The organism is Aciduricibacillus chroicocephali (genome assembly GCF_030762805.1).
Taxonomy (GTDB): domain Bacteria; phylum Bacillota; class Bacilli; order Bacillales; family Amphibacillaceae; genus Aciduricibacillus; species Aciduricibacillus chroicocephali.
The window spans coordinates 510,001-567,671 of the sequence record NZ_CP129113.1; the positions used below are offsets into that span (position 1 = coordinate 510,001).

General features: G+C 41.0%; 50 protein-coding genes and 1 pseudogene (2 of these 51 only partly in view). 32 read left to right on the forward strand and 19 right to left on the reverse strand.

The genetic code is table 11. The features are described 5' to 3' along the window. From thiL to QR721_RS02760, 6 genes are all read left to right on the forward strand, one after another. A protein-coding gene (gene thiL / locus QR721_RS02735) for a thiamine-phosphate kinase (RefSeq protein ID WP_348028932.1) crosses the window boundary here: on the forward strand, positions 1-557 show its 3' portion. 409 nt of this gene lie to the left of the window's left edge; only the last 557 of its 966 coding nucleotides appear in the window; its start codon lies off the left edge, out of view; its stop codon occupies positions 555-557. Positions 558-572: 15 nt separating this feature from the next. Further along, complete coding sequence (gene tsaE / locus QR721_RS02740) at positions 573-1,022, forward strand: tRNA (adenosine(37)-N6)-threonylcarbamoyltransferase complex ATPase subunit type 1 TsaE (RefSeq protein WP_348028934.1); 450 nt, start codon at positions 573-575, stop codon at positions 1,020-1,022. 37 nt (positions 1,023-1,059) lie between these two features. Beyond that, a complete protein-coding gene (gene tsaB / locus QR721_RS02745) occupies positions 1,060-1,767 on the forward strand; it encodes a tRNA (adenosine(37)-N6)-threonylcarbamoyltransferase complex dimerization subunit type 1 TsaB (protein WP_348028936.1) in 708 nt (235 codons plus the stop codon). After that, complete coding sequence (rimI, locus tag QR721_RS02750; protein ID WP_348028938.1) at positions 1,760-2,227, forward strand: ribosomal protein S18-alanine N-acetyltransferase; 468 nt, start codon at positions 1,760-1,762, stop codon at positions 2,225-2,227. Before tsaB ends, rimI begins: the two co-directional genes overlap by 8 nt. Continuing rightward, a complete protein-coding gene (tsaD, locus tag QR721_RS02755; RefSeq protein ID WP_348028940.1) occupies positions 2,224-3,234 on the forward strand; it encodes a tRNA (adenosine(37)-N6)-threonylcarbamoyltransferase complex transferase subunit TsaD in 1,011 nt (336 codons plus the stop codon). The genes rimI and tsaD overlap by 4 nt, the downstream gene beginning before the upstream one ends. Before the next feature lie 116 nt (positions 3,235-3,350). Further along, positions 3,351-4,523, forward strand: a complete 1,173-nt coding sequence (locus QR721_RS02760; protein ID WP_348028942.1) for an FtsW/RodA/SpoVE family cell cycle protein — start codon at positions 3,351-3,353, stop codon at positions 4,521-4,523. 44 nt (positions 4,524-4,567) lie between these two features. On the opposite strand, the gene QR721_RS02765 is transcribed toward QR721_RS02760, so the two are convergent. Continuing rightward, a complete protein-coding gene (locus QR721_RS02765) occupies positions 4,568-6,505 on the reverse strand; it encodes an ABC-F family ATP-binding cassette domain-containing protein (protein ID WP_348028944.1) in 1,938 nt (645 codons plus the stop codon). 135 nt (positions 6,506-6,640) lie between these two features. Here QR721_RS02765 and moaC point away from each other — a divergent pair, with 135 nt between their 5' ends. Together moaC and QR721_RS02775 are read left to right on the forward strand one after the other, a co-directional pair. Beyond that, positions 6,641-7,135, forward strand: a complete 495-nt coding sequence (gene moaC, locus QR721_RS02770; RefSeq protein WP_348028946.1) for a cyclic pyranopterin monophosphate synthase MoaC — start codon at positions 6,641-6,643, stop codon at positions 7,133-7,135. A 3-nt stretch (positions 7,136-7,138) separates the two neighbouring features. Beyond that, a complete protein-coding gene (locus QR721_RS02775) occupies positions 7,139-7,819 on the forward strand; it encodes a redox-sensing transcriptional repressor Rex (protein WP_348028948.1) in 681 nt (226 codons plus the stop codon). A gap of 18 nt (positions 7,820-7,837) precedes the next feature. Here the strand turns inward: QR721_RS02775 and QR721_RS02780 are convergent, their stop codons facing one another. Together QR721_RS02780 and QR721_RS02785 are read right to left on the reverse strand one after the other, a co-directional pair. Beyond that, positions 7,838-8,047, reverse strand: coding sequence for a DUF4305 domain-containing protein (locus tag QR721_RS02780; RefSeq protein ID WP_348028950.1), 210 nt, complete (start codon positions 8,045-8,047; stop codon positions 7,838-7,840). Further along, positions 8,044-8,766 carry a CPBP family intramembrane glutamic endopeptidase gene (locus tag QR721_RS02785; protein WP_348028952.1) on the reverse strand — a complete coding sequence of 241 codons (723 nt, stop codon included), beginning with the start codon at positions 8,764-8,766 and terminating at the stop codon, positions 8,044-8,046. Before QR721_RS02785 ends, QR721_RS02780 begins: the two co-directional genes overlap by 4 nt. A 260-nt stretch (positions 8,767-9,026) precedes the next feature. Here QR721_RS02785 and groES point away from each other — a divergent pair, with 260 nt between their 5' ends. Beyond that, the gene (gene groES / locus QR721_RS02790; RefSeq protein WP_348028954.1) at positions 9,027-9,308 is read left to right on the forward strand and encodes a co-chaperone GroES; all 282 of its coding nucleotides are present in this window, start codon (positions 9,027-9,029) and stop codon (positions 9,306-9,308) included. A 61-nt stretch (positions 9,309-9,369) separates the two neighbouring features. Then, positions 9,370-11,001, forward strand: a complete 1,632-nt coding sequence (groL, locus tag QR721_RS02795) for a chaperonin GroEL (RefSeq protein WP_348028956.1) — start codon at positions 9,370-9,372, stop codon at positions 10,999-11,001. Positions 11,002-11,097: 96 nt separating this feature from the next. On the opposite strand, the pseudogene QR721_RS13875 reads toward groL, so the two are convergent. Then, a pseudogene (locus QR721_RS13875) lies at positions 11,098-11,244 on the reverse strand (tyrosine-type recombinase/integrase); the annotation flags it as partial. Between the two features lie 419 nt (positions 11,245-11,663). Here QR721_RS13875 and QR721_RS02800 point away from each other — a divergent pair. Both QR721_RS02800 and QR721_RS02805 read left to right on the forward strand, forming a co-directional pair. Further along, positions 11,664-15,920 carry a hypothetical protein gene (locus QR721_RS02800; RefSeq protein WP_348028958.1) on the forward strand — a complete coding sequence of 1,419 codons (4,257 nt, stop codon included), beginning with the start codon at positions 11,664-11,666 and terminating at the stop codon, positions 15,918-15,920. Between the two features lie 712 nt (positions 15,921-16,632). Beyond that, on the forward strand, positions 16,633-18,387 hold the full coding sequence (locus tag QR721_RS02805) for an ATP-dependent nuclease (protein ID WP_348028959.1): 1,755 nt from the start codon (positions 16,633-16,635) through the stop codon (positions 18,385-18,387). A gap of 307 nt (positions 18,388-18,694) precedes the next feature. Here QR721_RS02805 and QR721_RS02810 read toward each other — a convergent pair whose 3' ends face one another. Then, positions 18,695-19,159: a RidA family protein gene (locus QR721_RS02810; protein WP_348028960.1), complete on the reverse strand. Its 465-nt coding sequence runs from the start codon at positions 19,157-19,159 to the stop codon at positions 18,695-18,697. A gap of 316 nt (positions 19,160-19,475) precedes the next feature. Here QR721_RS02810 and QR721_RS02815 point away from each other — a divergent pair, with 316 nt between their 5' ends. Continuing rightward, positions 19,476-20,450 carry a lysozyme inhibitor LprI family protein gene (locus QR721_RS02815; RefSeq protein ID WP_348028961.1) on the forward strand — a complete coding sequence of 325 codons (975 nt, stop codon included), beginning with the start codon at positions 19,476-19,478 and terminating at the stop codon, positions 20,448-20,450. A gap of 580 nt (positions 20,451-21,030) precedes the next feature. Next, positions 21,031-22,491 (forward strand): nicotinate phosphoribosyltransferase, encoded by a 1,461-nt coding sequence (locus QR721_RS02820; protein WP_348028962.1) that lies wholly within the window; start codon positions 21,031-21,033, stop codon positions 22,489-22,491. A gap of 64 nt (positions 22,492-22,555) precedes the next feature. Here the strand turns inward: QR721_RS02820 and QR721_RS02825 are convergent, their stop codons facing one another. Genes QR721_RS02825 through QR721_RS02840 form a run of 4 tightly spaced genes read right to left on the reverse strand, consistent with a single transcriptional unit; the run spans position 22,556 to position 27,108 of the window. After that, positions 22,556-24,118, reverse strand: coding sequence for an ROK family protein (locus tag QR721_RS02825; RefSeq protein ID WP_431189512.1), 1,563 nt, complete (start codon positions 24,116-24,118; stop codon positions 22,556-22,558). 2 nt (positions 24,119-24,120) lie between these two features. Further along, complete coding sequence (locus QR721_RS02830; RefSeq protein WP_348028964.1) at positions 24,121-25,212, reverse strand: S-methyl thiohydantoin desulfurase family protein; 1,092 nt, start codon at positions 25,210-25,212, stop codon at positions 24,121-24,123. After that, positions 25,209-26,519, reverse strand: a complete 1,311-nt coding sequence (locus tag QR721_RS02835; protein ID WP_348028965.1) for a purine-cytosine permease family protein — start codon at positions 26,517-26,519, stop codon at positions 25,209-25,211. The genes QR721_RS02830 and QR721_RS02835 overlap by 4 nt, the downstream gene beginning before the upstream one ends. Then, positions 26,512-27,108 carry a TetR/AcrR family transcriptional regulator gene (locus QR721_RS02840; RefSeq protein ID WP_348028966.1) on the reverse strand — a complete coding sequence of 199 codons (597 nt, stop codon included), beginning with the start codon at positions 27,106-27,108 and terminating at the stop codon, positions 26,512-26,514. Before QR721_RS02840 ends, QR721_RS02835 begins: the two co-directional genes overlap by 8 nt. A gap of 405 nt (positions 27,109-27,513) precedes the next feature. Here QR721_RS02840 and QR721_RS02845 point away from each other — a divergent pair, with 405 nt between their 5' ends. Further along, complete coding sequence (locus QR721_RS02845; protein WP_348028967.1) at positions 27,514-27,897, forward strand: RidA family protein; 384 nt, start codon at positions 27,514-27,516, stop codon at positions 27,895-27,897. A 362-nt stretch (positions 27,898-28,259) separates the two neighbouring features. After that, positions 28,260-29,702 carry a YfcC family protein gene (locus QR721_RS02850; RefSeq protein WP_348028968.1) on the forward strand — a complete coding sequence of 481 codons (1,443 nt, stop codon included), beginning with the start codon at positions 28,260-28,262 and terminating at the stop codon, positions 29,700-29,702. Positions 29,703-29,758: 56 nt separating this feature from the next. On the opposite strand, the gene QR721_RS02855 is transcribed toward QR721_RS02850, so the two are convergent. Together QR721_RS02855 and QR721_RS02860 are read right to left on the reverse strand one after the other, a co-directional pair. Further along, entirely contained in the window at positions 29,759-30,487 is a 729-nt protein-coding gene (locus QR721_RS02855; RefSeq protein WP_348028969.1) for a LytR/AlgR family response regulator transcription factor, read from the reverse strand. Positions 30,488-30,505: 18 nt separating this feature from the next. Continuing rightward, complete coding sequence (locus QR721_RS02860; protein WP_348028970.1) at positions 30,506-32,251, reverse strand: LytS/YhcK type 5TM receptor domain-containing protein; 1,746 nt, start codon at positions 32,249-32,251, stop codon at positions 30,506-30,508. Positions 32,252-32,728: 477 nt separating this feature from the next. On the opposite strand from QR721_RS02860, the gene QR721_RS02865 reads away from it, so the two are divergent. From QR721_RS02865 to QR721_RS02895, 7 genes are all read left to right on the forward strand, one after another. Further along, positions 32,729-33,919, forward strand: coding sequence for an MFS transporter (locus QR721_RS02865; protein ID WP_348028971.1), 1,191 nt, complete (start codon positions 32,729-32,731; stop codon positions 33,917-33,919). Positions 33,920-33,993: 74 nt separating this feature from the next. After that, positions 33,994-34,866 carry an SH3 domain-containing protein gene (locus QR721_RS02870; RefSeq protein WP_348028972.1) on the forward strand — a complete coding sequence of 291 codons (873 nt, stop codon included), beginning with the start codon at positions 33,994-33,996 and terminating at the stop codon, positions 34,864-34,866. Positions 34,867-35,057: 191 nt separating this feature from the next. Next, complete coding sequence (locus QR721_RS02875) at positions 35,058-35,375, forward strand: PadR family transcriptional regulator (RefSeq protein ID WP_348028973.1); 318 nt, start codon at positions 35,058-35,060, stop codon at positions 35,373-35,375. Continuing rightward, positions 35,362-35,931 (forward strand): DUF2812 domain-containing protein, encoded by a 570-nt coding sequence (locus tag QR721_RS02880; protein ID WP_348028974.1) that lies wholly within the window; start codon positions 35,362-35,364, stop codon positions 35,929-35,931. The genes QR721_RS02875 and QR721_RS02880 overlap by 14 nt, the downstream gene beginning before the upstream one ends. Positions 35,932-36,101: 170 nt before the next feature. Beyond that, a complete protein-coding gene (locus QR721_RS02885) occupies positions 36,102-36,776 on the forward strand; it encodes a FadR/GntR family transcriptional regulator (RefSeq protein ID WP_348028975.1) in 675 nt (224 codons plus the stop codon). Positions 36,777-36,910: 134 nt separating this feature from the next. Then, positions 36,911-38,584: a dihydroxy-acid dehydratase gene (gene ilvD, locus QR721_RS02890; RefSeq protein ID WP_348028976.1), complete on the forward strand. Its 1,674-nt coding sequence runs from the start codon at positions 36,911-36,913 to the stop codon at positions 38,582-38,584. 178 nt (positions 38,585-38,762) lie between these two features. Next, a complete protein-coding gene (locus tag QR721_RS02895) occupies positions 38,763-40,259 on the forward strand; it encodes an Ig-like domain-containing protein (protein ID WP_348028977.1) in 1,497 nt (498 codons plus the stop codon). Between the two features lie 60 nt (positions 40,260-40,319). Here QR721_RS02895 and QR721_RS02900 read toward each other — a convergent pair whose 3' ends face one another. Beyond that, entirely contained in the window at positions 40,320-41,669 is a 1,350-nt protein-coding gene (locus QR721_RS02900; protein ID WP_348028978.1) for an MATE family efflux transporter, read from the reverse strand. 173 nt (positions 41,670-41,842) lie between these two features. Here QR721_RS02900 and copZ point away from each other — a divergent pair, with 173 nt between their 5' ends. The 5 genes from copZ (at position 41,843) to QR721_RS02925 (ending at position 47,274) form a co-directional block, all read left to right on the forward strand. Further along, positions 41,843-42,049: a copper chaperone CopZ gene (copZ, locus tag QR721_RS02905; protein ID WP_348028979.1), complete on the forward strand. Its 207-nt coding sequence runs from the start codon at positions 41,843-41,845 to the stop codon at positions 42,047-42,049. Between the two features lie 84 nt (positions 42,050-42,133). After that, entirely contained in the window at positions 42,134-44,551 is a 2,418-nt protein-coding gene (locus QR721_RS02910) for a heavy metal translocating P-type ATPase (protein WP_348028980.1), read from the forward strand. 189 nt (positions 44,552-44,740) lie between these two features. Continuing rightward, entirely contained in the window at positions 44,741-45,730 is a 990-nt protein-coding gene (locus QR721_RS02915) for a DUF3231 family protein (protein ID WP_348028981.1), read from the forward strand. A gap of 132 nt (positions 45,731-45,862) precedes the next feature. Continuing rightward, positions 45,863-46,309: a LysM peptidoglycan-binding domain-containing protein gene (locus tag QR721_RS02920; RefSeq protein ID WP_348028982.1), complete on the forward strand. Its 447-nt coding sequence runs from the start codon at positions 45,863-45,865 to the stop codon at positions 46,307-46,309. A 35-nt stretch (positions 46,310-46,344) separates the two neighbouring features. Continuing rightward, the gene (locus QR721_RS02925; RefSeq protein ID WP_348028983.1) at positions 46,345-47,274 is read left to right on the forward strand and encodes a glycosyl hydrolase family 18 protein; all 930 of its coding nucleotides are present in this window, start codon (positions 46,345-46,347) and stop codon (positions 47,272-47,274) included. A gap of 158 nt (positions 47,275-47,432) precedes the next feature. Here QR721_RS02925 and QR721_RS02930 read toward each other — a convergent pair whose 3' ends face one another. Then, the gene (locus QR721_RS02930; protein WP_348028984.1) at positions 47,433-48,620 is read right to left on the reverse strand and encodes a multidrug effflux MFS transporter; all 1,188 of its coding nucleotides are present in this window, start codon (positions 48,618-48,620) and stop codon (positions 47,433-47,435) included. A gap of 189 nt (positions 48,621-48,809) precedes the next feature. Between QR721_RS02930 and QR721_RS02935 the strand changes: the two genes are divergently transcribed. Then, a complete protein-coding gene (locus QR721_RS02935; protein WP_348028985.1) occupies positions 48,810-49,196 on the forward strand; it encodes a hypothetical protein in 387 nt (128 codons plus the stop codon). Between the two features lie 65 nt (positions 49,197-49,261). Further along, positions 49,262-50,131 carry a fructosamine kinase family protein gene (locus QR721_RS02940; protein WP_348028986.1) on the forward strand — a complete coding sequence of 290 codons (870 nt, stop codon included), beginning with the start codon at positions 49,262-49,264 and terminating at the stop codon, positions 50,129-50,131. 52 nt (positions 50,132-50,183) lie between these two features. Here the strand turns inward: QR721_RS02940 and QR721_RS02945 are convergent, their stop codons facing one another. The 3 genes from QR721_RS02945 to QR721_RS02955 form a co-directional block, all read right to left on the reverse strand. Next, positions 50,184-50,978 (reverse strand): cytochrome c oxidase assembly protein, encoded by a 795-nt coding sequence (locus tag QR721_RS02945; RefSeq protein WP_348028987.1) that lies wholly within the window; start codon positions 50,976-50,978, stop codon positions 50,184-50,186. After that, entirely contained in the window at positions 50,971-51,471 is a 501-nt protein-coding gene (locus QR721_RS02950) for a DUF2243 domain-containing protein (protein WP_348028988.1), read from the reverse strand. Before QR721_RS02950 ends, QR721_RS02945 begins: the two co-directional genes overlap by 8 nt. Positions 51,472-51,661: 190 nt before the next feature. Then, positions 51,662-52,492 (reverse strand): glycerophosphodiester phosphodiesterase, encoded by an 831-nt coding sequence (locus QR721_RS02955; protein ID WP_348028989.1) that lies wholly within the window; start codon positions 52,490-52,492, stop codon positions 51,662-51,664. Positions 52,493-52,740: 248 nt separating this feature from the next. Between QR721_RS02955 and QR721_RS02960 the strand changes: the two genes are divergently transcribed. Together QR721_RS02960 and QR721_RS02965 are read left to right on the forward strand one after the other, a co-directional pair. Further along, the gene (locus QR721_RS02960; RefSeq protein WP_348028990.1) at positions 52,741-54,801 is read left to right on the forward strand and encodes a catalase; all 2,061 of its coding nucleotides are present in this window, start codon (positions 52,741-52,743) and stop codon (positions 54,799-54,801) included. Positions 54,802-55,487: 686 nt separating this feature from the next. Next, entirely contained in the window at positions 55,488-55,958 is a 471-nt protein-coding gene (locus QR721_RS02965; protein WP_348028991.1) for a peptide-methionine (S)-S-oxide reductase, read from the forward strand. A gap of 108 nt (positions 55,959-56,066) precedes the next feature. On the opposite strand, the gene QR721_RS02970 is transcribed toward QR721_RS02965, so the two are convergent. The 3 genes in view from QR721_RS02970 to QR721_RS02980 are tightly spaced (at most 2 nt apart) and all read right to left on the reverse strand, a layout consistent with a single transcriptional unit that may run on beyond the window. After that, the gene (locus QR721_RS02970) at positions 56,067-56,768 is read right to left on the reverse strand and encodes a hypothetical protein (RefSeq protein ID WP_348028992.1); all 702 of its coding nucleotides are present in this window, start codon (positions 56,766-56,768) and stop codon (positions 56,067-56,069) included. A 2-nt stretch (positions 56,769-56,770) separates the two neighbouring features. After that, the gene (locus QR721_RS02975) at positions 56,771-57,628 is read right to left on the reverse strand and encodes an ABC transporter ATP-binding protein (protein ID WP_348028993.1); all 858 of its coding nucleotides are present in this window, start codon (positions 57,626-57,628) and stop codon (positions 56,771-56,773) included. After that, positions 57,618-57,671, reverse strand: partial view of a GntR family transcriptional regulator gene (locus QR721_RS02980; RefSeq protein ID WP_348028994.1) — the 3' portion only. The gene runs 321 nt beyond the window's last position; only the last 54 of its 375 coding nucleotides appear in the window; its start codon lies off the right edge, out of view; its stop codon occupies positions 57,618-57,620. Before QR721_RS02980 ends, QR721_RS02975 begins: the two co-directional genes overlap by 11 nt.

A 57,671-nucleotide genomic window follows, 5' to 3' on the forward strand; every position in this document is an offset into this window, starting at 1 on the left:
TAGATCAGGACCGCGCGAGTTACCGAAGTACTGCTGAAGAAGGGGATGTTGTATTCGTCACAGGTACATTAGGTGATTCAGCGAAAGGCTTGCAGTTGTTGCTCCAGCCTGAGCAGGAATTGGAACACCGTACCTATTTTGAGAGTCGGCATCAGAGACCTTCCCCAAGAGCAAAATTTGCTTATGAGGTTGCAAAACATACAAGAGTCACATTGAATGATATTAGTGACGGAATTGCAAGTGAGGCTAACGAGATTGCTGAATCCTCCTCTATCGATCTTCATATTCAATATGAACAATTGCCAGTGCATGAAGCTCTATCGGAAGATGACGAGAAAGATAAATGGATCTTATCCGGTGGAGAAGATTTCGAGCTGATTGGAACAGTTGCTAGAAAAGATTGGCCAATCGTTCACAAAGTTGCGAGCCAAACAAATGTTCAAGTGACCGAAATTGGCAAAGTTGTACCTAAGTCAGGGGAGATTGGTCAGGCTTGGCTTAGAAAAGAAGGGTTAATGAGTCGTTTGAATAAAAGCGGCTATAATCATTTTAAGTAGGTGAAGTTAACGACAATGCATCAGATCAGGACTGAATCCATGGAAGATACAATGCGACTCGGCGAAAAACTGGCTCTTCTTTTAAAAAAGGGAGATGTCATTACTCTGGAAGGGGAACTAGGAGCAGGAAAGACAACCTTTACAAAAGGGGTTGCGAGAGGTCTGGGGATTGTACAGACTTTGTCGAGCCCGACTTTTACCATTATTAAAGAATATAAAGGAGATCTTCCCCTTTATCATATGGATGCGTATCGACTGGAGCATTCTGAGGAAGATCTCGGTTTTGATGAATATTTCAGTGGAGATGGCGTATCTGTCGTTGAGTGGGCTCAATTCATTGAGGAATTCTTACCAAAAGAACGGTTGGATGTTAAAATAGAGTATCTGAATGAACATCAACGTCTCTTCACTTTGTCACCGCAGGGTATGCACTTTGAAGTTGTGGCAGCTGAATTACAACTATGATTGGTGCAGGGAAGAGCGGTTTTAAGGAGCAGCATGCATGAATATACTTGCAATGGACACTTCGAATCAGACTCTAGGCGTAGCATTGCTTCGTGACGGAGAGCTGATCGGTTCCTATATAACAAATGTTAAAAAGAATCACTCGGTTCGTCTAATGCCAGCCGTTGATGACTTGATGAAGGAAGTCGGTATGGAGCCGGAAGACCTTGATCAGATCGTTGTCGCCAATGGCCCTGGTTCTTATACAGGCGTCCGGATTGGTGTGACGACAGCAAAAACGCTTGCTTGGGCACTCAATATTCCTGTCAAAGCTGTTTCCAGTCTTGAACTGCTCGCTTGGCAGGGAAGAAATAGCAAACATGCAATTTGTCCTTTTTTTGATGCACGCCGTGGACTTGTATTTACTGGATTGTACGAGTTTAAGGATGGGAAGGCACAACTAGTGCGCCCGGAACAAAATATCTTAATGGAAGACTGGCTTCACGAGCTTAAGAATGAAGGAAGACCTGTGATTTTCTTAAGTCCGGAACTATCCATTCATCGAGAATGTATTGAGGCCATTATGGGAGACCTTGCAATCATTCCTAATGGTGCAAACCAATATCCGAACCCGGCTGATCTTGCTTTTTGTGGATTGGGTAAAGAAGGAATACAAGCAGGGGAGCTTGTGCCGAATTACTTGCGCCTTGCTGAAGCAGAAGCTAAGTGGCTTGAGTCTAATAAGGACAGGGAAGGCAATGAGTAAAACACATACAGAAACCGGCGTTAAAATTCGCCGGATGCAACTTGATGATTTGGAACAGGTCATGGAAATTGACCGTGCTTCATTCCCTTGTCCATGGCCAGAAGAGATCTTCAAACAAGAAATAAATGATAATGATTTCGCCTACTATTATGTAATGGAAATGGGCGATCGTATTATCGGCTATGCAGGTACTTGGATGGTACTTGGTGATGCACAGGTAACGAATATAGCTCTCTTACCGGAAATGCGCGGTAAGAAGCTTGGTGAGCGTTTATTCAAGCATATCGTGGCTGAAGCAATTATGAATGGCATGGAACGTTTATCTCTAGAGGTTCGTGTTTCCAATATTATCGCCCAAAAAATGTACCGTAAGTTCGGTCTCATTCCAGGCGGTGTTCGTAAAAATTACTATACCGACAATAATGAAGATGCTATTGTCATGTGGGTGGACTTTACATGAAAAAAGATACATGCATACTAGCTATTGAAACGAGCTGTGATGAAACAGCGGCAGCAATTGTGAAAAATGGAACAGAGCTGCTTGCAAATGTTGTTGCCTCACAAATCGAGAGCCATAAGAGATTTGGAGGCGTTGTTCCTGAGATTGCATCCCGCCACCATGTTGAAGCAATTACTGATGTGATCAGTGAGGCTTTTTCACAGTCTGGTCTTGAATGGGATGATATTGATGCTATTGCTGTAACAGAAGGTCCGGGCCTTGTGGGAGCATTGCTTATTGGTGTCAGCGCAGCAAAGGCTCTATCTTTTGCTAAGAAAAAGCCTTTAATCGGTGTCCACCATATCGCCGGCCATATTTATGCGAACCGGCTAATTGAAGAATTTGAATTTCCGCTGTTAGCTCTTATCGTTTCTGGAGGGCATACAGAGCTTGTCTTAATGAAAGGACACGGGGAATTTGAAGTCATTGGGCAGACACGGGACGACGCATGTGGTGAAGCATATGATAAAGTGGCACGCATGTTATCTCTCCCATATCCTGGAGGTCCGCATATTGACCGACTTGCTGCGGATGGAGAGGAAACGATTGAGTTCCCGCGTGCTTATTTAGAGGAAGGAAGCTTTGACTTCAGTTTCAGCGGTTTGAAATCTGCTGTAATCAATACGATTCATAATGCGAAACAGCGTGGCAAGGAACTGAAGGATGAAGATATCGCTGCAAGCTTCCAGGCTAGCGTTGTTGAAGTACTTGTTGAGAAGACATTCAAGGCGGCGAAGCAATATAATGTAAAAGAAGTTATTGTTGCTGGTGGAGTTGCAGCAAACAAAGGGCTCCGCAATAAGCTTGCTGAGCGATTTGAAAATAGCGGAATCCCGCTTCATTTCCCGCCAATCCATCTGTGCACGGACAATGCAGCGATGATTGGAGCTGCTGCCCATATTGCTTATGAGCAGGGGAGACGTCATGGGATGGATTTGAACGCGAACCCGGGCCTAGAATTATATTAAACAAGAGTAGTCAACAATTGCCTGTATCGAGTATAATTGTCAGGTAACCGAGAAATTTGCGGATATTTGTCAATTGATCGTCCGAATTCAGATGATTGGAAATTTGGTGTAAACAGATGCAAAAAAAACAATCTCATTTTTTTCAGAGTGACCTGATTATATTGTTGGTTCTTCTGATTAGTGTTAGCCTGCTTGCCATTTATAACGCCCAGCAGCTGGAACAGTATGAAGGTAAGAATTTCGTCATGTTGCAGAGTTTCTGGTATATTGTTGGGGTTTTGATTTTGATCGGCTTACAGATGATCGATACGGATCAGTACTATCGTGCGAGTCTAATTATTTACGGTGCGACTGTATTCCTGCTCGTCGTCCTTTGGTTAAGTCCGGAAAGCATTGCGAGAGAAGTAAACGGTGCAAAGAGCTGGTTCCATCTTCCGGGCTTTACTCTGCAGCCGAGTGAATTCACAAAGATCGGGCTTATTCTCTATCTTTCAGCAATTATCACGAAGCATAAAGAAAGAGTGAAAAGGCCTACACTGGAGACAGATTTGAAGCTCCTTGGCAAAATGATCATTGTTGTCGGGATACCGGTCATGTTCACAATGGTTCAGCCGGATATGGGTACATCACTTGTGTATTTATTTATCACAGGGATGCTCGTTATTTTGTCAGGGATTAACTGGAAAATTATAGCTACGATGGTTACGACGTTGCTTGTAGCTGCTGTTACGGTCGTCTTCATCGTAGTACAATTTCCGAATTTCGCACAAGACGTACTGCATATCAAGCCGTATCAGATGGGGCGGGTATTGACCTGGTTCGACCACTCTCAGCAAACGAGCAATGATACGTTCCATATCGACCGTTCCATGCAAGCGCTTGGTTCAGGCCAACTGACGGGAAAAGGAATGGACAGCTTGCAAGTCCAGCTGCCCGAAGCACAGACTGACTTTATATTCTCAGTAGTGGGTGAAAGCTTCGGATTCATTGGAACAGCGGCTGTTGTGCTGCTATATTTCCTGCTAATGTATAAACTCGTTACTCTCGGATTGCAAGTGTATACCCGCAATCCGTTTGGGTCTTATCTATGTTTTGGCTATATGAGTCTATTACTCATGCATACGTTCCAAAATATCGGCATGACAATCGGTATTATGCCGATTACCGGGATTCCGCTTTACTTCCTTAGTTATGGAGGGAGCTCGGTACTTGCTGCAATGTTAGGATACGGATTGATCTACAGAGTAGCTGTAGAGAATTCGATTCAGAATGATTATTTGTTCAAATAAAAAACTGCAACGGCAATTTGCCTGTTGCAGTTTTTTTATATCTATCATTCTTCTTCTGATAATATTGTCCATTCTTCCATATATTCATCAATCTGTGCTCGAATGGCTGCTGTTCGTTCAGTCAGTTTCATAACAGCTTCATGGTCTTCAAATACTTCAGGAAGTGTCATTTGCTCTTCAAGTTCAGCATGTTCGCTTTCCAGCATTTCTATTTTTTCTTCTAGTTCAGCAATGCGGCGTGCAATCTTGCGTTTTTCGCTTTGCAGCTGCTTCTGTTCTTTATAGGAAAGAGCTTGTTCGTTCTTCTTTTCTTCCTTTTTCGGAGCTGCTTTTTCGAGCTCGTCGAGTCTCTGGATCTCAGCCGTTTCTTCCTTTTTCTCTACATAATAATCGTAGTCGCCAAGATAGACTGTCGTACCTTCTTTTGTAAGCTCTACGACTTGGTCGGCGATGCGATTGATGAAATAGCGGTCGTGTGAAACGAATACGATTGTACCCGGATAGTCAATCAGTGCCGCTTCCAATACTTCTTTGCTGTCAATATCCAAGTGGTTTGTCGGTTCATCCAGGATAAGCAGGTTTGCACGTTGAAGCATGAGCTTTGCCAGGGCAAGACGTGCTTTTTCCCCACCACTCAGGGAGCTGACCGGCTTTAGGACATCATCCCCGGAAAATAGGAAATTGCCGAGGACAGTACGCACATCGCGTTCCATCATTGTTGGATAGTCGTCCCATAATTCCTTGAGCACTGTCTTTGTGGAAGAGAGCTCAGTCTGTTCCTGATCATAGTAACCGATTTCGACATTCGAGCCGATTCGAATTTCACCACTTGCTGGTGTGTAACGTCCAAGAATTGCTTTCAGCAAAGTTGTCTTTCCGGCACCATTCGGTCCGACAAGTGCAATTCGCTCTCCACGATTTACATGGAAATTTGCATGCTCAAACAGATTAGTAGATTCACCTTCATAGCGGAAAGCAACATCTTCAATCTTCAGCACATCATTCCCGGTTTTCTTGTCAATTTGGAAAGAGAAGGAGGCTGATGATTCATCACCGAGCGGTCGATCCATCATTTCCATCTTTTCAAGTTGTTTGCGGCGGCTCTGAGCTCGTTTTGTTGTAGAAGCCCGTACAATATTGCGTTGGATGAACTCCTCTGTACGTTTAATCTCTGCCTGCTGGTTCTCATAAGCTTTCAGTTCACTTTCATAATCAGCAGCCTTCTGTTCAAGATATTTGCTGTAGGAGCCGACAAAGCGGCGTGAACGATGGCGGGAAATCTCATACACGATCGAAACGGTCTTATCGAGGAAGTAGCGGTCGTGGGATACGATGGCTACTGCTCCCGGATAACCGCCGAGATAACCTTCCAGCCAATTCAGAGTCTCAATGTCCAAGTGGTTCGTCGGTTCATCGAGAATGAGCAGTTCAGGCTTTTTCAATAGGAGTCTGCCAAGGGCAAGACGTGTTTTCTGTCCACCACTCAGTTCTGTAATAGGTGTGCTGTAATCATACTCACTGAAATCGAGACCAGTGAGTACAGCGCGAATTTCGGATTCAAAGCTATAGCCACCATCCTGGTCAAAGGCATGTTGCTTGCGGTCATATTCGGCAAGTAAACGGGCATATTCATCTTCTGTATAGTCCCCGGAGTCTGCCATCTTCTGCTCCAGGCTGCGCAACTCCTTTTCACGGGCGATGAGATCGCTGAATACTTCGCGCATTTCATCCCAGATGGAGTTCGTCGTATCAAGTGCAGTATGCTGAGCGAGGTAGCCAATTTCTACTTCTTTCGGTTTAATCAAATCTCCGGAATCGTAGCTCATTTCACCGGCCATAATTTTGAGAAGGGTAGACTTGCCTGCGCCGTTACGGCCAACAATGGCAACCCGATCACGGTCTTTAATTTCCAATTTTATATTTGAAAGAATCTCCTCAGCCCCGAAGGACTTGGAGAGCTGATTTATCTGCATGACAATCATGGATATTCACCTCATCTGTTTCCAGTTTAGCGCAACCGGATTAGGGCAGGCAACCAGATTGTGAAAATTATCACGACTTCTTTCACCTTTTCTGATAGAATAGGAGAATGATATCATCACAGGAGTTGAGTGGATATGTCTGATTTCACGCATTTTAATGAACAAGGCAGAGCGCGGATGGTCGACATAAGCAGCAAGCAGGATACGGAACGAACTGCAATCGCTCGGTCGAGTGTGCGTGTCAATGAGGAAATCTACGAAAAAGTGAGCAAGCAGGAAATTGCCAAAGGAGATGTCCTGGCAGTAGCTCAAGTTGCCGGTATTATGGCAGCGAAGAAGACGTCGGACTGGATTCCTATGTGTCATCCGCTTCAGCTTAAAGGCGTCAACATCAGTTTTGAATGGGAAATTGATTCGGCGTTATATGAACTACATATCGAAGCTTCCGTCAAGACAAAAGGGAGTACGGGAGTGGAAATGGAAGCGCTCACAGCTGCAAGTGCAACAGCGCTCACTGTATATGACATGTGCAAGGCGATCGATAAGGGAATGATTATCGGTCCGACATACCTGGTTGAGAAAACTGGAGGCAAGTCCGGGGATTTCAAACGCAGCCCCGAGGAGGAATAAGCAGTGGAACAGCAAAATCAAAATAAAATTCCGCAGGCGACAGCGAAACGTCTGCCTTTATATTATAGATTTTTGAACAACTTGAACCATCAAGGAAAGAAGCGCGTTTCTTCAAAAGAATTGAGTGAGGCAGTGAAAGTGGATTCTGCCACAATCCGCCGTGACTTTTCATACTTTGGAGCACTTGGCAAGAAAGGCTATGGCTACAATGTCGAGTATCTCCTTGGATTTTTCCGCAAAACACTTGATCAGGATGAATTGACTGAAGTCGCACTGATCGGGGTAGGTAATCTTGGGACTGCCTTCCTGAATTATAATTTCATGAAAAATAACAATACGAAAATCGTCGTTGCTTTTGATAAAAGCTCTCATAAATCAGGCAGTGAAGTGGGCGGCATCCCGGTCTACAATATCGGCGAGCTGGAGAACAGACTTAATGGTGTGCGGGTAGCAATTCTCACTGTTCCGGCTTCAGAAGCACAGCATATTACAGATCGGCTTGTTGCGCATGGAATTGAGGGAATTCTCAATTTCACACCAGCACGTATTGCCGTGCCGAGTCATGTACGTGTTCATCATATTGATCTCGCAGTCGAGTTGCAGTCACTTGTTTACTTCCTAAAGCATTATCCAATGAAAGATCAGGAAACGAAAGAAGAAGCAGTCTCAACAGAAAAGAAGTAGCTCTCCAGCTTAGGAGTGCTACTTCTTTTTCATATGTTTCTTCATATTAAGATAGAAACGGATCAGGCGAATACACGCTCCGAACATAAACGTAGTGAATACCGTCAAAATGACAGTCGTTGCATTCCAAATCGTAGGTGCTGTCATTGCGCTTTTGTAAGCAGCGAAGAGGAACAGACAGCCCATCAGGAAGTAGACGATTGCCGGTATCATTGGTGAAATTCTCAAAAAAGTACGCCTCCAAGCAATATCGTCTGCAGAACTTCGGCCTGTTGCTGCATTCGATCAATATCTTCCGGGTCTATATTATATTGTAGAATAACACTGATGGAATTTAAAGCCATATGGACAGCAATTGGGACAATAATCCTCTTTGTTTTCATATATAGATAAGCAAAAACAAATCCCATCGACGCATAGATGAGCAAATGTACCAGTTCTCCGTGAATGAGACCGAACATGATGGAAGAAATGATTGCCGGGATTAAGAAGCCCATTCTCTTATACATGGAGCCAAAAATGATCTTGCGGAAAATGATCTCTTCCAGAATTGGCGCTATAAGTGCCGGGATGATGACAAAGAGCGGTGCGGAGCGGGCGAGCATCATGATCTGTTCCGTATTGGCGGATTCATTACTCACTTTAAAGAAGTTCTGTTCAATAAGGCCCGCGAGAATCTGAGCTCCATAGGAGAGAAATACGCCGAGTATAATCCAGCCAATCGTAGTATTGAAGTTCGTAGCATTGCGATCCATATTCTTTTTCATTTCTGGCTTCATAAGTAGGAGCACGAGAATGAGACCGACTGTGAAACTGCCGATACTCCAGTAGCCATTCGCTTGTATGATGGATAGGTCTGTCTTACCCATTAGCAGAGGAACACCTAGGAAGACGGAGAACTGCATGATGATGTAGACGGCGATAACGCCAAAATAGTTTTTCGCCAAGAGTCGGATTCTCCCTTTATTTGATTTCAACAGTATATGCATTCTGCCTGCTGTATATTATCCAGAATGAGGGCATATACTATAAGACTTGTCCTTTATTTTAGCATACGCTTCCTTTTAAGAAAAAATCCCAAAATTTATGAGGGTCATTGCTTGCATTTTATTTTTGGATTTATTATTATTGATACTGGAATTAGCACTCGTGTAAAGAGAGTGCTAATAATAAAAATAACCACACAGAAATCAAGGAGGTCATTCTAATGATCAAACCACTAGGAGATCGCGTAGTCATCGAACTCGTTGAACAAGAAGAGAAAACAGCAAGCGGTATCGTTCTTCCCGACTCTGCGAAAGAGAAGCCACAAGAAGGCAAAATCATCGCTGTCGGTTCTGGCAGCATCGTAGACGGCAAGAAAGTTGAACTCGAAGTTAAAGAGGGAGACCGCGTTGTATTCTCTAAATTTGCCGGCTCGGAATTGAAATACGATGGCAAAGAGTATTTGATCCTGCGTGAAAATGACATTCTTGCCGTTATTGGCTAATTGATTTCTAATCATACATCTTTTTAACAAAAATTGCGATTAATAGGGAGGATCATCTAATATGGCTAAAGACATCAAATTCTCAGAAGACGCTCGCCGTGCAATGCTGAAAGGCGTTGACACACTTGCAGATGCTGTCAAAGTTACACTCGGACCAAAAGGCCGCAACGTTGTTCTTGAAAGAAGCTTCGGCTCACCACTTATCACAAACGACGGTGTGACAATCGCTAAAGAAATCGAACTTGAAGACAAATTCGAAAACATGGGTGCTCAGCTTGTTGCGGAAGTAGCTTCCAAAACAAACGACGTAGCTGGTGACGGTACAACTACAGCGACTGTTCTTGCTCAAGCATTGATTACAGAAGGCTTGAAGAACGTAACTTCAGGTGCTAATCCTGTAGGTCTTCGCCGCGGTATCGAACAAGCTGTCGAAACTGCAGTTAAAGAACTTCAAGGCATCTCTAAAACAGTCGAAAGCAAAGAATCCATCGCACAAGTTGCAGCAATCTCTTCTGGTAACGAAGAAGTTGGTAACTTGATCGCTGAAGCTATGGAACGCGTTGGCAACGACGGCGTTATCACTATCGAAGAATCAAAAGGCTTCTCTACTGAACTTGAAGTAGTAGAAGGTATGCAATTCGACCGCGGTTATGCTTCACCATACATGGTAACTGACAACGACAAGATGGAAGCTGTTCTTGAGAACCCGTACATCTTGATCACTGACAAGAAAATCGGCAACATCCAGGAAGTTCTTCCTGTACTTGAACAAGTTGTCCAGCAAGGCAAGCCACTACTTATGATCGCTGAAGACGTAGAAGGCGAAGCACTCGCTACACTAGTTGTAAACAAACTTCGTGGTACATTCAACGCTGTTGCTGTTAAAGCACCAGGCTTCGGTGACCGTCGTAAAGCAATGCTTGAAGACATCGCAATCCTTACAGGCGGTGAAGTAATTACTGAAGATCTTGGTCTTGATCTGAAGAGCGCTACAATCGACTCTCTTGGTCGCGCAGCGAAAGTTGTTGTTACAAAAGAAAACACAACAATCGTTGAAGGCGCAGGCAGCCCGGACAACATCGCAGCACGCGTTGGCCAAATCCGCGCACAAGCAGAAGAAACTACTTCTGAATTCGATAAAGAAAAACTTCAGGAGCGCCTTGCGAAACTCTCTGGCGGCGTAGCTGTAATCAAAGTCGGAGCGGCTACTGAAACAGAATTGAAAGAACGCAAACTTCGCATTGAAGATGCTCTTAACTCTACTCGTGCAGCAGTAGAAGAAGGTATCGTAGCTGGTGGTGGTACTGCCCTTGTGAACGTATACCGCAAGCTAGAAAACGATTTGAAAGGTCTTGAAGGCGACGAAGCAACAGGCGCAAGCATCGTTCTTCGTGCAATCGAAGCACCTGTACGTCAGATTGCTACAAACGCAGGTCTTGAAGGCTCTGTCATCGTTGAACGCTTGAAAGGCGAAGAAGCAGGCACTGGCTTCGACGCAGCAACAGGCAAATGGGTTAACATGATCGACGCTGGTATCGTAGACCCTACAAAAGTTACTCGTTCCGCATTGCAAAACGCAGCATCTGTTGCGGCATTGTTCTTGACTACAGAAGCAGTTGTAGCAAACAAGCCGGAAGAAAATGCTAGCGTACCAGACATGGGTGGCATGGGCGGAATGCCTGGAATGATGTAATCTGCCTGCTTGAATCCCAGTAATAATAGGATTTTAAGCCTCTTATTTTCTATGAGAAAACCTGAAGGGTAACCTTTTCTGGATTAAGGGATTAAATTAGAGGTTTTCCATGAGTTCTTTGAACTTTTGGGAAGCCTCTTTTTTCATCTCTTTTGTCACATGCAAATAAACATTTTTTGTAGTATCTTCATTTTTGTGCCCTAAACGCTCCATAATTTGTGGAAGAATTACACCTGCTTCAGCAGGTATGTTTTTGAAACGCTCAATGTTTGTTCTTCAAAAACAATATCACGCAATTTTAAAGCACATATTTCACCTGCCCGCAAACCAGGATAAGCCAGAAAAAGATTAAGTAATCTTGATTCAAACCAAACTTTTAACAATGTTACTGAGGCTCTCAACTAATTTGGGGGTCTTTTTTTATTTTTAATTAATAGTTTGAGGCCAAATGTAGTCATACTATTAATTAAAAATAAATTGTAACTTGTTGTACTTTTATATAACTGTTTAATTGACCAATTTACTGAGTAGTAATAGATTGATACAATATCTTACGAATAGATTTAAATGCTTTTTACTTTTGTCCATAGATAGCTAATTAATTATATAATGCTAAATACTACTGATACATAGCGATTTGCTGGAACATAGGAGTGGGGATAATGAATTGGACAAACTTTAAAACACATAACCAGGCACCAACTCAAGCATTTGAAACCTTCTGTATACAACTTTTTGAAAGATGGGTAAGGAGAACCTATAAAGATAAGTTAAAAAACTTCTATGTTGTTAATGGAGCGGGGGGAGATGGAGGAGTCGAGGCCTACGCTGAATTACAGAGTGACGAAATTGTTGCAGTCCAAGCTAAATGGTTTCCTAACAAAATAGAGGATCAACAAATAAGACAGATAAAATCCTCCATTGAAACTGCAATGAGCGTTCGCTCTAACATTATATCATACACAGTATGCATACCAAGAGACCTTGGTAATGAAACTGGTAGGGGAGGAAACAGTGAACAAAGCCGATGGGATAGTATGGAGAGTGATATTCTCGATACTTACATCAATTTAGAATTAATGCTTTGGAATGAAAGTAGTCTCACTACCGAGTTACAACAATCTGGTAATGAAGGTATAAGGAAATTTTGGTTTGAAAGCGAAGAGTTTGATTTTGATTTTTTGAAAAGGCGTTTTGATTTAATGATGGCTGGCTGGTTAAAAGAACGTTATATTCCAAGTTTGCATGCTCAGGGAAGGATAGAACAAACCCTTGAAGGGTTATTAATTTCAGCTAATTTTAGAGAGGGGGCTCTTTTTTACATAAAGGATATAAAAAGCAAAATGGAAATTGCTAAACAGGAGTTAGAAATAGCTTTAGATGATATAGAAATTATTCCTGTTAAAAAGCAAAACGTTGCAAGATCCATATTAGAGTCGATAGAAAAATATATTTTATTATTATATAAGTTAGAAGATGCTTTAATAAAAGGCTTGTATATAGATGAATATATTGAACCAGAGTCAATAAATTTTTCTGAGTTTAAACAGATATTAGAAGAATCCCCTAGTTCAAGTAGAGAAATTGCACGCTTGCAGTTAACTAAAGCAATGAATGAATTAGATGTAGGACCTTTGGTTTTTGACCAGATATGGCAAATAGGTAAAGCGTTAGAAAGGCACAATACCATAATTACAGGTCAACCTGGAACCGGAAAGACGCATGGTATTACGGACATTATAAGTAAAAGGCTGTCTAATGGTTACCCTAGTATCCTTATAAGAGCTAAAGACGTTAGGGCAAGTGAAGGGTGGGGTTCAATACTTAGACAGGCATTAGGACTTTCAAGTGCTTGGTCTGAAGAGGAGCTTTTCTCCGCTTTGGAGTCTACGGCAATTAGAGCACATGTAAATAGAATATATAATAAAGATAATAAGCATGATTTGGAAATTGAAGAGACCACTTTCCTAATGGCTGTTGACGGTATAGAAGAATCAGTTGAATTAGACGCCTGGAGGAATCGTTTAGGGGAACTAGACCAGATCTTAATAACTCACCAGAAAATTAGGTTCTGTATAATGGCTAGACCATACGTTTTTGAGAATAAGCCCTTGCCACTAAGTAAAGTAAACCTTGTTAAGATTAGGGATGAGGGTGACGTTCCAGTTAGTTATATTTTTGATGAGTATATATCAACTTATAATATCGATGTAACAGAAGTACCTTGGGTTCGTTTTACTCTAAAGACCCCATTGGCTTTAAGACTTTTTTGTGAAATTTACGCCGGGAAAACTTTAAGAGAAAATGATTCGATTAAGACAACTGTTGCTCATTTATTATTAGCTAAAATAATGAAAATTGATAATGAAGTTAAGGGAGCAATAAACGGTAGGTGGTATCAATCAGATAAAGTTATATTAAAGGGATTAACAAAATTAGTAAAAATATTATTAACGAGTAGCAGTATTTCTCGTACAAAGGTTATTAAGGTATTATATGATGCGCAAAGTCCAGAAGGTTTAATAACCTTAAGTGAAGCCGCTCAGATTTTAGATTATCTAGTTAAGTATGGATTGATTTATGAATCTATAAATTACGATGAAAGTGACCCTTTAAGTGATCATGAAACAGATTATAATGCAGCTATCCAACCTTTAATGGATTTCCTAATAGCAAGGGAAGCTATTATTGAATGTGAAGCGGAAGGGTTTAAATATTTACCTGAATATCTTAAAGAGTTACCTGCAGCACTCAATATGGCTGCTTTACAGCTTTTTATGGATTACAACTTATTTATTGGCAAAGAGCTAAACTTTGAAGGTGGACTAGAGGATGAACTATTAGACCAGATACGTTGGTTTGTTCTTGCAAATTCTCCAATAAATCTAACTGAGGAATATAAGGATTGGGTTAAAGAATGTTTAACAACATCAACGGCCAGAAGTAGAAGTGCTATAAAATCACTTATTATTCCGGTAGCAAGTGTACCGAATCACCCGGTTGGACCACTACTGTTACATGAAACTCTAATGGAGTATCCATCTCCTGCTGAACGAGATATTATTTGGTCAGTACCCGATGACATACCTAGCGCTGGAGGAGAGAGGCATCCTATTAGTGAGATATTTAGACTTCTACCACAGCAAAAAAGTAATGGGTTACCTTTAATTGTTGCTTGGAGTTTAACATCTGTGGAAGAAATAGTTATAGAAAATAGTAAAATTCAATTAACAGAGTGGGGCTCTAAAAATGTTAGTGAATTATTAAAGCTATTAGATAGAGTTTTCGAATCAAATGATCCTCAAATGCTACAGGAACTAGTGAATGTTATCTATGGTGTTTCTTGTCTTATAAGGGATATTTCCCAGCTCGAAAAGTTAGCAAACTGGGTTCATGAAAATATATTCTCTAGGATTCAATGTTATAAAAATGCAATAATTCGTCAATGTGCAAGAGGAGTTATCGAAAGAGCCGTGCTATTCGGAGCGGTAGAAGAAAATATACTAACTTTTTCACGCCCACCTTATTCACATAACAATGAACTCTTGCCTATAGATGAATCTGCAGCATTAAAGGTAACTCAAGAGCAAGGTAGGGGTTGGGGGATAACTCCTATTACATCTGATTTAGCTTGGTATGTAATTAAAAAAGGATATGAACCGTTCTTCGAGAATAACCCGATAACAAGCTCTAAATCTTCTGAAGCTATAGAGCATTTATCAAAATATGATATAGAAAATTTAACACCGAATGCGTGGGCAATTGGGGCTGCTATTGAGATAATAAAGGGTTATGGTTGGAGTGAGACTAGATTTCTAAATTCAGAAGACGGAATTGACACTGCAATCATAAGAAAATATCAAAGGGCAACTCACGGAAGTAAAAGTACAATTACAACAATTGCAGAAAAATATGTTTGGATTGCTGTTTTTGAACTATTAGGCTATTTATCAGATAGACTACCAATATTAGATCAATTTTCAGAGATTATATCTTTCAAGGTAGTTGACGATTACTTCATTCTAATTAATACAAATAATTCAGCATATAATTTAACTGTTCAGAAGGAAGGACCTTATAAACAATGGTTCTTACCAAATAGTTTAACACCAACAGTCCATTTCATTGATTCTGACCCGATTACTCAAATCAATGAGTGGGTAGAAAATGCTGAGACACCAAACATAATTGAGTGGATTTTACCTACATACGAAAATCTTCCAATATTAAAAAGTGATGAGTTAGCTGGTGAATGGATCTCTCTAAATGGTTTTACGGCGCTTACCGAAAGAGAGTCTGGTGGTGAATCCTTGTTTTGGATAAATACGTTTTTAATAAAAAATGAGGATAAAAGTGAACTGGACAAGGTTAAAAAGGGACTAGAAACTATGGATAGTTTAGATGGATTTTATGGAAGTATAGCTAGCAAAACATATATGTCACCTGCTGATGTCATATGGATACCTTGGTTACAAGAGGTATACAACTTGAACAGAGTGGATATTCAAGATGGTGAAAATATGAGTCGATATTTAGGAGTAAAGGCAGGGATAGTAAGCGTTACGGATTCTACGCTTGATGGTGAGGTAAGTACAAATTTGCCCTCTAAGGATATTCGCCAAGCGTTATCAATTACAGATTTATTAGGTTATAAATATATTGATGAAAAGAATAAAGTAAAAGGGTTTTATACTGCTACTGGAATATCATATCAAGATGAGCAAAAAATGCTTTTCGTTAGGAAAGAAGTATTAGACGAAATTATCCCACTTGGATATAGTATCATTTGGGGTGTAAGGCTTCTACGCAAACCTAGTGCAAGAACGCTAGAGAAGCATAGAGATATCGCATTAAAACAAATTGATAAATACTGGATTGTAAACCATGAAGAGGACTGGAAGATTCATGAAATAATTTGATGTTCAGCGAGAATTTCTTAGTAGGATAAATAGAAAAGGTGACAAATAAAATCCTCTTTTATCTTTAGTGATTTCTAGTTAACCCTATAATAAGCGTTATACACGTATTCTAAAAAGCAAAAGGGTAATATAAATTTATATTAAGTAGTTAATTTACGTTAAAAATGTTACCCCTATGATTTGAAAAAAGCTTTTGCTGATGCGAAATAATTAACTTACATTAATTCACATTAAACATGTTGAATTCCACTGGACTAATGGGCGGCATGATGTAATAACCTATTTAAACCCTGTTATATCAAGAGTTTGATAAGGTACATCAGCTCCATGCTAACATTTTGCTAGTATAGATTATTTGAGACTTCTCATTAGTTGATCAAACTTCTGAGAAGTCCTTTTTTATTTCTTTAGTTACATGAGGATAGATATTTAGAATTGAATCCTCGTTTAAGTGATCCAGTCGGTTCATGATTTGTTCCAATCCAATACCTGCATCTGCAAGTAGTGAAGATATCTTTAGATGTAAAACTTGAATACTTATATCGTTTTCTTGTTAAAAATCATAGAGGAACTGTAGTTAAATTAATTATAGATGCCAATATAGAACAAGGAGAAAGAAATAAAGGATATTGGGGAAAAGTGGAGGAAAATATAACTATTTGTCGAATCTATATAAAGGTGATATTACCTATTATATAGAGGGGGAATAATTGTGAAGCTTACTAAATTGTTAATTTACAATTTTAGGTCGATTGGTGGGGATGAATTAAATCCAGGGGTTGTAATTGATTTCGACAATGTAAACGTTATAAATCTCATTGGTCAAAATAATGCAGGGAAATCATCCATCCTATATGCTTACGATTACTTTGTAACTAGTGGAAAAACAGTAACAAATAGCGATTTTCATAAAAATGGAGATGCTCCTATTATTATTGAAGCCTGGTTAAAAGCTGAGACTTCTGAAGAAGCTGAGCTACCAGCACTAAAGAATTGGGTAAGTAAGGATAAAACTGAGAAAGAGCTTTATAATGTTGCAAAGTATAGAAAAGTATGGACTAAAGGAAATAAAAATGGAGAAAAATATACTTATAGCTTTGAAAATCAACAATGGGTTAAGGGAGGTGCAGGAGGGTTTGATCAACATTTGCAAAAAGCTTGTCCTACACCTATTTGGCTTAGAGGACTAGATTCAGTGGAAATAATTTTGGAGAACGTTCAAAAATTAATAAAGGAACAGGTACTGAATCGAGCTACGGAATTTAAGCGTTATAAAATAATTGAAGAACAATTAAAAGAGCTTAGAAAAGAAATAATTGATGATGAGTATTCTCAAAAAATTCAAAGTCGACTTACTGAATTAATGCAAGAAACATTTCCTGAATTAGAAGTTTCATTATTCGGCAATGAAAAGGATAACCTTGGAAAAAAATTACCAAATTTTATAGATACCGAAATAAACTTTTCCTCAAATGAGCAATCTTATGCTGTTCATATGGATAACCATGGGCACGGGGTTCGTAGGCAATTTCTGTTCAATTCTATCAGAGGTTTAAATGATGTATTTAATGAAATCAGTAAGGCTAAGGCAAAAAGAGACCAAGATTTGATAGCTGGCTTAAGTTTTGATCAAACTTCCAATAAATCTAAAATGTTGCTCATCGAAGAACCTGAATTATTTTTACATCCTCAGTCAGTAAGAATGTTTTCAAGCGTATTATATGATTTAGTTGAAAACCCCAATTTTCAAATTATCTCAGCAACACATTCCCCTGTAATGATAGACTTGAGTAGAGATCACACCACGCTGATTAGAACTGAAATTAAAAATGGAGAAACATCTGTTTACCAAGTGAAAGATAATATTTTTGATAAAGATGAGAAAGAGCAAATTAAGATGTTAAATAATTTTAATCCTTATGTGTGTGAAGCTTTCTTTGCGGACCATGTCGTTTTGGTTGAGGGAGATACGGAGGCGATTGTGTATCGAGAAGTGTTGAAAAATATGGTAGAGGAAGACATTGTTGGTATACAAAATGTACCCTTAATTGTAAATTGTGGATCAAAAATGAATATACCTGCTTTTCAAAAGGTTTTGAGACACTTTAATATTCCGTATTTCGTAATTCATGATTTGGACTATACTTATAAAAGCAACGGACATAAGAATGCTGCATGGACATTAAATGAAAGGATTTATGAGGAGATAATGGAGCATAACAAGGAAGGAAAAATAAAAGCTAAAAGATACATAATGGATCGAAATTTTGAATCCCAACATAATTATGAACATACATCAAGCTTAGGAAAACCATTATCGGCACACCGATTAGCTGCAAGCTGGGATGTGAAAAATGAATCAATACCGGGTATCGAAGCTATTCGTATGTGTCTAGGTTTAACTGAACAAAAAATATTTGACCAAGAATGGGTTGAATTAAAGAGGACTGAAAAGGTTGTGAACTAGGGTAGAGTATGAATTCTAAAAATTCATAGTTGAAGACCATTTTCAGATTTGCTTTTTATTATTAAAGGGTAATATGAGGTAGGAGAAAATCATGTTGGCATTTTGCTAAATCAATGCAACAAAAGACTTCAAGATGTTTTACATTAGAAATTCTGAATCATGTAAGAATATGGTGCAATTCAGGATAGACGGATTACTGATTTTAATCCAACTGAAAACCTGTCTATCCCATCTTAGGTGGATGGGATAGACGGGTTATATTATGGGAGAAAGGATGCTGATAATCTTTTTTTTTATCAACTTATATCTATTGTTTAACCGCAATAACAAAATCAATTTCCACCGGCGTGTTACTAGGAAGCTCTGCTACACCAATTGCAGCGCGAGCGTGACGACCTTTGTCACCAAAGATCTTCACAAGCAGTTCTGATGCTGTATTCAGTGTCTTGGAATACTCTGAGTAACCGGGAGCAGCCTGAACATAACCCGTCATCTTCAAAACTTGCTCTACATTATCAAGACTTCCAACAGCTTCCTTGATGCAACTAAGACCTTTCAAAACACAGTATTCCGCTAGTTCCTGAGCCTGTTCAATCGTTACATCTTTACCGACTTTCCCCGGGTAAGGTACTTTTCCATCAATTCTTGGTACTTGTCCGCTAACATAAGCAAGTCCCTGGTGAATGGCTACAGAAACGAAAGGAGTCGCTCCGCTCCCAGCCTCTGGCAATGTCAGACCCAATTCTTCTAAACGACGTTCGATTTCACTCATAATTTTAAAATCCCTCCACAATGTTTGTTAATACTAAATTATACTATTGGCAGATAATTTCAAGAATTAACTGGCGCATATGCCCAAGCCTTGTAAATCTATAACAACACAGAATCATTGTTTCATGGCCTTTATATTTTCGCTTAGCGATACTTTATTGTAATTCCAATTACCTGTATATTAACTTTATATTCAATTAAAATAGTTCAAATGGTATAATGTTCGAGTGTTTTATTCAAGAAAACTGGACCTCTTTTATATAAAACTCAGTTAAGGAACTTGGTCAGTCAAAAATTAATGGAATGGTGGAAGGCAAATGAGAAAAATACTTGCAACAGCATTGGCTCCGCTACTTTTAGTAGGGTGCAGTACGGGGACATACGAAAAGATGATGGAGCAAGGAGAGACAGCCTTGCAAAACGGAAAGTATGAAAAAGCGCTTGCTTCTTTTGAACTGGCAAGAGACGAAAAGCCAAAAGATGAGAAGGCTAAAACATATACAGATAATCTAACTGAATTCATTGATATTCAAAAGCTTCAAGATGAAGGAGAATTCGCGAAGGCTCAAGAAAAGGCAGATTTACTGCTGAAAGAAGATTTGCCTGCGGATCTTAAGAAAGATTTACAGGACCTTGAAAAGCAGTCTAAAGATGCAAAAGTAGCGGTTGAAGGTGTTGAAAGCCGTCTCGATTCGATAAAACGTCTTGTAGATAAAGAGGAAACTGACAAGGCAGAAAAGGGACTGGATAAGCTCAAGCAATCGGCTGAGTGGAAAGATTATGGCAGTCACTTTGATAAGCAGCTTGCGAGTATTGAAGAAAGTCTAGAAGCCGCTAAAGATGGTAAACAGCGTGCAGCGAAAGAAGAGCAGGATCGTGTTGCGGAGACAACGAAACAACAGCAACAGGTAGCTGCCGCACAAAAGAGCGAGAGTTCGGCTAAAACAAGCACATACTATTATCAGAGATTGGCAGCATTAGATGATGAAACTTCAAATATGGAGTACCATGATAATAATGGCGGATCGCTAGAAGTCCCGAAAGAAGTTTACCGGAGATGGGATGCCGCTTTAAATGAAATTTATGGTGAGCTAGAGAAGCAACTGCCTGCAGGCGAAATGGAAACACTTCGGCAGAGACAGAGGAATTGGATTAATGAACGAGATGCTCAAGCTGAACAAGCGGCGGCAAATGTCGAAGACGAATATTTTGCTCCTTCTCAGCGCTTGTATACTTTAAAAGAGGCAACTAAAGAACGCTGTTATGAATTGGTAAACTTATATATGAGATAATTAGAAAGGCTGTAACTGGGAGAGGGTACATATCTTAATTTCAGCTATTTAATTTTCCTGTTTAAATCTTTATTACTAGCTCATAGTAAGTAGATCAAGTACAATTCGGTTTCTTATCGTGCTATTTATCCACATTCATGTTATAATAGCTATAATGCTTATCGGATGAATATGAAATAACTTACAGATGAAATATATATATTTGGCGTTCTTGCTTTTTAGTTAAGAACTTACTCACACTGGATCGACTTCGGAGTCGTAAGGATGCATGAGAGGTAGGGCATGCGTCGTTTAGGTTTATAGAGGAATACTACCGCGGCAATTCATTTAAGTTAAATTGATAAATTCGTGAAGTAAATCAGGGCGCCTTTTTAGGTGCCTTTTATTATACCTTGAGTTTGTTATTCCAAGTTGTTTCATTCATTTATGCCGACAAATTACCCGGTGACTGAAAATGAGAGACTTTAATATATCGGAATAAGAATGAGAAATAACGTGAACGGGTAATCTGAAATGAAGGACCCGCTTAACCAATAGGCTACATAATACATATAAGGTAAGCACGCTGGGAGGAAGCACGTTGAATAAATACACTGACGATAGTTACGCACTACATACTGACTTATACCAAATCAATATGGCGGAGTCCTATTGGGCTGACAATATTCACGATAAAAAGTCTGTATTCGAATTGTATTTCCGTAAACTGCCTTTTGGTAACGGCTACGCGGTATTTGCAGGCCTTGAGCGAGTCATCAATTTCCTCACGAACTTTCAATTTAGCGAGAGTGATTTGGAATATTTAAGTGATCTCGGGTATCAGAAGGATTACGTTGATTATTTGAAAACAATCCGTTTTACAGGAACTGTCCGCGCTATGAAAGAAGGGGAAGTTGTATTCGGCAATGAGCCGCTCCTTCGTATCGAAGCGCCGCTTGCGGAAGCACAGCTTATAGAGACGGCTCTTCTGAATATCGTGAACTACCAGACACTCATTGCGACGAAGGCTTCTCGGATCATACAGGTTACAGGCGATGCACCTGTTATGGAATTCGGAACAAGACGTGCGCATGAATTTGACGCTGCGTTATGGGGGACAAGAGCGGCTTATATAGGTGGTTTCATTGGGACAAGCAATGTTCGTGCTGGCAAGCGATTCGGTCTGCCGGTTGCAGGTACCCATGCTCACGCTTTCGTTCAAGCGTACCGTGATGACTATACTGCTTTCCGCAAGTATGCTGAGCGCCATAAGGATTGTGTTTTTCTCGTTGATACATATGACACGTTAAGATCAGGTGTGCCTGCAGCTATCAAGGTAGCCAAAGAGTTGGGCGATAAGATCAACTTTATCGGAGTCCGCCTCGATAGTGGAGATCTAGCTTATCTTTCCAAAGAGGCAAGAAGATTATTGGATGAAGCAGGTTACACTGATGCGAAGATTTATGCTTCAAGTGACCTTGATGAATATACGATTATGAGCTTGAAGGCGCAAGGTGCGAAAATAGATGTTTGGGGTGTCGGTACAAAGGCAATTACCGCTTTTGAACAGCCAGCTCTTGGCGCCGTGTACAAAATGGTTTCCATTGAAGATGAAAATGGTGAAATGGCCGATACGATTAAAATCTCATCAAGTCCGGAAAAGGTGACAACACCTGGATTGAAGAATATTTATCGTATTATTAATAATGAAACGAAAAAGTCGGAAGGTGACTATATAACCCTGGCTCATGAGCAGCCTTGGAAGAAGGACGAGCTCTATATGTTCCATCCGGTTCATACGTATCTTGCTAAGACGGTCAGCAATTTTACAGCGAAAGACTTGCATGTGAATATTTTCAATCAAGGAGAACTCGTATATGATTGTCCGTCAGTCCAAGAGATTCAGTCTTATTTGAAGCAGCAGCTGGAACTTCTATGGGATGAGTACAAGCGTTCATTAAACCCGGCAGATTATCCGGTTGATTTAAGTAGAGTATGCTGGGAAAATAAGATGAAAAACATTGATAAAACAAAGAAGCATATACAGAAGTATGAACGCTAATAAATTGCATTTGAACATTCTTAAGCAAAACAAAAGAGAGCAGGGATTCCCTGCTCTCTTTTGTTTATACCTCAATTGCCAAATCCCCAGCTGCTTTTATTTTTACTCTTGTCGCATTACCTGGAAGATAGGCGAGGGGTACACTTTCTAGTTCGACAATCTCAACCGTTTCACGGTCAGCACCGGCTTTGATTGTTTCTGAAATGGCGAGATCTTTTGCTTGTTTTAATATTTCTTCTCTGTTTTCCTTGCTGATGGAATAGATTTTTTCAATTTCACCACTGATTTGTGAAATCGCTGACCCGATTGCATTCGCGACTCCACCGTTTGCTGGATGGTGGACCTCGGATGCGCCTTTAATTTCATTCGGGAACAGTACACTTCCGCCACCAACGAAAACGACTGGCGTATCAGCAGCACTTGTCTTTACTTTATCGATTGTTTCTTCAATCATCTCCACCATACGCTCATAAATCCTGGTCAAGAGTTCCTTGTCCAGATGAGCCACAAGTTCAGGATTTCCCAGATTAACAATATCGAGACCGACGGCTACATCTGTAGTGGTTAGTGTGGACCCACCGAAAACAAGTCCTTCTTCAAGAAGGCGGTATCCAACACTGTCAGGCCCAATTTTAAATGTATTGTCCTCTGCGAGATGGATAACCGTGCCGCCACCTAATCCGATTGAGTTGATATCAGGCATACGGAAGTTGGTGCGGACGCCTCCTAATTCAACAGCAATGGAAGACTGGCGAGGGAAGCCGTTTACCAATACGCCAACATCGGATGTTGTTCCACCGACATCAACGATGATGGCGTCTTTGTTGTTAGCCAAGAAGGAAGCACCGCGCAAACTATTTGTCGGGCCGCATGCGACTGTCAGAATAGGGTATTTCAGAGTATATTCTTTGGACATCAATGTGCCGTCGTTCTGACAGAAAAAGACTTTAGCATCAATTCCATTATACTGCAGAGCCTTTTCAAAACCTTCTGCTGTTATTTTGGCTACATTGATGATGGAAGCATTCAGGATTGTCGCATTTTCTCTTTCCGATAAACCAATGCTGCCAACTTCACTGGATAGGGAGATTGAAATTTCTCCCCCCAACACTTCACGCAGAATTTCAGCCGCTCTTGTTTCATGTGATTGGTTGACGGGAGAGAAGATAGATGTAACTGCTACTGAATCAATTTTACCTTTGATTTCATTTGCGATGGAGCGGATTTTATCTTCATTTAATGCGTTAATTTCATCTCCGTTGAATTCATGGCCGCCTTCTACAATATAGGAGTGGCCACCAAGAATCCCTCGCAGGTCATCGGGTACACCGACGAGCGGTTTGATAGATGTTCCGGCTGGGGCGCCGATCCGGATAATTGCGATGCTGTTCAATTTCTTTCTTTCAACGATAGCGTTCGTACACTGAGTTGTGCCAAGCATAGCAAACTCGATATTTTTTACATCCACTTTTGCTTCTTCAATCAAACGATTGATTGTATTATAAATTCCTGACTCTACGTCTTCTGTTGTCGGTGTCTTTAAGGAATGAATAACTTGCATATTCCGGTCAAGAAGGACTCCATCTGTATTTGTTCCGCCTACATCAATACCCAAGCGATACTTCATCATCATTTTCCTCGCTTTCCGTTCAATTGTTCCACAGGTATGAAATCAGTGTCATAGCCGAAATATCTTGGGCCGGCAACTTCAATACCTCTTTTTGTCCGCCACTGTTCATCCGCGGGAATCCCGATTACGGTTGTACGTGAGCCATATCTCAGGCCTTCTGTCGTGAAAGGAAGTGCCGTTTCGGTATCAAGTGCACAAATCAGATCGGGTGTTGTGCAGAGGATTTCATTGTCTGTTTTTGCGATGAGGTTTTCATTCTGGAATTCCAGATAGCATGTCTCGCCTTTATTGGAACCCAAGCCTTCAATCTTTGCCATGCCACGCACAAATCCACCATCAGTCTTTCGTTCAATGTCTGTGACTTTTCCGGTAAATAGCTTAAATCCACCAAGGAGGCCCAAAATTGCATCAATTGCGTTTCGTTTATTATTCTTTGCTTCTCGGATTGTGCGGCCGATATTTTCTTCAAGCGTTAGAGAATAATAGATGCATGATTGTTTGACTTGTTTACCGTTCATTGGATAGATTGCATTCATGGCAGAGCCGCCCATGACCATTGTAGCAGCGCGGGCTATTTTCTCTGCCCACTTCCCGTCTATTGTGTTCAATACCAGGCTATTGCCTTTTTCATCAGCGAGTACCATTGGTGTCGTGCTCACATCATTCAAATAGAAAGTGACCATCTGCAATTCGGGAAAAGCTCGTCCCATGCCATCCGCATCAACGACAGGCAACCCGGTTGTCGCAGCCAAGGCCAAAGGCAGCAGGGAGTTTACACCGCCTGCTTCAATAGGCATCGTCGCTTTGATTTTTTTATTCAGTACTTTTTCCAATGAGGTGAAAGCTTGCAAAGCTTCATCGCCACTTGGTAATTTCTCGACTAATACTGTTGGTGCGCCCATCATTGCACAAGGAACAATCAGGTCGTCATCATCAATTTCATTAACGTCAAGCAGCTTCACAGGTCCGTGTTCTTCAATAGCTTGGAGGGCCATCATTTTTCCGACGAATGGATCTCCGCCACCCCCGGTACCCAATAGAGCTGCTCCAACCGCGATATCTTCAATTTCTTCTTTTCCGATTAATCTCATGCTGCTTCCTCCTCGATAACTATTTTCTTATTGTTGGAAAGTCCGATAATGAGCTGGATTACAAAAGCTACGATGAAAGCATCGATACCGGATGCTCCTGTGATGCTAAACAGTCCAAAACCAGTTGGGCTTGGGGTCGTCATGAAGGCGATAGCTGAAGCGATCACCCAATTGGCAATGCTTAGTATTCTTACATTTGGCACATAGCGAATATTTGCTGCGTTATACACATCTCTTCTCATTAGGAAGTCTGCTGTGTAAATTCCGCCAATTGGAGGAATCAATACACTCAATACATTCAAGAATGGGATGAAATGATCGTAGATACCCATGATTGCAAGAACTGTTCCGATCGTACCTGCAATGATCGTCAGGATGTATTTTGGTACTGCTCTGAAAATTACTGAGAAACCTAAAGCAGAAGAATAGATATTTGTATTGTTTGTTGTCCATTGAGCGAATATCAATACAAGCATTCCACCAGTTCCCCAACCGATTCCAATCATGATAGCGACAACATCAACTTCACTTGTTGCTTTAGCGAGGACAGCTGCAATGATCAATACGATGCTGTAGCCGACAAAATAGCTGAGCAACGAGGAGATGGCCGCATCTTTAGCTGATTTTGCATATCTCGAAATATCAGGTCCGATGATTGCTCCGACTGCAAGAGATCCGATAACCGAAGAGATTCCCATGCCGATTGTTAGTGGGTTTGTAGAGAGTTGCATTGCATCCAATTGAGCGAATGTAAAACTTTTGCTTGTCATGTACACTGAACCGATTAATAGAATTGCAAGCAAAGGTACTGCAAAAATGCTGAGTTTTTCAATAGCGCTGTAGCCGATACAAGCAGTCAGCGTCATAAGAATTCCACCGATGATCATAAGGACAGATGGTGAAACATTAAGCCCGAATACATCATTGATAACTTTGTTCAAGCTGGAACCAAACAGGTCCAACTGAACACCGAACCAACCGAATAACGAAATAGCGATAACTATTGAAACTGCCATTGCTCCATATCTTCCAAGTGCGAAAGAGGAGACCAACGCAGTGGATAAACCTGTTTTTGCACCGACAATGCAGCATAGGGCGCTTAGAAGAGAGAGGAGGAATGTACCGATTACAGAAACAATGATTGCATCTTTTAAATTCAGTCCACTGCCCAATGCGCCGCCAAGTGCTGTTGCGGACAAAGCTACAATACCTGCAATCCATACCATTGTCTGTTTTAGCCATCCCTGTCTTTTCTCATCAGGTACCGGCTCCAATTCATAGTCTTCTATCAATTTTTCTTCATTCATTTTTTTCACTTCCTAATGTCAGTTTTATATATTGGTCCATCAAATAAATTGCTTGTTGCAAGTTTTTTTGTATTTCTTCCTCTTCGTAGATGATGACGCCCCAGAAAAGGCCATTTCCAAGAAATATGAAGTAATCGATAGTTTTTTTCATTTCTTTCTGATCAAGGTGAGGATATCTTGCACCCATGGCTTCCATTAATTGATCGACGAGCCATGTGTCATATGTATCCAGATAAGTGCGCACAGCTTCTTTAAGTTCAGGTATGGAAGAGTTTACTAGAAGCACATAAGCTTTCGTTTCTTCATGTTTAGAACTATGATAGTGCACCAGGTTGGCGAACAATTCTGAAAATATTACATGCAGTGGATCATTCTGATGATTTTTGAACGTATTGCTCATAACAGAAAAGTGATGATCCAGAATAACTTTCATCGCTTCTATAATGAGCTGTTGTTTGTTCTCGAAGAAATAATAGATGGAAGCGGGCTTAATTCCGGCAGCTTCTGCTATTTTCCTCATGGAAGCACCTTGATATCCATGTTCCGCGAAATTATGAATTGCAGCTTCTATTAATTTATCTTTAGTCATGTAATCCCCCTATAACCTAACTAACGTTTGTTAGGTATAATAACACTGATTTTTTTGTAACGTCAATATTTTTTAAAAATTTAACCAAGCAATATAATTTGAAAAAATACTGTTATTTCCCTGATTAGGTAATTGGGCTATATGATTCTCACGTTCGAAGTGAAGAAAAAAATACATGAGAAAATGAAATGAAGCTGTCAGTTAACGAGATAACAAACCATTCGTTCCCTCCATGTATCGTTTTTTCTATGTGTCATTGCTAGAGCTTGTACGGTTATAAGCTTTACCAAGCATGCTTCAACCAAGTGAAATGATGAGGGGAATTCTTATTGAAGACATCCAGGAGTGTTCTATTTGAATATTTGATATACTGTACTTGATATCTAATATAAGGAGGATAAGCATATGGCTAGAAAGGCATACGAAGCAAAAAGCGCAACAGCATCTGGACCGTATTCACATGCAATTGATGGTGGAGATTATATCTATTTTTCGGGGCAAACTGCGAAGAATACACCAACTGCTGAGGATATGACTGGTGACATCGCAGCACAGACGAAGCAATGCTTCAAAAACTTGTTTGAAGTATTGGAAGCAGCGAATCTTACACCTGATGATGTTCTTAAGGTAAATGTATATTTAACAGACATGGGTAATTTCGATGCGATGAATGAAGTATACAAAACATTCTTCAATGACCCATATCCGGCGAGAACTTGTATTGCTGTATTGGCTTTGCCTCTTGGAGCAGAAGTCGAAATTGAAATGGTTGCAAAAAGATCAAGCTAATCCATGAAGGGCAGTTATTTTACCGCTTGGATTGTTTCGAAGTACATGCTTAATGAAGGGCTACAGTTTGATTAATATAGTTTTTTAAAAAAAGAAGTGCTGACTCTTCCTCTTGGCTAAGAGTGATAGTTACCACTTCTTTTTTTTGTTCATTTATCCCCTTAAGCCAAAGATGGATCATGGAAGGACCACTCGTTCTGTATACTGTACCGTTTGTTATCTATTTGGACTGTTTGTTTTGAATCTCTCAACCACCTTCTTCTATTATTTATAATCCTTTTATACAAAAGAGATGTTTCTTGCATGTATTTCTTTATGTATGCGCTATCAAACATAATCTGAAATGTATAGGAGGCTTACCAATGGAAGAGGTCAGAAAGCATGATGTTGACTCCGAACAAAAATCTCAGAAAGAGAAGAGAAAGTTCAAACTCCCGCATATATACGTTATTTTATTCGTATTCAGCGCAATCGCAGCCATCACCACATATATCATCCCGGCTGGCGAGTTCGAACGTATACCCGGACCGGAGGGCAGAACGACGATTGATCCGGAATCCTTTACACATATTAAGCAAACGCCTGTGGGCATTGTTGACTTTCTGACAGTCATCCCACGTGGATTGATAGATGCTGGAGAGGTTGTATTTTTCACATTCATTATTGGCGGTATGTTCATGGTGTTGAGGAAGACTGGCATTATTGAAGTAGCCGTTGATAAATTGGCAAGGAGATTCGCTCATCGGAGCATCATGTTGATCCCGGTGTTAACTACGGTATTCGCCATTATTGCGACGCTGATTGGAACCGCTGAGCTATCACTCGTTTACATTCCTGTTATTATGCCGCTTGTTATCGCACTTGGCTACGATTCAATTACTGCAGCGGCAATTGCTCTATGTGGAACAGTTGTCGGTTTTACAGCAGGTGTCTTGAATCCTATCAACACAGGTCTTGGTCAGAAACTGGCAGGTGTTCCGGTCTTCTCCGGAATGGGTTTACGTTTCATCGTCTTCGTCATTACGATAACAGCTGCAATCTTCTTCATTATCCGCTATGCGAAGAAGGTGAAAAGAGACCCATTTAATAGTTATGTTTATGAAGAAGACAAGGAAAAGCGAAAACTTTATCAGAGTGTTGGCAAGTCTAAGGCATTGCATATGTCTAGTCGCCAAAAATGGGCAGCTCTTGTTGCACTTCTATTCTTCGGAATTCTCGTCTATGGAGTTACATCAAAAGGCTGGTTCATGGTCGAGATGGCAGGTCTGTTCATCATCATGGGAATAGTCGTCGGTTTAATTGCAGGTCTCAAAGTTGGCGATATCTGTGAAGGATTTAATGAAGGTTTCCGTGATGTGCTGATGGGGGCATTCATTGTTGGCTTGGCACGAGCAGTTGCTGTAGTGCTTGAGGACGGTCAAATAATGGATACGATTGTACATGCTCTTGGTACAGTAGTTGGTGATTTGCCACCAGCTTTGGCAGCCGTCGGAATGTATTTTGTGCAAATGATGATCAACTTCGTCATCTCTTCGGGAAGTGGGCATGCGCTCGTTACGATGCCGATTATGGCACCTCTTGCTGATATGGTTGGTGTCACAAGACAGACAGCTGTCCTGGCGTATCAGTTAGGTGATGGATTTACACATATCTTCTATCCTACAAGTGGCTACTTCATGGCGGCGCTTGCGATTGCTGGTGTGGCTTGGCAAAAATGGCTTCGTTTCATCTTGCCGCTATTCTTGACATGGGTAGGTATTTCTGTTGTCACGATGGTTGTTGCGCAGGTAATCGGCTGGTCTTAATCTTTCAATACGGGAAAAAACAGGAATGTTCGAATGAGCATTCCTGTCTTTTAAAATTAAAAATCCAGTATTTGTTTAATTTTTTTGGCGTTTGAGCGGCTGACGGGTACTTTTGAGCCGTCTTTCATAATCAATAGGAATGTCCGATTGAACCACGGCTCAACTGCATCAATTTGTTCAATATTTGCGATGTATCCCCGATGCACTTGCACGAATTTGGGGCCAAGCTTTTCCATGATCTTATATAACAATGTGTCAGTTTCATATCTTCCATTTACTGTTTTAATATAGGTTTGGCGATTTTCTGTTCCGATATAGCAAATCTCATCAACTTGCAAAATGATCATCCGGTCTTCATCTTTGGCGGAGATCGTTTTGCTTTCTTGTATGTGTGATTCCTGCTTCGGTTCTTCGGAATAAGCGTCAGCATGCTTTATCAGCTTGTCCAAAGTTTTGCTAAGCCTTGTTTCATCAATCGGTTTAACAAGATAGTCAACTGCATCCAAGTCGAATGCATCCAGTGCATATTTGCTGTAGGCAGTTGCAAAAACAATCATGGGCATCTTCTTCATATGCCGGAATTGCTTGGCTAGCTCAATGCCTGTCCCTTTAGCGAGTTCAATATCAAGGAATACGACATCAGGCTGAAGTTGATTGACCTGCCATAAGGCTTCATGCATACTTTCGGCCTCACCAACGATTTTTACCTTTTGTGATTCATTCAAAAGAAATTTTAATTCATCCCGAGCAAACGGTTCGTCTTCTACAACGACGATTTCTAGCATGCAAATCGCCCCTTTGGATTAAAAATGTATAGGCAATGTTATCGTAACACATGTACCTTCGCCTGGTGTACTGTTCATGGAGAAAGTAGCATCTTGGCTGAAGAGCGCCGTGAGACGTTCCTTTATATTGAAAAGTGCCGTTCCACTCCCTTGTTTTGAGGATTCAACCTTACGTTGACCCAAGTCTCGCAGCCTTTCAGAAGGGATACCAACTCCGTTATCTGATACAGTAACTTTCAAGTGTGTTTCATTTTGTGGTGTAATTGTAATATGTATTTTGCCCATACCCTCCATTTCTTTCAGTTCACCGTGTGTAATGGCATTCTCAACAAGAGGCTGGAGAATGAAAGGAGGAATCATCATATGAGTCGCCTCAGGATGGATATCCACATTCAATTCAAATTTGTCAGGGAATCTTGCTTGCTCTATAGCCAAGTAAGCGAATACATTTTCAAGCTCTTTTTCAAGGCTAACAATCCTATCCGTGATACCGGACAGATTATTGCGAAGAAAGGTTGAAAGGTGGATTAACAGTTTTCGGGCGAGCATCGGATCGGTCCGACAAAGAGCAACAATGGTATTCAAAGCATTGAAAAGAAAATGCGGTTGAATTTGAGCGTGAAATGCCTTCATTTCGGCATCCTGCAATAAGTAATTATGACGTTCGATCTCTCCAAATTCGAGCTGGCTGGAAAACAAATTTCCAAGACCTTCAGCGAATTCCCGCTCTACAGGATTAATCTGATTTGGGTTACGGTAATAAAAAGTGAGAGTGCCAATAGTTCTCTGTTTTACACGCAAAGGTAGAACGATGAATGCTGGATCCTGAGGATTTCGGTGAAATAGGGCACTCGTATTAGGTTGGATAATTTCCATTTTTCCTGTCTTTAAAACACGCTCGCGATAAACACGCTCAGATTGTTGGCTTTTCTCCCGGAGTGCGACTGATCCTGTATGAGCAAGTTGGCGAATTCCTCTTGTGATTGCAGTATGATCCACATCAGTTAGCTGCTGAATGATCCGAGTTGCTTTTGTCGCAGATGATTCATTCAATCCTTGTCGAAAGAGTGAAAGTGTCTGATCTGCAATAGATAAAGCCTTCGCAGTCTGATTGGCACGTGTTCTTTCCTCTTCCTGGACAACACTATAAAAAATAACGGCGCAGATCCATATACCGACACTATTAATCACAATAATCGGTATACCTGTAAATTTAATCAAATGAAGAGCGAGGCTATGATCGACTGCGAGGAACGGTATAAGCAAAATCTGTACAGTGACGATGAAGCCGCCAATCATGAACATATGGAGAGGACGAATCAATCCGATAAATCTCAATTTGCGTCCAAACCAGCCGGCGATACAGCCTCCTATAATAGAGGCGACGAAGCTTGCTTCGCTGATAAACCCGCCAAGAATCAATCTATGCCCACCTGCAATCAGTGCGGAACCAATTCCAACAATGGGGCCACCTACAAAACCGCCGATGATGATTCCAATATTACGGGTGTCAGCAATGGCGTTGTTCGTTTGAAGATGGGGATTCCACAGGTTGGAAATGATATGTGTCTCAGGATGTACGACAACCGCAGTATAATTGCCAATGATTCCAAATAGGCCAAAGATGATAGCAAGCATCATACTGCCTTTTATACTCAAATGATGGTAGATTATTCTTCTGAATATGGATAACCTTGTAATGAGAAAGGCGATTGTAATGATGAGCGTCATGCGTGAAAGCAGTTGCGCCAATAAATCCAGCATGATAACCCCTCGTTCCCGTTTTGTTTAATATACCGACACTAAGCCGTTTTTATCTATTGTATCATGCATTAAAAAGTCCGTTTATAGCAAACACTTACTGAACATTGGGGACATGTGGACAAGCAGTACCGGATATTTTCCATTGAGAGCGGTTTGTTTTACCAAATAATAATGGGAGTAAGGGTGTGAATTTGATGGTATTCTCTGCAAAGCGACTATACGAGAGATTTTGTGGAGAAGCTGTTGCGGTATTTTACAAGAGGTGACCTGTCCAGTTATCAAATAAGGCTCATCCTTTTTGAGTGGATAAGCATGAGGGAAAATGCCGGATAGATTTCAATGGAGATTGAAAAAACTTTAAGGTTTTGAGATTCACGTAATTAACATTCTTTTTGATATTAATGAAATGAACGTATTGAATCTCTACAGAAGGAAGTATTTCATTAAGTATCATGAACACTTAAGGAGTATGAAAGCATGAAGACCAACGAGACAAACAAGCCAAACAAGTCGAACATCATCATGTTGGCGATTCTTTTATTAAATCTATTTATTGCTTTTATGGGAATTAGCCTGGTAATCCCTGTTACCCCTGCAATTATGAATGAGTTGCATTTATCCGGATCAACTGTTGGTTATTTAGTGGCTTCTTTTGCGGTTGCACAGTTAATTGTCTCTCCCATTGCCGGTCGTTGGGCGGACCGATTTGGACGAAAGAGAATGATTGTAATCGGCCTAATTGTTTTTGGGATTTCCGAATTTATATTTGGTATCGGTAAAGCGATTGAGGCCCTATTTTTATCCCGAGTGCTTGGCGGTATAAGTGCGGCATTCATCATGCCGGCTGTCACGGCGTTCATTGCGGATATTACAACGCCCAAGGAGAGATCGAAGGCACTTGGTTATATGTCGGCCTCCATTAATACAGGATTTATCATAGGCCCTGGTGTAGGGGGGTTTTTAGCTGAGATATCAACCCGAATGCCTTTCTTCGTAGCATCAGGCTTTGCTTTGCTTGCAGCTGTATTGTCCGTTATTTTGCTGAGGGAACCTGAGCGAAATGTGGCTAGTAATGAAGCTGGCAGGCAAAAGCCGTCAATCAAACGTATTTTTGCCCCTATGTACTTCATAGCCTTTATCATTATTTTCATCTCATCATTTGGATTGGCTACCTTTGAATCATTATTTTCTTTGTTTGTTGACCATAAATTCGGCTTCACTCCCAAAGATATTGCCATTATGATAACGGGCGGAGCAGTGATAGGAGCCTTTGCGCAGGTTGTCTTATTTGACCGCTTGACAAGAAAAATTGGCGAAATCCGTTTAGTACGGTATTGTCTCATGCTTTCCACGGTACTAGTATTTTTGGTCACGCTTGTACATGCGTATTTTGCGGTGCTTCTTGTAACTGTTATCGTTTTTCTTGGATTTGATCTAATACGACCTGCCGTTACGACATATTTGACGAAAATTGCGGAAGGTGAACAAGGATTCGCCGGGGGTATGAACTCAATGTTCACAAGCTTTGGTAACGTATTGGGCCCCATTATCGGTGGGATGCTGTTTGACATGAACTTGAATTTTCCATTCTATTTCTCAGTTTGTTTACTAATCATCGGAACAGGGTTTACATTTGCTTGGAAAGAACCAAAGATAGAGAGACAATAATCACCATATTGTACAATATATTGGTTTGAGTAATGGTATAATATTCCTTATTAAAAATATAAAGGGGTATAATTATGAAAAGCTTAGTCAGGGGTATAGCTGTTCTACTTGCGTTGCTTATTTTGTTACCAGCTGTTCCAATAGCAGCAGCTGAAGCCAAGACAGAATCAGCAAAAGTAACAGTAGACATCTTGAACGTAAGAGAAAAAACATCAGCCAATTCGAAGAAACTTGGTACGTTGAAAAAGGGTGAGAAGGTTACTGTCTACGCAAAGACGACTTCAGGTTGGTCGGAAATTCGTTTTAAAAAGAAAAAAGCATATGTGTCTACGCAATACCTTGATTTCAGTAAGCCGGCGGTCAAAGTTTCCAGCAAGAAATACAACAAACTAAACTTCTTAAAATATCCTCAGATCACGATGAAGAATAAGAGTGTGGAGCAAAAGATTAATAGCAGCCTGCTTGGGCATGCTAAAAGATCATATGGACAGTATGTAGAAGTAATGGACCAAGAGCAATATGATGATTGGTGCATGAATGAGTCTTGGTGTTACTACGACTATGATTTATCGTATAAAACGAAATATAACAAAAAGAAAAAACTGAGCGTTTTGTTCAACGATTATGTGTACATGGGTGGTGCTCATGGTTACAACAGTGTAACTTCATATAACTACAACCTTTCCAACGGGAAACGAGTTAAATTAAACGACATACTAAACACGAAAACAAAACGGTCCAAAGTACGTAAGTATGTATATAATTATACGAAAAGACATCCTGATAAATTTTTCCCGGACTTAAAACTGAGCGATATTAAAATTAATAATAGTACGCAATTCTACTACACAGATGGTGGCATTTATCTAGTTTTTCAGATCTATGAACTGACAGCTTATGCGTACGGGAATCCTGCAATTAAGATTCCATCTTCTGTATATAAATAATTTTTGTTAGGGCCCCATGACAGGCAAGGTACTGTCATGGGGCCCTATTTTATTGCTAAGAGAGCAGAGCGCAATGTAGAAATCCTATAAATTTCTGTGAATTCCTGCCTTTGGTATTGACTATTCAGTTGGACTGTAATAAGTTGTTATTAAGTTAAACTGTATAGTTGAACTGAATATGAGGTGTAAAGATGAAACATAAATTATTGCCACTATCTGAAACGATGCATTATATATTACTGGCTTTGCGTGAGCCGCTTCACGGTTACGCTGTAATGCAAAAAATAGAAAGTATGAGTAAGGGAACTGTTATTTTAGCGGCTGGTACATTATACGGCGCAATCGAAAACTTGAAAAAACATGGCTGGATTGAACCTGCAGGGAATTCAGGCAGGAGAAAAGCATATGTGATTACTTCTGAAGGAAGCACCATCTTAAAAATGGAACAGGAAAGGCTTTTGCGCATTCTATCCTTGTATGAAGGAAGTGAATCAGATGAAGAAGTTTAGAATATTCTTTGACATTGAAAAAGAAGAGCAATGGCTGAACGAGCAACTGCACAAAGGATATTACTGCACTAAAGTTAGTGGTTGGGGAGTATATACTTTCGAGAAAACACTTAAGAATTACGTGATCCGGCTTGATTATCGGGATCATTTGTCAAAGGAAAAGTTTGAGGAATATAAAGAGATTTATGAAGATTTTGGCTGGAGCTGTATTAAAGGACCCTGGATGAGTGGAATACGATATTGGCAAAAAGAAGATGATGGCCAAAATGAAATCTTCTCCGATCGAGAGTCCAAGCGCTGTTATTATAAAAGGCTAATGAATTATTCATTTGCACTGTTGCTGTTATTCTTGATGTTATCATATTCAACTTTCAGGGATTCGGGGTTGTATATGACACAAGGATTGTGGAGCATGAAAGGTTCTTTATTCTGGAAGGCATTTATATTTGAGACACCGTTTGCTCTAATAAGGTTGTTCCCACCCATTATGGCTATATTATTCGGCTGCAGTTACTATAAAACATATCAAAAGTATTCGTTATTAAAGGAAGAATAACATGACGTGCCAGGCACAGGGACAATGTTAAATTGTTTTGTGTATCTGGCATAAACTTTTTTCAGTTTTTAGGCAGGGAACGATAAGTAGAGCAAATTATATGTAAACTTTCCCCTAAGAGGGCAGACAACTATGCTATACTGTGAGTTAAAAAACAGGGCGGGACGTTTATGGTGCGAAAAAGGCTGTCTGACCGTGTAGCTGATAATATCATGACCATGATCTCCATAGAAAAAAGGTTTTTCCCAGGTGACAAGCTGCCGAATGAAAATGAGTTCTCTGAAGAACTGAGCATCAGCAGGACGACACTTCGTGAGGCTATCCGAATACTTGTTACTCATGGCATCTTGGAAATCCGGCGTGGAAAAGGTACATATGTTAAAGAAGAGTTTGAAGTGAATAACATCGAGTCCTTGGCTACTTTTGCTGATGTGAAAATCAATGCAAGGGACTTGTATGAAATGCGTCTCATTTTTGAACCGGAAGCAGCCTATTATGCGACACTTCGGGCGAATGAAGAGGAACTTGGGCGTATAATAGAGTATGGAAAGCAAATAGAGCAGAAGATACTTAATAATGAGGACAGGACAGAAGTTGAGCAGAAGTTCCATAACTCTATTGTAAAAGCAGCTCACAATGAGTTCATGGAGAAGCTTATGCCTGTCATTTATGAGGCAATTGATAAGGGCGTCATCCTTTCCAAAAAGAAAGAGCTGGCAATCAAAGACACAATTAATGACCATAATATGATTATGGAATTCATGAAACTGCGCAATGCCGAAGGTGCAAGGAGCGCGATGAAGATTCATATTTTGCATGCGATGGCTGAGTTAGGAATTGAATAGGGAGATGAAAAGACATTTTGGCATTGGCTAGAATGTCTTTTTTTGTCGTCATATCATACAACCCTATTGACAGCAGACAACATACAATATAAAATACTTAAAATAAATCGAAAATTTTGAAGGTGTGAATGCAGATGAGAAGAAGTGACATGATCAAAATCGGCGTGGAGCGTGCGCCTCACCGCAGTCTTTTGTACGCTACGGGTAAAGTAAAAGCTAAGGATCTTGGAAAGCCGTTCATCGGTGTATGTAACTCATATATTGATATTATTCCTGGTCACGTTCATTTGCGTGAATTCGCACAGGTGGTAAAAGAAGCGATTATTGAAGCGGGCGGAATCCCGTTTGAATTTAATACAATTGGTGTTGATGATGGAATTGCTATGGGCCATATCGGCATGCGCTACTCATTGCCAAGCCGTGAACTGATTGCTGATAGTGCGGAAACAGTTATCAATGCACACTGGTTCGACGGCGTATTTTATATCCCAAACTGTGACAAAATTACACCGGGCATGCTGATGGCAGCAGCGCGTACGAATGTGCCATCTGTTTTCGTTTCTGGTGGTCCGATGGAAGCAGGGATTAGTTCAACCGGAAAGCAGCTTTCTTTAACATCTGTTTTTGAAGGTGTTGGCGCCTTTAAAGCAGGTAAGATGTCTGAAGAAGAGTTCAAAGAGATTGAACATAATGCTTGCCCGACTTGTGGCTCTTGTTCAGGAATGTTCACAGCGAACTCCATGAACTGTTTGATGGAAATGCTCGGTATGGCGCTTCCAGGTAACGGATCAATTGTTGCTACGAGTGAAAAGCGAAAAGATTTAATCTATGAAGCTGCGAAACATCTGATCAGAATGGTTGAAGAAGATGTGAAGCCTCGTGATATCATTACAAAAGAAGCTATTGATGATGCATTTGCACTTGATATGGCAATGGGTGGATCTACGAATACAGTTCTTCATACTTTGGCAATTGCGAGAGAAGCAGGGATCGAATACAACTTGGAAGAAATTAATAAAATTGCTGAGCGTGTCCCATATCTTGCGAAAATCATGCCAGCATCTGATTACTCAATGGACGATATCAATAAAGCCGGAGGGGTTAGTTCAATTATCAATGAGCTTACGAAGATCCCTGGTGCCATCCATCCAGATCGTCTGACTATTACGGAAAAGACGATGGGTGAACTTGTCAGCGACTATGAAATCACGAATGAACAAGTAATTCGCACGAAAGATAATCCATACAGTCCTGTTGGCGGCTTGTCTATTTTGTACGGAAATATTGCTCCTGAGGGAGCGGTTATCAAAGTTGGCGCTGTAGACCCTGCGATTAAAGTATTTGAAGGTGAAGCGATTGTCTTTGATTCTCAGGAAGAAGCACAGGAAGCAATTGATAATGGCGCAGTTAAAGAAGGTCATGTCGTTGTCATCCGTTATGAAGGTCCTAAAGGCGGGCCGGGAATGCCTGAAATGCTGGCACCTACTTCAGCAATCATGGGTCGTGGTCTCGGCAGTTCAGTAGCACTACTGACTGATGGACGTTTCTCCGGAGCTTCACGCGGTATCTCAATCGGGCACATTTCTCCAGAGGCTGCGGAGGGTGGACCAATTGCGCTAGTTGAAAATGGAGATACAATCGTAATCGATCTTCCTAACCGTACAATGAATCTGAAAGTATCAGAGGAAATTCTTGAAGAACGCAGAAAGTCTTTGAAACCATTTGAGCCGAAGATCAAGCATGGCTGGCTTGGCCGTTATTCCAAGCTTGTAACGAACGCATCAAAAGGCGGCGTAATGAGCATATAAATCTCTGAAATAAAAACACTCTTGCACAGTCATGTGCAAGAGTGTTTTTATGTTCAGGGCTTGTAGTGCCCACCAAAACAGTGCTGCTTCATTTAAATAGAAAAACAACTATACGACTCTGCTTTATCTTTATATAATATACCTAACAAATATGGAAAAATTAAGTGAGGAGAACCGGATGAAGAAAAAGCTTCTGATTTCAATTGTATTTTTAATAGGTTTGATACTAATACAGCCTCTCTCTGGGTTGGCTGCGAGTAAGTTCCAAATCTCAGTACCGAAAAAGACGATGGAGTGGTCTGCTAAACAAAAAATAAAGGTGACAGGGGCCGGAAAAACGAAGGTCACATATACCTCCAGTAAAACTACTGTTGCAACAGTAGATTCCAAAGGAAATATAAAAGCCGTTGGTCTTGGTACTGTGAAAATCAGTGCTAAAGCGGGCAAGAAAAAATCAACTGTGACTGTTAAAGTCGTTAATAAAGTGAGAGATATTAGCATTTCTTTACCAAACAATACTGTGTATTTTAACTCTCCGAATGCAGCGAATGCAGTTATCAATACGGTTCCATCTAAATTCAATAAACAGGCTGTTTCTTATTCGATTGCTAATCCCAAGTTAGCTAAGGTGGATCAGAATGGCTATATTACAGCTTTGAAGGAAGGGAAGACAACGCTGACAATCAAGGCCTTCCTTTTCAAAAAAGACTTCCCCATTAAGGTTAGAAAGGGAAAGGTACTATGGGCACAGCAAGTTCCTAAAAAGTACGGATATAAGGGTCTAAGTTGGTCTCAGGATGATAGCTTACTCGCTTTTGGAGGAAAGGTGCTAGATACGAAAACAGGGAATACTTTGGCTGATTTTGGAGATGCAGCAGCAGAATTCTATTCAGAAGGTCTAGCTGTAGCCAATACAGGAAAACTTTCATTTTACAATAATGAGTTTAAGGAAATTAAATCAATTGAAAATACTTCATTTAATAGTACCATGGGAGAGGGTTACAAACCGTTTCATCTTAATGCTGAAAATAATATCATCTATACCAATGGATGGGGCATATACAGTATGAATCCGAAAACGGAAGATGCTGAAAGATGGCATGTATACACTGCCGCAGACATTGAACCGTATGAATTGTCTATGAACATATCGCCAGACAAGAAAACTTTTATGGCATTTGATGCTGGTGATTTAATTTTATTTGATGCCCATACTGGTGAAAAAGAACAAGCGATTACGAATGCTGGATTCTCCAGAAGTTTTGAGATGAGTCAGGATGGCAAGAAAATAGCCTTAGCCGGCAGGAGTTGGATGAACAACCCAGCGAATATCAGAATTATTGACAAGGATACGCAGCGTACGGAACGTCAAATCCCTCTGGAAGCTTCGGATAAGGAAATTGGAGAGATGACGTACAGCCCAAATGGTAAGTATTTTGCAGTCGGTGGCAGCAGCGGATCCATTTATGTTTATAAAACAGATGACTATTCGTTGCACTATAAATTAACACCGCCATTCCTGCATAAAAACTATTGGCGTACTGAAGATGCACATATATGGTTTAACGGTATTCATAGTTTAAAATTCAGCAAGGATGGGAGCAAAATTGCAGCATACTATCAGAATAATGATTCTGATTATCTCGTAGTGTGGAATGTAAATGAATTAAAATAATAAAACCCCCTCGGTCTCATAGTTTATGAGTACTGAGGGGGTTTTTGCTTAACTTTAACGTTATGTTTCTCTGCTTTTAAAAAGCTTTTTCTTGCGCCATCCACCGAAGCGGTAATATCCGATTGCTACTAGACTCGTCATAATAAAGCTTGCACCAATGCCAATCGGAATTCCTCTTTCCTGATACAGCTCTGCAAACAGGTAAGCGAATGGATATCTAAGAATCCAGAAGGATATGATATTCAAAATAAGTACCTGATACATTGCTCCAGCTGCCCGCATGATCCCATTCAGAACAAAATTCACTCCAAGGAATGGGAAGCAGAAGGCCATAATCTGCAAGTAACTAGTGGCAAAGTGAACAGCGGTTTGATCTTGGATAAAGAGCATGACGAGATATTTTCCGAAAACAAAGATGAGAACGCCTATCGTGCACATTACGATAAAGTTGTACAGCAGGCCATACTTCATAATTTCGCGTACACGACTCCAATTATTCTTGCTGATATTTTGTCCTGCCATGCTGTTAACAGATATACCAAGCGATTGGGCAGGAAGCATAATGACGCTATCAAGTCTCTGTGCTGCTCCATAACCTCCGATAATCTGTGAACCGAATTTCGCTACAACGCCTGTGATGGCAGCGAGACCTGCTGAGATGACTGCCATTTGTAGACCTGATGGGATACCAAGGTTGAGAATTAGCTTAACCTCTTCCCATTTTGGCATATGAGGAGGTTCAAAAGGCGCAAGTTTGTTGGATAAAACGAAGTACGCCCCATATGCGAGTGCTACTACTTGAGAAAGGATGGTCGCATAGGCCGCTCCGCTCACACCAAGGTCAAATACGGAGATGAATAACGGATCAAGTACAATGTTCAGTACTACAGCAAGGGCAACGAATTTTAGAGGGTTTTTACTATCACCCATTGCCCGTAAAACGGTGCTGATAAAGTTATAACCGAACAGAAAGAGAACTCCAAGGAAATTGATACGAAGGTAGTCACGTGCAATTGGCAGGATGTTCTCTGGCGTATTTAGTAAACGGAGCAGTGGCTCAGCCAACACGAAGCCGAATATACCGAAAATAAGAGACATCGCTGTTAAAATAACGACGAAAGCATTCAGGTAATTTCTCATTCCGGTGTCATTCTTCAAGCCTTTCTGCTGTGACAGAATGGTAAGTGCGGCATTATTAAGGCCAATAACAAAAGCAAGCATCGTAAAAACAATTGTGCTTGAGATTGAGACTGCGCCAAGGCCTGATGCTCCAAGCAAATTGCCGACCCACAGACTATCAATGATCTGATAAGAGCTCTGCAGGAGATTGGCGAGAATGATGGGGCCTGAGAACAAGACAAGCTGTCTTAATACATTTCCCTTTGTAAAATCGTATTGCTCCTTTGGCAATGCACTCCCTCCAGACTTTTTTCAGTCAGTTGACTTTCAGATTTGCAGTTATTATACCATTGAGGAGTGGATTATCTGGAGGACAAAGAAACTAATAAGCATGTTTTGTTGACTACCTAACGGGGGTATTGTATTATGAACTTATGAAGCAAATTATTAGGAGGAGATTTCTTATGCAGCAGATTACACTTAATGTACAAGGGATGTCGTGCGGACATTGTGTGAATTCTATAGAAAATAGTGTTGGTGAAGTGACCGGAGTAGACAACGTGACTGTAGTTCTTGAACAAGGTAAAGTCGATGTAGTATTTGATGAGAATAAGACAAGTGTTAAGGAAATCACTGATGTAATTGAAGAACAAGGTTACGAAGTTGTGTAAGGCCGATATAAAAAACAAGCCGTGAGTCTAGTACTGCACGGTTTGTTTTATACCTGCTCGGTGTATATGGAAAGGAGTGACAACATGAATCAGAAAGAGACGTCTTTGCAAATAACAGGGATGACTTGTGCTGCTTGTGCAACAAGAATTGAAAAAGGTTTGCAAAAGTCTGAAGGTGTAGAAGAAGCAAGTGTGAACCTTGCTCTTGAGAAAGCAAATATTAAATATGATGCGGATACAACAGATGAAACGAAGCTAAGCGACAAAATCCGTTCCCTCGGATATGATGTTGTCATGGATCAGGCGGAATTTCTAATTACCGGTATGTCATGTGCGGCATGTGCTAATAGAATCGAGAAGCGGCTTAATAATATGGACGGTGTTGCCGAGGCGACAGTGAACTTTGCCCTCGAATCAGTACTTGTGAAATATAACCCTGGACAGGTATCTGCTCAGGATATGAAAGAAGCCGTCAAGAAGCTTGGCTATGCTTTAGAACAGAAACGAGAAGAGACCGGAGACCAGACAGATTACAGGCAGAAAGAAATTCACAAACAGACTAGCAAATTTATTTTTTCAGCAATTTTGTCCCTCCCTTTGTTATGGGCGATGGTCAGCCATTTTGAATTTACGTCGTTTATCTGGCTACCTGATATATTGATGAACCCTTGGGTACAGCTAGCGCTCGCGACACCGGTTCAATTCATCATTGGTAGACAATTCTACGTTGGAGCTTATAAAGCACTTCGGAATAAAAGTGCGAATATGGATGTCCTCGTTGCGCTCGGTACATCAGCCGCTTATTTCTATAGTTTGTATTTGAGCATACGCTCCATTGGTTCAAACACAGGTATGGTCGAACTTTACTTTGAAACGAGTGCTGTTTTAATTACGCTCATTATTCTAGGGAAACTATTTGAAGCGAAAGCGAAAGGCCGTTCCTCAGAGGCGATTAAGAAGCTAATGGGATTGCAGGCGAAGACAGCTACGGTTGTTCGAGAAGGCAAGGAAATGATTATCCCAATTGAAGAAGTACAAAGAGATGACCTTGTCTTTGTCAAACCTGGGGAAAAGATTCCGGTTGATGGTGAGATTGTAGAAGGCCAGTCGGCACTCGATGAATCAATGCTTACCGGAGAAAGCATTCCGGTTGATAAAACAGTCGGAGATTGTGTAATTGGTTCAACAATCAACAAGAATGGCTTCCTTAAGGTAAGAGCAACGAATGTCGGCAAAGACACAGCACTTGCTCAAATCATTAAAGTTGTCGAAGAGGCACAAGGTTCTAAGGCGCCAATTCAGCGTATGGCCGATGTAATCTCAGGAATATTCGTTCCGATTGTTGTCGGTATCGCGATACTTGTATTTCTCATTTGGTTCTTCTGGGTAAGTCCGGGAGAATTTGCGACAGCACTAGAGAAGTTCATTGCTGTCCTCGTCATTGCTTGCCCATGTGCGCTTGGTCTTGCAACTCCGACTTCAATCATGGCAGGTTCAGGACGTGCAGCGGAATACGGAATTCTCTTCAAGGGTGGAGAACATCTCGAACTAACCCATCAGATTGATACGGTCATCCTTGATAAAACAGGTACAGTCACAAATGGAAAGCCATCTTTGACTGATGTCATTCCGGCTTCAAGTATGGATGAGAATACATTCCTTATGCTTGTCGGTTCAGCTGAGAAAAACTCTGAACACCCGCTTGCAGAAGCAATTGTAGATGGAATTCGAGACAGGGGAATTGAACTTGTTTCTCCTCAGTCATTTGAAGCAATTCCGGGCCACGGAATAATGGCAGAAGTTGATGGGAAAGCGTTAATCGTTGGAACGCGCAGGCTTATGAACAAGTATGGCATTGAAATTCAGGAGATTTCTGAGACAATGGAAAACTTGGAGAAGCAAGGGAAGACAGCAATGCTAGCTGCGATTGATGGATCATATGCAGGTCTTGTAGCAGTAGCTGACACAATTAAAGATACTTCCAAGGAAGCGATTAGCCGTCTTCATGAAATGGGACTTGAAGTTGTCATGATTACTGGTGATAACGCACAGACAGCGAGAGCGATTGCAGAGGAAGTTGGGATTAAGAAAGTCATCGCGGAAGTATTGCCTGAGGGCAAGGCAGAGGAAGTGAAGAAGCTGCAACAAGAAGGCAGAAAAGTCGCGATGGTCGGTGATGGCATCAATGATGCCCCAGCACTTGCTACTGCTGATATCGGTATGGCAATCGGGACAGGAACAGATGTGGCGATGGAAGCAGCAGACATTACGCTTATGCGCGGTGATCTGATGAGTATACCGGATGCGATATTCATGAGTAAGAAGACAATCTCGAATATCCGACAGAATCTGTTCTGGGCACTTGCCTATAATAGCCTGGGCATTCCAATTGCGGCACTGGGGTTCCTTGCACCTTGGCTTGCGGGAGCTGCAATGGCATTCAGCTCAGTTTCCGTCGTGCTCAATGCATTGAGACTGCAAAGAGTAAACTTAAATCAGTGAGTCAACGATAATAAAGACCGACTGCTTATTATAGCAGCGCAGAAAAGGGCTAATGATTATAATACCGTCAACGTATCACAATAGATACGCTGACGGTATTTTTTGTATGGAAGTTACTGCCTTAATGTATATGCTCGGAAATCGGATCCATACTACTAACAAGTAGACTACATAGGAGGAAATATCCTAATGGAAAATGAGAATAAACCGGATCTGAGTTCAACCGAGCTAGGGGCACTCTGGCTGACATACCATAAGAAAACACTCATCTTAAGAATGCTTGAGTATTTCATCCAACATGCTGAAGATCAACAGAGTGAAAGTCTCATGTCGGATTTGCATAATGAGCTCCTTCAAAAAGTGAACAAGATAAAGACTTTGTTTGAAAATGAAGGAGCGAGTGTTCCAATAGGCTTTACAGAGAAGGATGTAAATCTAAAAGCACCAAAGCTATGGGACCATGGCTTCAATGTTATGTTTAGCAGAGTTTTGAAAGAGATAAGCGTGGGCATGTACGTTCTCCATCTGACAATGTCTTACCGCAAAGACGTCATAGAGCTGTACGAGGAGCTATTTCGGATGTCCGGAACGTATTATCGCTATTTCACGGATTATTTGATTGGAAAAAATCTCTTATCCTGCCCCAATTATGTGAATATGCCAAAGTCCGCAGATTATATAACGGATAAGGATTATGCAAAAGGGACGGATATTTTAGGGGACAAGAGAACAATCAATACTGTTGAATATGGGTACCTCTATCATGGAATGGAAACGAATGTTATTGGAATGAAATTGATGGAAGGCTTCGTTCAGACTACAAAAGATGAGGATTTGAAGAAGTACTTCGAAAAGGGAAGAAAGATTGCCAAGGAACAAGTTGAAGATATTAACAAAAAGCTTTTTGATGAAAATATCCAATCACCTTTAATGCCTGCCGGTACATTAGGAAGTTCGACTGAAGCTCCTTTCTCCGATAAATTAATGATATTCTGCAACTACCTTCTGACTGGTCTTCAAATGGGAGCGGCAGGATTCGGAACTGGCTTTAGCATGCGTAATGATCTGCAGGCTAAGAATGCGGTTTTTGGCAAGGATATTTTCCAATATCAGCGAGAAGGGGTCCAGCTTATGATGTCAAAAGGATGGCTTGAGGAGCCGCCTAAAATGGATCTCTAAATGAAAAACACTGGGCTTAATAAAGTCCAGTGTTTTTTTATACAAAAAAACCGAATAACAGGGCTCCCAGTTCTTCTACATAAGGGATATATGCATATCCTTAATACCGACGGAAACTGAAGGGAGATCAAAATGCGAATCCATGTTGTGAAACAAGGGGAGACTTTAAGAAAAATTGCTCAAACGTACAAAGCTTCTTTATCTCAAATCATCTTGGCGAATGAGTTGGCTGATCCTGACATATTGGTTGTCGGTGAGGCCCTTGTAATACCGGAGCCGAATAGAGATTATGTCGTTGAACAAGGTGATACACTTTTAAAAATTGCAGATCGTCATGGCGTGACGGTTCAGGAGCTCGAAGCCGCAAATAGTATAGCAAATCCAGCGAGCATCTATGTAGGGGAATTTCTTGTTATTCCTTATTTTACTTACACTGTTCAATCTGGAGAAAACTTATCATCGATTGCCAATAGATTTGGTATCCCCTTACGGCAAGTTCTTCAGGAGAACAAGCTTACTGAAAATAGTGTGCTTCAACCGGGCCAGACTTTGAGAATCCCGTATAAAGACGCCTTGTGAAGAATATATTAGGCTTTATCACAAACTTGGGGGAATTGGGGAGGCGCAGAGTCTTCCAAACGGGGAGTAGCCTGACACATGTACTGCCGTTTTCTTACAACTTCCGGGAAGACGGTTCGCTGACAGGTCTTCGCGATCAAGGTGTACTGGAGGCAGCGATAGCTCAAAATGCTGCACCGCTCCTCGTCATCACAAATTTCCGCAACCGGAAGTTTGACTCTGATTTGGCTGCTACACTTTTGAGAAATAAAGAATTGCAAGATAAGATGATTACGAATATGCTTGCAGTCATTAAGGAAAAGGGATACCGCGGTGTCAACTTCGACTTTGAGTACGTGTATCCAGCTGATCGGGAAAATTATAATGAGTTCCTTCGCCGTGTTGTTGAACGTTTTCGTCCTGAAGGTTATCTCGTGTCCACAGCCTTGGCACCTAAAGTGCGTGCTAACCAACAAGGATTGCTCTATGAAGCGCATGATTATAAAACGCAAGGGGAGATTGTTGATTTCGTCATTCTCATGACATACGAATGGGGCTGGGCTGGTGGCAAGCCATTGGCGATTTCTCCTGTAAACAGCATGCGTCGAGTAATTGATTTTGCAGTGACCCAGATTCCAAGGGATAAGATTGTAATTGGTGTTTCGTTGTACGGACGTGACTGGAAGATTCCTTGGCAATCGGGTACGTATGCAAGGACAATCAGCCCGCAGGAGGCTGTGCGCTTAGCTAAGCGTTACAAAGTAGGAATCCAATACAATGAGACTTATGAAGCACCATTCTTCTTTTACACGGATCAGACAGGACAGAAGAGAGAGGTATGGTTTGAAGATGCGCGCAGTGTCCAGGCGAAGTATGACCTTGTCAAAGAGTATAGATTGCGCGGAGTCAGCTATTGGGATCTGACATATCCATTCCCACAGAATTGGGCTGTATTGAGAAGTAATTTCCAAACAAACAAATTGTAGAACCGGAGATCACCTTCTATAGAGGGTGATCCTTTTTTAGCTGAATGGATGAAATCTACAGAGAAAATGTACAAGGCAATGAAACATGCAATACAATAAAAAAATAAACCAAAAAGGCGTCATGTATCTGCAATTTTGCCGATACATGACGCCCCTTTTTATTGAGATGCTAAGCTCCGGCCGCTGACCAAAGTCCAATAAAGTAAAAACGCCATTGTACTACAACCAAGAATGACAATACCAAGAGGAGTTGCAGTCTGGTCTCCGGCTATTCCAACGAGAGGAGACACGATTCCTCCACCGCCGAATGGAAGGATACCAAGGAAGGCTGAGGCGCTTCCAGCAACATGGCCTTGACGCTGCATCCCAAGAGAGAAAGCAGTTGTGTTTACAATCCCGACACTTGATACAATGAGGAATAGGGACGCAAGTAGCATCCATAATGGCAATGATAGCAATACGGATGTAATAAGCAGCAAACTTCCCACAAACGAAATGGAAACGCCCCATTTCATCAATTGGACTTCTTCAAATCTGTCAGATAATCTGCCGGTAAGCTGTGCTGCAAAAATTATGCCTGCACCATTCACAGCAAAAATGATTGAGAATTGTTGCGGACTGACACCGTAAATATTTTGCAGGACAAATGGGGAGCCGGCGATGTACGCAAACATGCTCATCATCGTAAATGCCTGTGCAAGCGCGATACCCATAAATACTTTGTCTTTCAGAAGGACACCGAATGTTTTGACTGTCTCAAGCAGACCGCCTTGTTTCCTATTCTCCTGCGGTAATGTCTCCGGCAAAAGGAGTGTGACAGCGAGCAGCATGATTAGCCCAATTGCTGATAGGATGCCAAAGATGGCGCGCCAGGATACCCATTTCAAAACGACTCCTCCGAATATTGGGGCGAGAATTGGAGCTGCGCCGTTCACGAGGGCGAGCAGGGCGATGAATTTCGTTAATTCTTTTCCTGTATACATATCTCTGGATGAGGCACGTGCGATAACGATTCCGGCAGCAGCTGCTGCTCCTTGGACAAAACGCAAAACGATGAAAGTCCAAATACTTGAGCTGAAAACACAAAGAATGGAAGCAATAGCATATGTAATTAAAGTAAGCAGGAGCGGACGCTTTCTACCGACAATATCACTCAACGGGCCGAATATGAGCTGCCCGATGGCAAGTCCGATGAGGCAAGCTGTAATGCTAAGCTGTGCTAGAGAGGCTGTCGTATGAAAATCTTCAGACACGGTTGGCAACGCAGGCAGATACATGTCCATGGACAACGGCCCGAACGCTGTCAGGGAGCCGAGAATGAGTACCATCCATGTTTTATTAAACATAAGAGGTGAGTGCTGGCTTTCAATCTGTCCCTTCAAAAAATATCAACTACTTTCTGTATATGTATGAGTGCTGTGCTCAGAATGCACTTGTCTACTATACTATAAGAAGAAGGAAGTGCGCATCCTGCGTTTTGTTCGTTCAAATAATTGAACTGCTTCAAAAAATGATAAACATATCCGGGGGTATAAATGGAAAATCCAGCTTATGTATCAGCTATATTTCTAGCAATAATATTTGTTAGCATAGCTGTTTTTCAAATTCTGCTTTCACTTGGGTCTCCATTCGGTGAGTATGCAATGGGAGGCAAATATAAAGTTTTGCCCAAGAAGCTTCGTTTTGTTAGTGTCATAAATGCTGTAATCCTATTATGCATGGGAGTCGTTATTCTTCAGCATAAAGATGTTATTAGCGGTTTAGGCTTCCTTCCAACGGGAATCCTTGTTTGGGCAATCACTATTTTTCTAGGTTTGAATACAATTGCAAATATTATTTCCAGAAGTAAAAAAGAGAGAAAGGTTATGACCCCGTTGTCGGGTTTTGCACTTGTCCTATGTTTGGTAATAATATTTTTATAGTCTAATTTCAAGAAGAGAATAGAGATTCGGGACCATAAATATAGTCGCTAAAGAGAGGAATCAGTATGAAACAATTACTTCAGAACGGGCTCGATCAACTAGGTATTAATGAGTCAATCCAATCTTTTAAGTCTGTTTCAGGCGGAGATATTAATGAAGCTTTTTATGTCCGGACTGGCAATCATGAATATTTCGTAAAACTGAACCGCCAAGTATCACCTGATTTCTTTGAATTCGAAAAGCGTGGTCTAGAGAAAATTAAAGCAACAGATTCGATTGCTGTTCCAAAAGTGTACGGCGTGAAGACCGATGTTCAAAGTGGCACCCCGATGCTCTGGCTGGAATGGATTGAGGGTAAGAAGGCTTTCGGAACAGACTCACAATTGGGAGAGCAGCTTGCGCAAATGCATATGAACAAACAATCTAAATACGGCTTTGATGAAAAAAGTTTTATTGGTCGTCTGGAACAGAAGAATCATCTTTCTGATAGCTGGCTTGAATATTATCGTAACTGCAGATTAGCCGGACAGCTGGAAATCGGGCGTGAGCGTCAGACTATAACCGGTGATAGAGAACGAAAACTAGTGAAGTTGCTCGTATGTCTGGATCAATGGGTACCGGAAAAACCTCATGCCAGCCTGTTGCATGGCGATCTGTGGGGAGGCAATTGGATGGTGGGAGCTGAGGGCAGACCACACTTGATAGATCCATCTGTACTATATGGTGACAATGAATTCGAACTGGCGTTTACGAATTTGTTTGGTGGTTTTTCTGACAAGTTCTATGAAGCTTATCAATCAGTTTTCCCGCTGTCTGATACTTATCATGATCTGGAGCCACTCTACCAGCTATATTATCTGCTCGTTCATCTGAACATGTTTGGTGAAACATACGGTGGCTCTGTTGACCGAATTCTAGACCGGTATGTTGGCTGAGGTTAAATTAGAGACAGTATGAATAAAATGTATAAAAAGAAGCATGCCTCTTCTATTCAGTGGAGAGGCATGCTTCTTCTTCTTGCTGTCGGGGTTTTGCTGACTGATACCAGTCTCGGAATAGGAGAATGATCAGCACTAAGTCTATAAGATCGCCTCCATAATACATGAGCATGGCACCGGACTGAGCCTGAGAGGCAAGGACCCCATCAGGTGGATTGGTGTAGATGTATTTTGATAGAATCCCGTGAACGGCGAGGGCAGCGATGAATACGACAGTCCTATATGTATAGTTATGACGGTGAGAAACTGGATCAATGTATATGATAGAGATTGTAAACAAATAGCCGGCAGCAAATATATGAATATGAACGAAAAAAAACAGAACTGGTGAACTATGCATCCAATTAAACAATGGGGTCGCATATAAGAGCCATAGACCGCCAATGTTAAGAACAGACGCGGTGACCGGGTTCACATAAAATCTCGCAAATCTGCTTTTAAGCAAATAGGTGCATCGTTTTGCGTTTTTTGTACTCAGCGAACGTAAAAGAAGGGTCATTGGTGCTGACAGAGCGATGAGCAGTGGTGCCAGCATGCCTAATAGCAAATGTCCGCCCATATGAAATCGAAAATCATGATGTCCTGCCTCTGCAAGTGGCCCAGCAAGCGCAATGCAGGCGGACAGAACTCCAGTAAGCCAGAATAGTAAGCGCATAAGCGGCCATTTTTGCAAATGAGGTTTCCTGTTGGAGAGGAAAATAGCCGACACGTACATAAATGTGAAGAAGATAGTGGCGACTAGGAAAAGGTTAGCGACTGTGAGTAAGTTTGTTTCGCTATACATGATTTGACGCCTCCAGAATTTTTGCGTCAAGCGTTGCCTTTTTATATAAATAGATTCCAACAATAATCAGGATAACCGCAATTATATTCCAAATTAAATCATAGTAAATTATATTAACGTGATAGCGTATTTGGTGAATTCTCATAAGTTTGTGCTGGATCAATCCATCGTACAGTTGAAAACCGCCTGCTCCTAGCAACTTGCCGCTCCACCACATTTTTGGCCATAAACCTTGCCGGCGCCTAAGATCGGCAACAAGATATAGAGAACCAACTGTTGCGAACCAGCTGAATGCATGGAAGAGCCCATCAGATACGAGACCAACAGAAGTACTCGAAAGATCATAAAACTTATGCCAATGAAGCAGCTGATGAAAGATAACCTCATCTGCAAATGCGGCAAAACCGAGGCCGAACAAGATTCCAGACCAGAGGTTTTTTTGCTTGAATAGATGTTTGGATAACTTGTTCCGGCTTTCTGGAGTATGGGTCACGAGCGGTTTCCTCCAATTCAGTTTATTTCCTTATCTATATTAGCCGGAGTGAGGAGGGGTTAAACAACACATTGTTCCAGTTGGATTTGTTCTACAACCTCATATAGACTCATGTAATCCCAAATATAGATAGCAGTAATGCCAGAATAATTGAGTTCTGGCATTACTGCTATCTTCAAGATATCTTAATTTATTTTTGCAATAAGTCAGGGAAGTCGGTAATGATACCATCTACTCCAAGACCGAGAAGCCTGTCCACCTGCTCTTGCGTACGTGCAGTATAAGGCCAAGTCTTCATGTTTTTCGAATGAATCCGGTCAACAAGTTCAGATGTAAGGAGATTCTGATTCGGATTGAAATAATCTGCGTATGTAGCGAACTGCTGCAATTGTACGTCTGTTACGTTCTTCCAGTTCATTCCTGCTAGGACACCGTGTGGAACGTTTGGCAGAAGTGATTTGGACTTTTGGACAGAGTCATGATTGAAAGACTGAACGATTATGCGCTGATGTGGGTTATGGTGCAAATTTCTCTTTTTAATTTCCTTGGCGACTTTTTCTTCAATACCAGGATAAAGCTCAGGTGATTTCAGCTCAATTAGAATACCAGTTCTGCCTCGGAACTGATCTAGTATCTCTCCGAAAGTTGGTACCTTTTCTCCAGCATACTCAGGAGCGAACCAGCTGCCAGCATCCAGACTGCGAATCTCGTCAAATTTCAGATTGCCGACTTTGCCAGTTCCATTTGTAGTTCGATCAACTGTTGTATCATGTATGACTACGAGTTTCCCATCCTTTGTCATTTGTACATCAATTTCGAAATAGTCGGCCCTCATTTGGACAGCTTTGCGAAAAGCGGCTATCGTGTTTTCAGGTGCGTATCCTGATGCACCTCTATGTGCGATATTAATGGTCTTGCTGTTGCCGCCTTTTCCATGAATCTTCTGAGCAAATGCAGGTGTTACGAAGAATGATGCAAGCAATATTGCCATGAGCAAAACTGAAGCAGTTCGTTTGAACATTCCATCTCCTCCTAGTCTATGATTCATTTTTAATGATAGAGAAGGATTGTGAAGGCAGTATGCATATACATTAAAGGATATGCAAAAAAATGTAATATGTAACATAGGACTGTTTGAAACAAAAATCTCTGTCTGTATATATTTCTCAATACATAATGCCAATAAAGTAAGTTGTTATAAAGCTGGGAGATTCACATAGGTATAGCATTGCGAACAAATCTTGGATATTGGGATGGGTGATTTATTTAATGGATAAAGAATCATCAAAAAACCAAAGGCCGGCATGCGAAAATGCTAAACAGGAACAATTGGATCAATACCGGATACAGAATGCCGGGAACCCTATGACAACTAATGAAGGAAAGAAAATATCTCAGGACCAGGATCAACTAAAAGCTGGTGTGCGTGGTCCTACACTTAGGCAAGACTATGAATTTTTTGAGAAGATGTCCCATTTCGCTCATGAAGAGATACCGGAAAGAGTCGTTCATGCAAGAGGTTATAGTGCACACGGAGAGTTTGAGTGCTATAAGTCGATGAAACATGTGACCAAAGCTGGATTCCTGCAAGAAGCAGGGAAGAAGACGCCGCTGACGATTCGTTTCTCTACTGTACAGGGGCCTAAAGGATCCTACGATACTGCTAGAGATCTGCGATGCCAAGGTGTGAAGTTATATACAGAAGAGGGGAACGTAGATCTTACTACGATTGCAATGCCTGTACTGATTAATCAGGATGCGATGAAGTTTCCAGATGCAATGCATGCATATCAATCCAAACAGGACGACGATATTCCTACTGCCAGCGGGGCCCATGATACGTTTTGGGATTATGTCGCGAATAATCCTGAAGGACTCCATATGGTGACGTGGATTATGTCCGATCGTGGTATTCTAAGAAGCTATCGAATGATGGAATCGTGGTCCATCAATACGTATTTGTTCGTTAATGATAAAGGTGTAGCGACTTTCTTCAGATATGTCTGGAAGCCTGTCCTTGGTGTACACTCGCTTCTTCAGGATGAGGCCCTTAAAATCGGTGGAATCGATCCGGATTTCCACAGAAAAGATCTCAGACAAGCGATCGATCTCGGTTATTATCCAGAATATGAATTAGGCGTTCAGCTTATTTCAATGGAAGATGAATTTAAATTCGATTTCGACGTACTGGATCCAGCAAAGTTCTGGCCGGAAGAACTCGTTCCAGTTCAAATAATCGGTAAAATGACTTTGAACCGGAACATTGATAATTACTTTACGGAGTCTGAACAAGTTGCATTTAACCCTGCAAATGTTGTTCCAGGCATAGATTTTTCAAATGATCCAGTTTTGCAGGGGAGGTTGCTCGCTTATCGAGATACTCAGCAGCACCGACTTGGCAGTGCCAACTACGATCAATTGCCGATAAACAGTCCGCTTTGTCCATTCCATAATAATACGAGAAGAGGCTATATGAGGCATCGAATAGATGTTGATCAAGTGAATTACCATAATAATTCTTTAGCAGGCAATACACCGTACACAACACCTCCAGAAGAGGGCGGGTATGAGTATTATCCGAAAAAGGTGGAAGGGCACGTCATTCGTACTAGAAGCGAATCGTTCAACGATTTTTACTCACAGCCGAGAATATTCTGGAACAGCTTGTCACCGATTGAGAAAAAGCACACCATTGAAGCTTTCAGCTATCAGCTCGGTAAGGTGAGAAGTGAATCCGTCCGTCAGCAAAACGTCGATATATTAGTCAATGTAGACAAAGAGCTTGCTTGCATTGTTGCTGACAATATTGGTGTTGAGCGTCCAAGGGGAACGAATGTGGATGTTTCAATAAGCTATCCTTCACTAAGCCAGACTTCTACACCTCGTTATGCAGCCACTTTAAAAGTAGGGGTGCTAATTGGCGATGGTTTTGACTGCGATGAAGTGGCTAGTGTATTGGATGTGTTCGAGAAGCATGGCGTATTTGTAGAAATCATAAGTGATACGCTTAAAGCTGTCACTGGTTCTGATGGCGCGAAATTAAAAGTGGATCAGACACTTCTTACATCCAGTCCATACCTCGTCGATTCCCTTTATGTCGTTGGTGGTCATGTGAAAAATCAAGAAAGATTTACGACTGGAATAAAGAAATACATCAGAGTGGCATACGAGCACTTTAAACCAATTGGTATTGCTTCGGGTGCACGCAATTTAATTCAGATGTCAAAAGAAAATAATATGGCTGGCGTCGTTTTTGCGGATGACAATCCGAACTTCGGCGAAGATTTAGTAGCGGCGATTGCTCAGCAACGATTCTGGGATCGGACGTAACTGAATTATCCAGTGTTTATATTTAGCAGAGGCTGGGATAGAAGTGTTTCAGTCTATAGAAAACCCGAACTAATGCAAAGAGATTTGCCTTAGTTCGGGTTATTCATATTTTGAGTATAGATTCTTAAAAGTATTTTGAGTAAGCCGCCGCTGCGAAAAGAATGCTCGCTTTCCTGCGGGCAAGCACTGAGCCACTATGGTGCAAGCGCCTCACTGTCTCAGTACGCTTGTTTCGACGGCAGGATGCCTAGTGATGGCGTTGGTCGCAGGATGCGACCGATTTTAGCTATCTTCCCGCGGGAGTCTCGCATCTTTTCTCCGCTATGTCCGGTGCTCTTCCTAGGATTGTAGTGGAAGGCGACGACTCCAACGGGAATAGCATGAGCTGAAGATAATATTGCAGGCGTCTTTTGCCTGGAATTTAGCTGAAGCCATGCCCGTGGAAAGCGTTCGCCTGCAACGGAAATCCGACCGGTTCTCAACTGGTGCCTTACCATATTTTCTTCTGATTCTTTGTTCGTCTTTTACACATGCAACTTTAGTTATGTCCCAGCATCTTTTTTATTTAACTTCTTATCAGTGTTCCTGCATGATGGGGGTCTCAAAAATTGCTATCATAATATAAAGCTAGCTATAATTATTCAATTATATATTAATAGCGTCTTTAACGAAGAAGGGGTTTGGAAATGGAAGTAGTATATTTTGCAGGTGGATGTTTATGGGGAGTACAAGCTTTTATAGAAACTTTACCGGGAGTTAAGTTTACTGAAGCAGGAAGAGCTAATGGAACTAGCCATACACTTGAGGGTGATTATGATGGATACGCAGAATGTGTAAAAACAGAATTTGATCCAACGGTTGTAACAATTAAGGAATTAATGGCGTATTTTTTTGAAATCATTGATCCATACAGTTTGAATAAACAAGGGCAGGATGTTGGCGAGAAATACAGAACTGGAGTATATAGTGAAAATGCAGAACATTTAAAGGAAGCAAAGATATTTATAAAAGAGAGAAATGATTGTGATCTAATAGTTGTTGAAGTATTGCCTCTTACAAACTATGTGAGAAGTGCAGAGGAACACCAAGATAGATTAGCCAGATGTCCAAATGATTATTGTCATATCCCAAAGGAATTATTAAGCAAATATAAGTGAGGAAAATTTGTTTAGAGATACCTTAGGGGATAGAACCGTTTAATGCTGTTAAACACTCTTGTCTTATAAAAAAACCGCTTCGTCAATGTGACGGAGCGGTTTTTTTGTCTACACTGTAAATCGTCTCATGAGTGTCCAGGACAGACAGTAGATGGCAATTCCCACAAGCATCACTTCTCCAAAGAGGATCAGGCCCCAAGAGTTTACGAAGAAGTGATATGCATCTGCAATCCAACCTGTGAAGATGGACAAGATCAATATGAATGCCAGGAGGGCGAGAACACTACCTCCACCTGAAAGTCCATATTTATGGAACAGCAGACCGAATGTGAAGAAAACCGCCAGTATTGTAAAGACTAAAGTTGTGTCTACGAGCATTCGGTCAAACCAACTTTCATTTAGCCACATAGCCGGATGAATCAACATAAATTCCTTTGTACCCATACCGAGGATACTTTTCAATGAATCAATAATCACTGTTACAGCATTAATAAGAAGTCCTTGAACAATAGATTCAATAAGAAAGAATGCGCCCAGACTTACAAAAAGCATTTTTCGTGTACTTCCCATTTTGATTGCAAAGGGAAGTGTATTGCTTGCAAGCTTGAAGCTATGAATTGCAGCAAAAATATAAATTGGCATGGAGATGAAGAAAGTCGCTACGCCTTCCTGACCGTAAAAATGGGTGACTACATACATTGTGACGAAGGAAATTATCAATAAAGAAAGTAAAATTGACCAGAAGACAGTAATTGTTCGCTTCGTATCAACTGTGAAAAAGTACATAAGACCTTGTATTTGTTTATTCATAATTAACCAACCTGCCTTTCCTCTGTAAGATGAATCATAAGATCCTGAATTGGAATGCCTTCTGTGGACAATCCGGATGATTCAGCTTCGATTGCATTGCCTCTTACATAAGCAGTCATCATGCCTGCCAAAGCTTGTTGGCGAATAATATCCTTATCAGCAAGGAATGTTTCTACTTTATCCTTCGGTCCAGAGACAGCATATGTTTCATCTCTTAATTTCTCTGCCTCCTCTTTTAAGCGAAGCTTTCCATCCTGAATGATGATGACTTCTTCGAAAAGGAGACTTGCTTCGTCAATAAGATGAGTGGAAAAAATGAACATACGATTTTCATTTTCATATTCTTCGAGCAGAATTTCATAAAAAAGTTTCCGCGCTGCTGCATCCATTCCAATATATGGCTCATCGAAAATGGTTATAGGAGCTTTGCTTGCTAGTCCAATTGTGATGCCGAGCGCTGAAGCCATTCCTTTAGATAATGTTTTTGCTTTCATATTTTTATTTAATTTGAATGTTTCAAGCAGTTGAGCTGCAAAGTTCTCATCCCAATTCGGATAGAAATAGGAGTAAGATTTCAAGATATGCTTGATCTTCAGGTCTTTCTTAAAATTGCCATCTTCCTTAATAAGGCATACAAGACCCGCAACTTCTTGATTGTCAAAGGTCGGCTGGCCGTCAATGAGGATTTCCCCCTGACTAGGAAGCGTGAGCCCCGCCAGAATATCCATGATGGTTGTCTTACCAGCACCATTCCTGCCAAGCAAACCGTAGATTTTTGGTCCTTCCAATGTGAAAGATATATCGTCCAAAGCAAGCTTGTTCTTGTACTTTTTAGTAAGTTGCTTCACTTCAATTTTCATCAGATTCTCCTCCTTTGATCATTTCGACCAATTCATTCAGTCC

Excerpts from the sequence above, each read along its gene's own strand:
- QR721_RS02885 (WP_348028975.1), top strand. The coding sequence starts at position 36,102 with ATGGTGCGAAAAAGGCTGTCTGACCGTGTAGCTGATAATATCATGACC.
- rimI (WP_348028938.1), top strand. The coding sequence starts at position 1,760 with ATGAGTAAAACACATACAGAAACCGGCGTTAAAATTCGCCGGATGCAA.
- QR721_RS02850 (WP_348028968.1), top strand. The coding sequence starts at position 28,260 with ATGGAAGAGGTCAGAAAGCATGATGTTGACTCCGAACAAAAATCTCAG.
- QR721_RS02940 (WP_348028986.1), top strand. The coding sequence starts at position 49,262 with ATGAAACAATTACTTCAGAACGGGCTCGATCAACTAGGTATTAATGAG.
- QR721_RS02895 (WP_348028977.1), top strand. The coding sequence starts at position 38,763 with ATGAAGAAAAAGCTTCTGATTTCAATTGTATTTTTAATAGGTTTGATA.
- QR721_RS02970 (WP_348028992.1), bottom strand. The coding sequence starts at position 56,768 with ATGAATAAACAAATACAAGGTCTTATGTACTTTTTCACAGTTGATACG.
- QR721_RS02910 (WP_348028980.1), top strand. The coding sequence starts at position 42,134 with ATGAATCAGAAAGAGACGTCTTTGCAAATAACAGGGATGACTTGTGCT.
- QR721_RS02955 (WP_348028989.1), bottom strand. The coding sequence starts at position 52,492 with ATGTTCAAACGAACTGCTTCAGTTTTGCTCATGGCAATATTGCTTGCA.
- QR721_RS02860 (WP_348028970.1), bottom strand. The coding sequence starts at position 32,251 with ATGCTGGATTTATTGGCGCAACTGCTTTCACGCATGACGCTCATCATT.
- tsaB (WP_348028936.1), top strand. The coding sequence starts at position 1,060 with ATGAATATACTTGCAATGGACACTTCGAATCAGACTCTAGGCGTAGCA.
- QR721_RS02875 (WP_348028973.1), top strand. The coding sequence starts at position 35,058 with ATGAAACATAAATTATTGCCACTATCTGAAACGATGCATTATATATTA.
- QR721_RS02840 (WP_348028966.1), bottom strand. The coding sequence starts at position 27,108 with ATGACTAAAGATAAATTAATAGAAGCTGCAATTCATAATTTCGCGGAA.
- QR721_RS02855 (WP_348028969.1), bottom strand. The coding sequence starts at position 30,487 with ATGCTAGAAATCGTCGTTGTAGAAGACGAACCGTTTGCTCGGGATGAA.
- QR721_RS02880 (WP_348028974.1), top strand. The coding sequence starts at position 35,362 with ATGAAGAAGTTTAGAATATTCTTTGACATTGAAAAAGAAGAGCAATGG.
- QR721_RS02870 (WP_348028972.1), top strand. The coding sequence starts at position 33,994 with ATGAAAAGCTTAGTCAGGGGTATAGCTGTTCTACTTGCGTTGCTTATT.
- QR721_RS02760 (WP_348028942.1), top strand. The coding sequence starts at position 3,351 with ATGCAAAAAAAACAATCTCATTTTTTTCAGAGTGACCTGATTATATTG.
- QR721_RS02930 (WP_348028984.1), bottom strand. The coding sequence starts at position 48,620 with ATGTTTAATAAAACATGGATGGTACTCATTCTCGGCTCCCTGACAGCG.
- tsaD (WP_348028940.1), top strand. The coding sequence starts at position 2,224 with ATGAAAAAAGATACATGCATACTAGCTATTGAAACGAGCTGTGATGAA.
- QR721_RS02965 (WP_348028991.1), top strand. The coding sequence starts at position 55,488 with ATGGAAGTAGTATATTTTGCAGGTGGATGTTTATGGGGAGTACAAGCT.
- groES (WP_348028954.1), top strand. The coding sequence starts at position 9,027 with ATGATCAAACCACTAGGAGATCGCGTAGTCATCGAACTCGTTGAACAA.
- groL (WP_348028956.1), top strand. The coding sequence starts at position 9,370 with ATGGCTAAAGACATCAAATTCTCAGAAGACGCTCGCCGTGCAATGCTG.
- tsaE (WP_348028934.1), top strand. The coding sequence starts at position 573 with ATGCATCAGATCAGGACTGAATCCATGGAAGATACAATGCGACTCGGC.
- QR721_RS02810 (WP_348028960.1), bottom strand. The coding sequence starts at position 19,159 with ATGAGTGAAATCGAACGTCGTTTAGAAGAATTGGGTCTGACATTGCCA.
- ilvD (WP_348028976.1), top strand. The coding sequence starts at position 36,911 with ATGAGAAGAAGTGACATGATCAAAATCGGCGTGGAGCGTGCGCCTCAC.
- QR721_RS02835 (WP_348028965.1), bottom strand. The coding sequence starts at position 26,519 with ATGAATGAAGAAAAATTGATAGAAGACTATGAATTGGAGCCGGTACCT.
- QR721_RS02945 (WP_348028987.1), bottom strand. The coding sequence starts at position 50,978 with ATGTATAGCGAAACAAACTTACTCACAGTCGCTAACCTTTTCCTAGTC.
- QR721_RS02865 (WP_348028971.1), top strand. The coding sequence starts at position 32,729 with ATGAAGACCAACGAGACAAACAAGCCAAACAAGTCGAACATCATCATG.
- copZ (WP_348028979.1), top strand. The coding sequence starts at position 41,843 with ATGCAGCAGATTACACTTAATGTACAAGGGATGTCGTGCGGACATTGT.
- QR721_RS02845 (WP_348028967.1), top strand. The coding sequence starts at position 27,514 with ATGGCTAGAAAGGCATACGAAGCAAAAAGCGCAACAGCATCTGGACCG.
- QR721_RS02960 (WP_348028990.1), top strand. The coding sequence starts at position 52,741 with ATGGATAAAGAATCATCAAAAAACCAAAGGCCGGCATGCGAAAATGCT.
- QR721_RS02935 (WP_348028985.1), top strand. The coding sequence starts at position 48,810 with ATGGAAAATCCAGCTTATGTATCAGCTATATTTCTAGCAATAATATTT.
- QR721_RS02975 (WP_348028993.1), bottom strand. The coding sequence starts at position 57,628 with ATGAAAATTGAAGTGAAGCAACTTACTAAAAAGTACAAGAACAAGCTT.
- QR721_RS02915 (WP_348028981.1), top strand. The coding sequence starts at position 44,741 with ATGGAAAATGAGAATAAACCGGATCTGAGTTCAACCGAGCTAGGGGCA.
- QR721_RS02830 (WP_348028964.1), bottom strand. The coding sequence starts at position 25,212 with ATGAGATTAATCGGAAAAGAAGAAATTGAAGATATCGCGGTTGGAGCA.
- QR721_RS02815 (WP_348028961.1), top strand. The coding sequence starts at position 19,476 with ATGAGAAAAATACTTGCAACAGCATTGGCTCCGCTACTTTTAGTAGGG.
- moaC (WP_348028946.1), top strand. The coding sequence starts at position 6,641 with ATGTCTGATTTCACGCATTTTAATGAACAAGGCAGAGCGCGGATGGTC.
- QR721_RS02825 (WP_431189512.1), bottom strand. The coding sequence starts at position 24,118 with ATGAAGTATCGCTTGGGTATTGATGTAGGCGGAACAAATACAGATGGA.
- QR721_RS02765 (WP_348028944.1), bottom strand. The coding sequence starts at position 6,505 with ATGATTGTCATGCAGATAAATCAGCTCTCCAAGTCCTTCGGGGCTGAG.
- QR721_RS02800 (WP_348028958.1), top strand. The coding sequence starts at position 11,664 with ATGAATTGGACAAACTTTAAAACACATAACCAGGCACCAACTCAAGCA.
- QR721_RS02920 (WP_348028982.1), top strand. The coding sequence starts at position 45,863 with ATGCGAATCCATGTTGTGAAACAAGGGGAGACTTTAAGAAAAATTGCT.